This is a genomic window from Kitasatospora sp. NPDC057936 (assembly GCF_042887525.1).
Taxonomy (GTDB): Bacteria; Actinomycetota; Actinomycetes; order Streptomycetales; family Streptomycetaceae; genus Kitasatospora.
In genome coordinates this window covers 1-57,051 of the sequence record NZ_JBHVPD010000056.1, presented here as the reverse complement: position 1 = coordinate 57,051, position 57,051 = coordinate 1, and the positions used below count along the sequence as shown (strand labels likewise).

The following is a 57,051-nucleotide window of genomic DNA, read 5'->3' as shown; positions in this document are numbered from 1 at the left end:
GTACTTGCGGACCAGGTCGGCGAAGTGGGCGATGCCCTGCTGGGACTTGGCGTCGTGCAGGGTGCCGTGCCAGTTGCCCGAGCTGTCGAACTTGGCGATGCTGCCGCCGGCCGCGGCCACGTAGCTCATCGCCGCGTACCAGTACGGGCCCGGCAGGTAGAGCGGGGAGTAGTTCCGGTCCGCCTTGTTCTTGTCGGCGATCCTGTCGAGCGCGGCCGTCAGGTCGGTCTCGGTCTTCGGGAAGTCGGCGCTGCCGGTGGCCTGCTGGAAGGCGGTCGCGTTGTAGACGGCGACCCGGGCGCCGGCGTAGTAGGGCACGCACCAGAGCTTGTCCTGGTAGGTGCAGGTGTTGGCGAGCGCCTTGATCCAGCTGTCGGAGTTGTCGAAGCTGGTCCGGTCGACCGGGGACAGCGCGCCGGACAGCACGTACTTCATCGTCTCGGTGTTGCCGAGTTCGACCACGTCGGGTGCGGTGCCGTCGGCGATCGCCTTGTCGAGCTTGCCGACCTTGTCCGCCCAGCCCTGGTAGGCGAGCCGCAGGGTGACCTTCGGGTACTTCGCCGCGAAGTCGTCGTTGACCCGCTGCACCAGGTCGGGCCAGTTCTTCTGGGCGTCGTCCATCAGCCAGACGGTGACGGTGCCGGTCGCGTTCTTCGGGTCGGCGGCGGAGCTGCCGGCGTCCCCCGCCGGTCCGCCGGCCGAGGAACAGGCCGTCAGGCCGACCGCCAGGGCCGTGATCCCGAACGTCGACACGAGCTGACGCTTCATTACGCCATCCTCCGAGGGTGCTAGAGCCGTTGGTGCCCGCCGGCAGCGTGATGGCGCCCGCAGCGGAGGGTCCGGGCAGGGGCGTAGAGCTTCGGGGAGGGCCGATACCACGTCCGGCGAGGTCGAATCTCGAACCGGATGGAGTGGACTCTGGCCTAGACCAATGGTGGTGTCAACGGCCAAATGCCTTTCCCGCCACGGCCGTTGCAGAGCTGTTGTACCGCGAAGCATTCCCGTGGCGATCAGTCGCGCCCTCGTCACCCTAAGTAGAACTTAAGCTGGATTTAAGGCTTTCTTGAGGGAACACGGTCATGTGCGCGCCGTCGCCGGTCGGCGCCGGGAAGACACGTCGCCGAGAAACGGAGCGGGCCCGCCATGCGGCATGCGCATGACGGGCCCGTCGGCCGACGTCCCCCCGGCCCGGCCGGTGACGTCCCCGCGAAGGTTCAGCCGATCGCTCCCGGCTGGCCGGTGAGCACCTCGACGGCGGCCAGCCCGCAGACCCGGGCGGCGCCGTGGGTGGCGATGTGCAGCGCGCCGACCGGCTCGGACTGGGGCAGGCCCATCTCGACCACGGCGGCGTCCGGACGGGCCGCCACGAGGCGGCCGAGCACGGCCGACATCCAGGCGTGCCGGTGCGCGTCGCGCACCACCAGCACCATGCGGCGGCCCTCCGCGCCGGCCACCAGCTCGGCGACCAGCGCGTCCAGCAGCTCCGGAGCGGCCTCGGCCGCCGACACCTCGCGGGTGCGGGTGCCGGGGAAGCGGTCCGCCAGCATGCCGGCCACGCCCCACGGGGTGACGTCGCCGACGGCGATGTTCGGCTCGTCCGAGAACGAGGCGACGAACGGGCGCTCGGTCACCGGCCGTGCCTCGCGGCCCGGCGCCCGCACCACCCGCAGCGCCCGGCGGGCGGCCCGCAGGCCCACCGCCAGGTCCGGCTCCGGCCGCTCGCCCTGGGCCGAGATCCGGCCCCAGCTGCCGAGCGCCCGCACCCGGGCGGCCGCGTCCGCGAGCCGCTCCTCGGCGAGGCGCCCGGCCCGCACGCCCGCCACGATGGCGTCGCGCAGCATCAGCACGGTCTCCTCGTCGGCGAGGCCGCCGCCGACGCAGATCGCGTCCGCGCCGGCCGCCAGGGCCAGCACCGTGCCCTCGCCCATGCCGAAGGTGTCGGCGATGGCGCCCATCTCGATCGCGTCGCTGACGATCAGGCCCTGGTAGCCGAGGCCGCCGTCGGCCGGGGCCGCGCGGAGCAGGTCGCGCAGGACGGTCGGGCTGAGCGTGGCCGGCAGCTTCGGGTCCAGCGCCGGGATCATGATGTGGGCCGTCATGACGGCCTTCGTGCCGGCCGCGATGGCCGCCTGGAACGGGATCAGGTCCCGGGCCCGCAGCACGTCCAGGTCGACGTCGATGACCGGCAGGCCGTGGTGCGAGTCGACGGCGGTGTCGCCGTGGCCGGGGAAGTGCTTGGAGCAGGCGGCCACGCCGGCCGACTGCAGGCCCTCCACCCAGGCGGCGGTGTGCCGGGCGCACAGCTCCGGGTCGGCGCCGAAGGAGCGCACACCGATGACCGGGTTGCGCGGGTTGGAGTTGACGTCCGCGGTGGGCGCCCAGTTGTAGTTGACGCCGGCCGCGGCCAGCGCCCGGCCGAGCTCCCGGGCGACGTCCCGGGTCAGCGCCGGGTCGTCGATCGCGCCGAGGGCGAGGTTGCCGGGCCAGGACGAGCCGGAGCCCGCCTCCAGCCGGGTGACGTCCCCGCTCTCCTCGTCGATGGCGATCAGGAGGTCGGGGTTCTCCGCCCGCAGCGCCCGGGTGAGGGCGGACAGCTGGTCGAGGTCGACCACGTTGCGGTCGAACAGGGCGACCGAGCCGAGCCCGGCGGCGAGGTGACGGCGCAGCCACTCCGGCGGCTCGGTGCCGACGAAGCCGGGCTGCAGGACGGTCAGCGCGTCGCGGTGCAGCTGGTCGCTGTCGGCGACGGTGGGGACGAGGATGCTCACGGTTTCTCAGCCCTTCACTGCGCCGTCGGTCAGACCGCTGACCGCCTTGCGCTGCAGGAAGACGAACAGGATGAGGATGGGCAGCGCGAAGAGGGTGGACGCGGCCATCGTGGCGCCCCAGTCGGTGCCGGAGTTGGTCTGGAACGAGGAGAGCCACAGCGGCAGGGTCTGCGCCTGGACCTGCTTGCTCAGGATGTTGACCAGCGGGAACTCGTTCCAGGCGGTGATGAAGCCGAACAGCGAGGTCGACATCAGGCCGGGGGCGAGCAGCGGGAAGATCACCTTCACGAAGGCCTGGGTGCGGGTGCAGCCGTCCACCATGGCCGACTCCTCCAGCTCCTTCGGCACGGCGGCGATGAATCCGCGCAGCGTCCAGATCGTGAAGGGCAGGACCATCATCATGTAGAAGGCGGTCAGCGGCACCAGGTTGTTGAGCAGGTCGCTGTCGCGGACGATCAGGTAGGCCGCGATGATCATGACCTCCCAGGGCGCCATCTGCGCGGCCATGACGACCAGCACGAAGCCCTTGCGGCCGCGGAACCTCATCCGCGCGATCGCGAACGCGGCCAGGGTGGCGATCAGCAGCGAGCCGACCACGGCGCCGGCCGTGACGATCAGGCTGTTGGTGACGTACGTCCAGAAGTGGTCGACGTGCACCGCGCGGTCGAAGTGGGCCAGCGTCCCGTCGAGCGGGAGGAAGACCGGGTCCCGGCTGACGATGTCCTTGTCCTGCTTGAAGGACGTCGAGAACATCCAGTAGACGGGGAAAAGGAAGAAGACCAACAGGACCGACGCGACGGCGTTCGGCCAGGTGCGTCCGATGAGCGAGCGCCTCACAGCTCGTCCTCCTGCTTCAGGATGATGCGGAAGTAGTAGGCCATCAGCAGGCTCAGCATCAGGATGGTCAGGACCGCGATCGCGGATCCGACGCCGAAGCGCTGGGCGCCGAAGCCCTCCAGGAAGGCGTGGACCGGCAGGGTCCGGGTGAGTCCGTCCGGGCCGCCCTTGTTGATCAGGTAGACCTGGGTGAAGGACTTGAAGACCCAGATGACCTCGAGGAAGGTCGTGGCCAGGAAGAACGGCTTCAGGATCGGGAAGATCACCGAGCCGAAGACCTTGAAGGAGCCGGCGCCGTCCATCCGGGCGGCCTCGTAGAGCTCCTTGGGGATCGTGGTCAGGCCCGCGTAGGTGTTGAAGGCCACGAACGGGATCGACTGCCAGACGATCAGCAGGATGACCACGAAGAAGGTCGAGTACTCGCCGCTGGTCCAGCTGAAGTCGGCCATCGAGTGCCAGCCGAGCTTGTCCAGGAACCAGTTGACGACGCCGTAGTGCTGGTCGAACAGCCAGGTGTAGACGGTGGTCGCGGCGACGATCGGCATCGCCCAGGCCAGCAGCAGCGCGACGGACAGCGCGAGGCGCATCCGCTTGCCGAGCCGGTCGAGCAGCAGGCCGATCAGCGAGCCGAACACCATGATGAGGACGACGTTGACCGCGGTGAAGACCACCGTGCGCAGCGTGATCGTCCAGAACTCGGAACTGCCGAGCTGCTCGGTGTAGTTGGCGAAGCCGTTCCACTCGGTCAGGTGCTGGATGAACTGCCGCTTGTTGAGGTTCTGGAACGACACCACCGCGATCTTGAGCAGTGGCCATCCCAGCAGGAAGACGGTCGCCGCGATGGCCGGCAGCAGCAGGAGGTACGGCGCGCTCCGGGCACCCAGGCTCGGCCCGTCCGCCGGTCTGCGGCCCTTCTTCGGGGTGCGCTCGGCACCGGAAGTGGCGATCTCGTCTGTCATTGCCACCGCGGTCTTCCCTGGTTCCGGGGACTGTGTCTGCACCCGCTGCGAATGCACAGCCATCGTTCTCTCTTCCTGACAACCCGTCACGACGGACAGGCGCCGCCCACCGGCCCCCCGCCGGGAGCCGGTGAGCGACGCCGCTCGACTGCCTTACTGCTTCTGGTTGAGACGCTTGGCGATCTCGTCGTCGGCCTTCTTGGCGGCGGCGGCGTAGTCGCCGGTGAGCGCCGCGGTCAGGAAGTCCTTGATCGGGTTCGGCTCGTTCTCGACGTTGCTCCAGGTCGGCACGTTCGGGGTGGTCGCACCGTTGGCCGAGGCCGGCAGGGCGGCCTTGGCGAAGTCGCCGACGACCTGGCTGTTGAGCGAGGTCTTGTTCGGGATGAGGCCGGCGCCGGCCATCAGGCCCTCGTTCTTGTCGCTCATGGCGATCTTGAGGAAGCCCTTGGCGAGCTCGGGGTTCTTGGTCTGCTGGGCGATGGCCAGGTTCGAGCCGCCGAGGAAGACGCTGGAGGGCTTGTCCGCGGTCTTGCCGGGCAGCGGGAAGTAGCCGATCTTGTCGGCGGCCAGCTCCTCGGGCTTCGGGATCTCCCAGCCGAGGCCGATGATGGTGCCGATGTTGCCCTTGGCGAAGACGTCCTTCTGCTGCGGGGTGGCCTCGTCCTTGTCCTTCGGGGCGGTGGCCGAGTAGCTCTGCAGCTTCTTGTAGGTCTCGAAGGCCTTCTGCGCCTCGGGGGACGACAGGCCGCCGGCCCACTTGTCGCCGTCCTTCTTGGCGAACTTGCCGCCCTCGCTGGTCAGCAGGCCGAAGTAGGCGTACCACTCCTGGCCGGGCATGTAGAGCGGGTCGGTGACGCCCTGGACGGTCTTGACCTTGTCCAGGTCGGCGTAGAACTCGTCGAGGGTCTTCGGCGCGGTGGTGATGCCGGCCTTGCCCCAGATGTCCTTGTTGTAGGTCACCACGCGGTTGGTGAAGTACCACGGGGCGGCGTACTGCTTGCCGTCCAGGATCGAGGACTCGTTCAGGTTGGCGGCCCAGTCGGCGCCGCCGACGTTGGCCTTGTCCTTGGTGATGTCCAGCAGACCGCCGGTGGCCGCGTAGCCCGCCGTCTGGGTGTTGCCGATCTCCAGGACGTCGACCGAGCCCTCGGAGAGCGCGGCGGTGACCTTCTGGCCGATGCCGTTCCACTTCTGGGTCTGGATGTCGAGCTTGGCGCCCGGGTAGGCGGCGGTGAAGTCGGCCTTGACGCTGTCCTCCCAGCCCTTCGGGGCGGAGCCGTCCATCAGCCACACGGTGAGGGTCTTGCCGTCGAAGTTCTTGGCCGCCGAGGACGAACCGCTCTTGCTGTCGTCACTCTTGCCGTCCGAGCCGCAGGCCGCGAGACCCACGACCATTGCCGCGACGCCGACCGCCGCGATGAGCTGACGCTTCACGCCATCCTCCTGAGGGATGCCTGGATTGCCCCCGTCGGGTGGCAGCGGCTTACCCACGCATAGCGGGAGGAAAGGTGCCGCGGACCCCTTCGAACGGGTGGGGGGATTCGTAGTCACCGGTCTAGTGGTGTAGACCAGATGCCTGGAGCTTGGCCTAGACCAATGGGCCTGTCAACGGCTGTTCGACCGATCAGGACCACCCGTTATCAAGCCGACACCGCACATCGTTCATCGCGTGATGAGGTATTCGTTCCGTAGCCATACATGCAACGATGTGACCCGTTAACGATGTGGCGGGGCCGGTGAAGGCCCCGCGAGAAGCGGGAGAACAGGTCCGATGAGCAGCGACGGGGGAACCAGCGCCCAGGTCAACGACCCCGAGGTGAAGAACCTCGCCGCGCAGGCCGGCACCGACCCGACCGCGCGCGTGCCCAAGTACTACGGCCTCAAGCGCCACCTGCTCCAGCTCACCGAGACCCAGCCCGCGGGCACCCCGGTCCCGCCGGAGCGCGCCCTCGCCGCCCAGTTCGACACCTCCCGCACGACCGTCCGCCAGGCCCTCCAGGAGCTGGTCGTCGAGGGCCGGCTGGAGCGCATCCAGGGCAAGGGCACCTTCGTCGCCAAGCCCAAGGTCGCCCAGGCCCTCCAGCTCACCTCCTACACCGAGGACATGCGGGCCCAGGGCCTGGAGCCCACCTCGCGGCTGATCGAGATCGGCTACATCACCGCCGACGACCGGCTCGCCCCGCTGCTGGACATCAAGCCCGGCGGGCGCGTGCTGCGCATCGAGCGCCTGCGGCTGGCCAACGGCGACCCGATGGCCATCGAGGTCGCCCACCTGTCCGCCAAGCGCTTCCCGGCCCTGCGGCGCAACCTCGCCAAGCACAACTCCCTGTACGCGGCCCTGCGCGAGGTGTACGGCGTCACCGTCGCCGAGGCCGAGGAGACCATCGAGACCACCCTCGCCAACCCGCGCGAGGCCGGCCTGCTCGGCTCGGACCTCGGCCTGCCGATGCTCCAGCTCTCCCGGCACTCCTTCGACGGCGACGGGAACCCGGTCGAGTGGGTGCGCTCGATCTACCGCGGCGACCGCTACAAGTTCATCACCCGCCTGAAGCGCCCCGAATAGACCGCTCCTCCGCTCCCGAATTCCGGGCACCGGCGCACGCGCCGGTGCCCGTTTCGTCTTTACCGGCGCCCATCCGCGAACGCGCGCCGGGTGGGGGTGCCCGCACGGCGTCCGGATAGCGGGAAGTTCTGTCATTCCCAGTGACATGGATCACTCCATGGTCTAGATTGCGCAGCCGTACTGACAGCCGATCACCGATGGTGCTGCTCGGCGGGTCCCGGGGGTGCGCACGGCGTCCCGGGGGCTGCGGCGCCGACGGGGTGGACCCTGCGGAGCGGAGCCGAAGATGCCGTCTGATCCCGATGTCACCGAACATGTCATGCCCGAGCCACCGGGAGCACCGCTCCCGGTGGTGACGCCCGAGCGGGTGCTGGCCGGGCTCGCCCTGCTCGTGCCGATCGTGGCGATGCTCTGGGTGTCCTCCTACGACAAGACCGGCCCGGCGGTGGGCGGGATGCCGTTCTTCTACTGGTACCAGCTGCTCTGGGTGCCGGTGTCGGCCGTGTTCACCGTCGCCGCGTACCTGCTGATCAACCGCGACGAGAAGGCCCGCGCAACCGCCCGCCGGGCCGCGAAGGCGGGTGGCGCGCGATGAAGGACGTCAACGTCCCGGCCCTGACCGTGTTCGTGCTGTTCTTCCTCCTGGTCACCGTGATGGGCTTCCTGGCCTCGCGCTGGCGCCGGGCGGACAACGCGCAGCACCTGGAGGAGTGGGGCCTCGGCGGCCGCAGCTTCGGCACCTGGGTCACCTGGTTCCTGCTCGGCGGCGACCTCTACACCGCTTACACCTTCGTGGCCGTCCCCGCGGCGGTGTACGCCACCGGCGCGGCGGGCTTCTTCGCGGTGCCGTACACGATCGTCGCCTACCCGCTGGTGTTCCTCTTCCTGCCGCGGCTGTGGTCGGTCTCCCGGGTGCACGGGTACGTCACCCCGGCCGACTTCGTGCGCGGGCGGTACGGCTCGCGGCCGCTGTCGCTGGTCGTCGCGCTGACCGGGATCCTCGCCACCATGCCGTACATCGCGCTCCAACTGGTCGGCATCCAGGCCGTGCTGGACGTGCTGGGCGTCGGCGGCGGCGCGAACGCGAACTGGTTCGTCAAGGACCTGCCGCTGTTCATCGCCTTCGGCGTGCTCGCGGCCTACACCTACTCCTCCGGGCTGCGGGCGCCGGCCCTGATCGCGTTCGTCAAGGACGCACTGGTCTACATCGTGATCATCGTCGCGGTGATCTACATCCCGATCCGGCTCGGCGGGTACGGCCACATCTTCGAGGCGGCGCACCAGAAGTTCAGCGCGCCGAAGGCGGCCGGGTCGCTGACCGTCCCCGGCGACAAGCAGTGGACGTACGCGACGCTCGCGCTCGGCTCGGCGATGGCGCTGTTCATGTACCCGCACTCGGTGACCGGCGTGCTGGCCTCCAAGTCCCGCAACACGGTGCGCCGGAACATGGCGATCATGCCGGCGTACTCGCTGATGCTGGGCCTGCTCGCGCTGCTCGGCTTCATGGCGATCGCGGCCAACGTCAGCAAGGGCGACAAGAAGTTCAACGCCCAGCTGTCGGTGCCGCAGCTGTTCGCGGACATGTTCCCGGACTGGTTCACCGGCGTCGCCTTCGCGGCGATCGGCATCGGCGCGCTGGTGCCGGCCGCGATCATGTCGATCGCGGCGGCGAACCTCTTCACCCGCAACGTCTACAAGGAGTGGCTGAAGCCCTCCGCCACCGCGGCCGACGAGACCCGGGTGGCGAAGCTGGTCTCGCTGCTGGTCAAGGTCGGCGCGCTGGTCTTCGTGCTCGGCATGGACAAGCAGGCCGCGATCAACCTCCAGCTGCTGGGCGGCCTGTGGATCCTGCAGACCTTCGTCGCGATCGTCGGCGGCCTGTTCACCCGCTGGTTCCACCACTGGGCGCTGTTCGCCGGGTGGGCGGCCGGCATGGCCTACGGCACCTGGGAGGCGTACGGGATCGCCAGCCCGGCCACCAAGCACTTCGGCGGCAACGCGGCCGAGATCCCCGGGATCGGGCAGTACGGCTACATCGGCCTGACCGCCTTCGTGCTCAACCTGGTCGTCGCCGTGGCCCTCACCCTGGTGCTGCGGGCCGTCCGGGCGCCCTACGGCCCGGACGAGACGAGGCCGGCCGACTACAGCGCCGAGACCGGCGGCGACGACGAGCCGGAGAACGCGCCGGAGCCCGTAGCGGCGCACTGATTCGCCGCGTGCGCGCCCTGTGATCGCGCCGTCTTCTCCGTGAACACTGGGAGAAGGCGGCGCGATCATATGTATGAGCGGGCGCGCACGCCGGGCACCACCAGACCGGACCGGACACCACCGGCCGGCACCTGATCGACCACGGGGAGCTCGCGGCAATGGCAGAACTCGGCACCACCCTCAACGGTCAACACCAGTCCACCCGTCCGTCCGTCGCCACGCACGGCCAAGCCTCGAACGGCCAGCCCGCGAACGGCCAGCCGCCCGCGGTGCGGCTGCCGTCCGTGCTGATCGCGACCCGGCACGGCGAGTCCACCGCCAACGTCGAGTTCCAGCTGGCCGAGGCGGCCGGCGCGCTCAGCGTGCCGATCAGCTGCCGGGACGCCGACATCCCGCTGTCGCTGCACGGGCAGCAGCAGGCGCAGGCGCTCGGCCGCTGGTGGGCCGCGCTGCCCAGCGCCGACCGCCCGCGCAGCGTCTGGTGCTCGCCGTACGTGCGCACCGCCGAGACCGCCCGGATCGCGCTCGCCCAGGCCGCCGGACTCGGCGCCGTCCCGGTCACGCTCGCGGTGCGCCACGACGAGCGGCTGCGCGACCGCGAGCTCGGCGTCCTGGAGATGCTGCCGAAGGCCGCCATCGAGGCGAAGTACCCGGAGGAGGCGGCCCGGCGGCGCAAGATGGGCGAGCTGTACTACCGCCCGCCCGGCGGCGAGTCCTGGGCGGACGTCGCGCTGCGGGTGCGCAGCCTGCTGCGGGACGTGTGCGAGGAGGAGGCCGGTCGGCCGGTCCTGCTGGTGGCGCACGACTGCACCGTGCTGATGCTGCGGTACGCGCTGGACCGGCTCACGGAGGAGCGGCTGATGACGCTCGGGCCGGTGCACAACTGTTCCACCAGCCTGTGGCGGGCCCGGGACGGGCGGCTGCGGCCGTCGCACTGGAACGAGACCGGGCACCTGACGGTGCCGGACTGACGGTGCCGGACCGACGGCGACGGACCGACGGTGAGGGCCCGGCGGCGAGGGACCGGCGCGTCACTCCGGCCGGACCCCGGCGACGGCCGGCCCGGCGAAGCAGCGCCGGTAGGCCAGCGGCGTGGTCCCGAGTCGGCGCCCGAAGTGGTGGCGCAGGGCCGCCGCGTTGCCGAAGCCGCAGCGGGCGGCGATCGCGTCCACCGATTCGGTGGTGGACTCCAGCAGCCGCTGGGCGAGCAGCACCCGCTGCCCGGTGAGCCAGCGGTGCGGGGTGGTCCCGGTCTCCTGCTGGAAGCGGCGGGCGAAGGTGCGCGGCGACATGTGGACCCGGGCGGCCAGCTGCTCGACGGTGGACTCCCGGTCCAGGTGGTGGCGCATCCAGTCGAGCAGCGGGGCCAGGGAGTCGCCGTCGCCCTCGGGCAGCGGGCGGTTCACGAACTGCGCCTGCCCGCCCTCCCGGTGCGGGGCCACCACCATCCGGCGGGCGATCGCCCGGGCCACCTCGGCGCCCTGCAGCCTGCGCACCAGGTGCAGGCAGGCGTCGATGCCGGCGGCCGTCCCGGCCGAGGTGATCACCGGGTCGTCGTCGACGTAGAGGACGTCCGGCTCGACCCGGGTCTTCGGGAAGCGCTCGGCGAGCTCCTCGGTGTGCCGCCAGTGGGTGGTGGCGCAGCGGTCGTCCAGCAGTCCGGCCGCGCCGAGCACGAAGGCACCGCTGCAGATGGAGAGCACCCGGCCACCGCCGGCGACCGTCGCCCGCAGCGCCTCCAGCAGCGGTTCCGGGTAGCGCGGACGGATCGCGGAGGCGGTGACGATCACCAGGTCGGCGCCGGCCAGCCGCTCCGGGCCGTGCGGGACGTCCATCGAGAAGCCCGCGTGGGTGCGGTGCGGGCCCGGACGGGCGCCGGCCAGCGCGAAGTCGTACCCGGGCAGGCCGTCGGCGGTGCGGTCCAGGCCGAACACCTCGCAGGCGACGCCGAGCTCGAAGGGGTGGATGTCCTCCAGCACGACCGCGACCACGTTCCTGAGCATGCGGATCAGCATGCCCGGCGGACCTCGGCCGACGGAAGAGCCGCGTGGCAGGAATTCGAGGCAAACGGTCGTTCCTGCCACTCGTGGGCACCCGCACGGTCCGGCCAGGGTGGAGCCATGGACTCCGAAACGATCGCGAGCGCAATCGCCCTGGCCGGCGCCGTCGGCGGGTTCGGCCTGCTCGGCACCCTGATCGGCCGCGAGGTCTCCCGCGGCGCCGCCGCCGGCCGCGACAACTGGCACCGCGCCGGCGGCTACCCGGCCGGCCCGGAACGCCTCGACCGCCTGTACGGCACCATGCCCGCCGCTTCGCTGCGCCCGTCGGCGGACCCGGTCGTCCTACCGGTCCGCGCGACCCCCGGGATCAGGACCGCGCACGGCTCCGGCACACTTTCCACATGGACATCGTCATCCGCCCGGCCCGCGAGGAGGACCTCGCCGACGCCGGCCGCATCACCGTCGAGGCGTTCGTCGGCGACGGCCACACCGCGCCCGACAGCAGCTACGTCGAGCTCCTGCGCGACGCCGGCCGCCGCGCCCGGGAGGCCGAGCTGCTCGTCGCGGTCGACGTGGCCGGCGGAGGGGTCCTCGGCTGCGTGACCTTCGCGGTCGGCGGCACCGAGTGGGCCGACATCGCCGTCCCGGGCGAGGGCGAGATCCGGATGCTCGCCACCGCGGCGGCCGCCCGCGGGCGGGGTGTCGGCGAGGCCCTGGTGCGCGCCGCCCTGGCCCGCACCCGCGAACTCGGACTGGCCGGGATGGCGTTCTCCACCCAGCCGCGGATGACGGCCGCCCACCGCATATACGAGCGGGTCGGGTTCCGGCGCGCACCCGAGCGCGACTGGGCGCCCTTCCCGGGCATGGACCTGATGGTGTACGCGATGGCCTTCTGACGGCGTTCCGGCAGCGTGCGCGGCCGGTGGCCGAAGGCCGGTGACTTGAAATGACCATCCGATAGGGACACTGCTAGGATCCGCCGCATGACGACGGGGAGTGCGCCTAGCGGCTGGTATGACGACCCTTCCGGCCAGCCCAACACGCTGCGCTGGTGGGACGGTTCCACCTGGACCGACAAGATTCAGGCCAAGCCCGGAGGCGCCCCGGGCGCCCCCGCGGACGCGGCGGCCCCGACGGCCGTCTCACCGGCGCCGGGCCCGGCCGCAGCGCCGCCCACCCCGACCATGCCGTCCCTGCCGACCCAGACCGCCACGTCGGGCCCGCAGTCCGGACCGGCCGCCCGGCCCGCGCCGGCCCCGCAGCCCGTCCAGCCGCAGGTCCAGCAGCCCGCGCCGCAGCCGATCCCGACCTCGGTGGTCTTCGAGACCGTCGACCCGAAGCGCGGCAAGAACCGGATCCTGCTGGCCGTCGGCGCCGTGGTGCTGTCCCTGGCGATGGCCGGCGCCGGCTACGTCGTCGGGCACAAGACCGGCGGCTCCCCGAAGGCCTCGGCGAGCACCGCGCCCGCGGCCGCCGGCGACCCCAAGAGCCCGAACGGCTTCATGGGCACCGCGCTGACCGGCGGCCAGCCGCTCGCGGGCGGACGTCAGGTGACCGGCCAGGACGGCAAGATGAACTTCATGGTGCCGCAGGACTGGCAGGTCCAGAACGACGCCAAGACCCCGACCGACGTCCGGTACGCGGTCAACCCGTACGCCTGCGTCGGCCACGGCAACGGCGCCTGCACGCGCGGCATCGTCGTCCAGAACCTCCGGGTGTTCAACGGCGGCTGGTCCGACCCCAAGTCCCTCGTGCTCGGCATGGGCCAGCTGCTCTACAACACCCGCTACGGCTCGGACGCGCCCAGCCCGCCGGAGCCGGTGAAGCAGTCGGCCGTCAAGATCCAGGGCCTGGACGGCTACCTCGCCCTGTGGCACGTGCCGATGTCCAGCGGCTCCTCGACCCCGGACAGCTACTGCGGCGTCCTGGAGGTCACCCCGGCGGCCGGCGCGACCACCGTCCCGGTGCTGCAGATCTGCCTGGACCAGGCGGCGGAGGCCCCGCCGCTGACGGTCATGGACCAGATCGCGAACTCCGTCAAGATCACGCCCTGACCGGTGAAACTCCCCGCAGGCCCCGCCCCTCCCGGCGGGGCCTGCGGCGTTTCGCGGCGCGGCGACAGCCGGACCCCGGCTGTGGCCGGCCCACCGCTGCCCGTATGCTGACCGCTTGAACGACAATCCGACCCCAGGTATAACGTGTCGGTCCCGCCGAACCGTTCAGCAACGGGCGGGTGACCACGGCCCACGGGCGTCGACAAGGCAGGAAACCAACGGCTCCGGTGCGACGGGGCGTTGTATGGGGGAATACCGGTGGACTCCACCAACGAACATGCGGCGAACCGGACCGGCCGGGGACGAGGACGCCACGGACGCGTGCTTCCCCGGGCCCGCCACGAACGCCGGCTCGTGCGCCGCGACGTGCGCAACAGCGCCGCCCAGCGCGCCTACATAGCCGGCGCCGACGCGACCGGCCCGCTGTCCCCGGGCGAGGACGGCGCCGCCGTGCGCTACCGCTCGGTGTCCTCCCGCGGCGTCAAGTTCGTGATGACCGTCCTGGTCACGGTCAACGCGCTGGCCGGCCTCGCCTTCGTCGGCTGGCTGCTGCTGCCCGAGCACATCCCCGGCTCCGGCGTGGGCTGGTCCCCGGACTGGCGGATCAACCTCGCGCGCATCTGCTTCTGCGCCGTCATCACCGTCGAGGTGATCCGGCTCGTCCAGAACCTCGCCGTCTGGGTCTTCGCCTTCCGCGCCAAGGACCCCCTGCCGGTCACCCCGCCGCCCGGCCTCAAGGTCGCCGTGCTCACCACGATCGTGCCCTCCAAGGAGCCGATCGAGATCGTCGAGCGCACCCTCGAAGCGATGCTGCGCATCGAGTACGACGGCCAGGTCGACGTCTGGATCCTCGACGAGGGCGACGACGACCGGGTCAAGGAGATGGCCGCCCGCCTCGGCGTGCACCACTTCAGCCGCAAGGGCCGCCCCGAGTACAACCAAGCCGAGGGCGAGTTCCGGGCCAAGACCAAATCCGGCAACCACAACTCCTGGCGCGCCGAGCACGAGCACGGCTACGACGTCGTGGCCCAGATGGACCCCGACCACGTCCCGCTGCCCTGCTTCCTGGAGCGCACCCTCGGCTACTTCCGCGACCCCGACACCGCGTTCGTCGTCGCCCCGCAGGTCTACGGGAACATGTACGACAACTGGGTCGCCCACGGCGCCTCCGTGCAGCAGTACCTGTTCTCCGGCCTGGTCGAGCGCGGCGGCAACGGCATGGACGCGCCGCTGCTGATCGGCACCAACCACCTGTACCGGCCCACCGCGTGGCAGCAGATCGGCGGCTACCAGGACTCGATCATCGAGGACCACCTGACCAGCATGCGGATCCAGGCCACCGTCAACCCGGCCACCGACCGCCGCTGGAAGGGCGTCTACACCCCCGACGTCCTCGCCGTCGGCGAGGGGCCGACCTCCTGGACCGACTACTTCAACCAGCAGAAGCGCTGGGCCTACGGCATCTGGGAGATCCTGCTCAAGAGCCGCCTGCGCTCGGGCCTCAAGCTGCGGCTGCGCCAGCGCGTGCTCTACGGGCTCGTCCAGTTCTACTACCCGAGCGTCGCGGTCAACACCGTCCTCGGCAGCCTCGCCACCTCCGTCTACCTGGCCCTCGGCGTCACCTCCATCCACCTCAACAGCACCCACTGGATGGCCCTGTGGGGTGCCAGCATGGGCAGCTGGTTCGTGCTGTGGCTGTGGCTGCGCCGGTTCAACCTGGCCGCGCACGAGCGGCGCGAGATCGGCATGGCCGGCATGGGCCTGGCCCTGTTCGCCGGCCCGGTGTACGTCGCCGCGGCGCTCGCCGCGCTGCTGCGCCGGCCGCTCGCGTACGCCGTCACCGCCAAGGGCGACCTGCGCAGCGCCGAGTCGCTCTCGACGTTCCGGCTGCACCTGCTGTGGGCGGCGGTCGCGGGCGGGCTGCTCGGGGCGAGCTTCACGCTCCACCACGACATCTGGATCCTGCGGTTCTGGGCGGTCGTCAGCCTGTTCACCGGGGTCGCGCCGCCGGTGATCTCCTTCGTCAGCGGCCGCCGCGACGCCCGCGCCCAGCGCGCCGCCGAGGCCAAGGCCGCCGACGCAGCCGAAGCCGCCGAGGCCGTCGCGGCCGTCGAGGTCCCGGAAGCCATCGCCGTCCCCGCGGCCCCCGCAGCGCCCGAAAGCGAGGAGTCGCCCGCCGCCCGGCCGGTGCCGACGCAGCGCCGCCGGCCCGCGCGCGCCGAAGAGGCCGACACCGCCGAGGAGTTCGAGGAGCTGCTGGAGCCTGCGCGGGCCGGCGGCCGCCGTGAGCAGGAGGGCCGCTGATGCTGCGGATCACCGTCCCCCGGATCGCCGCCCTGGTCGCCCTGGCCCTGATGGTCGGCTACACCTTCGTGCTCGCGCCCCGGCTGTCGCGGGGCCACGACCAGGACCCGTACGGCTTCGCCGGCGCCGCCCCGACCGCGATGCCGACCTGGCTCACCAGCGCCCTGGCCGCGCCCCCGACCGCCACCCCCGCGACGGCCTCCCCCGGCGCGAGCGCCGTCCCGGCCCCGACGCCCGCCCCGGCGCCGCAGTTCCCGCCGGCCGGCGAGGCGTTCACCGGCATCATGACCAAGACCGGCCCGTACGACCTCTCCCCGCTCGACGAGTTCACCTCCGCCGTCAAGCACCAGCCGAACGTCCTGGAGTTCTCGGTCGGCTGGTGGGACCGCAAGTTCGACCGCCGGGTCTTCGACACCGTCGCCCAGCGCGGCATCATGCCGATGGTCGCCTGGGAGCCGTGGGACTACCGCAAGGAGGCCAAGGAGGACAAGCTCCGCGGCGAACAGCCGGAGTACGCCCTCTCCAACATCATCGACGGCAGGTTCGACGACTACATCAAGACCTGGGCCGAGGGCGTCAAGGGCCTCGGCTACCCCGTCGCGCTGCGCTTCGCCCACGAGATGAACGGCTACTGGTACCCGTGGGCCGAGCAGTCCAACGGGAACAAGAAGGGCCAGTACGTCGAGGCCTGGAAGCACGTCCACGACATCTTCAAGCAGGTCGGCGCGACCAAGGTCACCTGGGTGTGGAGCCCCAACGTCGACTACGAGAACGCCACCAGCCTCAACACGCTCTACCCCGGCGACGACTACGTCGACTGGATCGGCCTGTCCGGCTACTACGGCACCACCGGCGTCGAGAAGTACAAGTCCTTCGACCAGATCTTCCAGCCGACGATCAAGGAGCTCCGGGGCTTCACCCAGAAGCCCGTCGTGATCACCGAGACCGGCGCCACCGACACCTCCGGGCTCAAGGCGCAGTGGATCGGCGAGATGTTCGCGCAGCTCCCCCAGCACCCCGACATCATCGGCGTGATCTGGTACGAGGCGCGCAAGGAGGTCGACTGGCGGGTCGCCGCGTCCGACGCGGCCGCGCAGGCGTACGCCGCCGGGGTCTCCGCGCCCCGCTACAACACGCCGTGGACCGTGCACTCGGTGCCGGCCCTGACCGCCGCGCCGCCGCCACCGCCGCCCGCGCCCTCGCCCGACCCCTCCCCGTCGCCCTCGGCCTCCCCGTCGGCCGGCAAACCGAGCCCGCCGGCCCGGAAGCCGACCGGCACGGCCACCCGGCCGCGGTCGAGCTCCACCCCCGCAGGGTGAGCGCGCCCCAGGTCCGGCCGACGGACCGCACGACCACGCAGCAGCAGGGAGGCGAGCACCCCATGACCAACCCCGCCATACCCGGCGCCGGACCCGCCGGCCGGCGCCCGTGGTGGGCGCTCGCACCGGCCGCCGTCCTCGCGCTGGTCCTGTGCGCCCTGCTGCTCCCCCGGGACCAGAAGGATCCCGCCGGACCGGTCAAGGCCGCCCCCGTGGTCACCCCGCTGCCCGCCGCGACCGCCGGCGAGCTGTGCTCCACCGCGCAGAACCGTTACCCCTCGCAGACCGTGGACTCCGGCCGCTACCTGATCAACCCCAACGAGTGGAACGCCACCGGGGGCCTGTGCATCAGCAGCACCGACGGCGCCACCGGCTTCAAGGTCACCCGCAGCGGCGTCGGCCCGGCCAGCCTGACCGACCCGCTGCGCGGCCCCGGCGCGTACCCGCACATCAGCACCCAGTTCCAGCCGGGCACCGGGCCGCTGCCGATCCCCGTCAACAACCTGCGCTACGCGACCAGCAGCTGGCACACCACCCAGGTCGACTCGGGCGTCTACAACGCCTCGTACGACATCTGGTACAGCAACAGCCGCACCAGCTGCTCGTTCACCGAGAGCGCCGAGCTGATGATCTGGCTGCGCGGCAACGGCAAGACCCCCTTCGGCGACGAGGCCGGCGAGCTCAAGGCCGGCGGCACCTCCTACCGCGTGTTCCAGGCGCCGAAGACGGGCAGCCACACCCTGATCACCTACGAGATGGCCACCAGCACGGCCTCCGTCACCGACCTGGACCTGCGGGCCTTCACCCGCGACGCCGTCCAGCGCGGCTACGTCCCGGCCGGCTCCTACCTGTGCGCCGTCCAGGCCGGCTTCGAGATCTGGGACGGCGGCGCCGGGCTCGGCAGCGACTCGTTCTCCTTCCAGGCCGCCGCCGGGCAGCCCAGCGGCGCGATCACCTCGGCCCTGCCGGGCCTGTGCCTGGACAGCCGGGTCGGCGGCGACCCGGCGGCGGTCGGCGCGGGCACCTGCGACGGCTCCCCGGCCCAGACCTGGACGATGGCGGACGACGGCTCGATCGGCCAGTCCGGCCGCTGCGTCGAGGACCCCGCGATCGGCTTCCCCGTCCTCACCGCGTGCACCGCGCGGCCCGACCAGCGCTGGCGGGTGACCCCGACGGGACAGCTCGCGAACCAGGACTCGGGGCGCTGCATCGACAACCCGGCGAACCCGGCGGCCCCCTCGGGGACCTCTCCGGGCGCTTCTCCGGGAACGGCCGCGAGCGGCGCGACGCAGGTGCGGATGCGCCCGTGCGACACCCGCACGAGCCAGGAATGGCACCCCCCGGCCTGAGCAGTTTATCGCACGCGGGCTCGAACAACTGTGCCGCGCGACACTACATGTGGGGCTGCATCGGATTCCCGGCACTAGATGTATGCTCATCCCTGCTGTCGACGCAGGGGAACCCGGTGCGAGTCCGGGACTGCCCCGCAGCGGTGTGCGGGCGGCTCAACAGAGCCTCTCCCGCGAGTCCGAGTACCTGCCGACGGCGTGCAGAGGCCCTCCCGCAGAGGCCGGCAGCACACGCAGTACGTTCCGAGCCTCGCGGGCGGGCCGGGGATGACACCGTCGTGCGACGCACCCTTGCGTGCCCGCGCGCGTGCGCCCCTGCCCCGAACGGCCCGGTACTCCGATCACCGCCGCCGATCGCCGCCAGGAGAGAGCGCCTTGACCATCGCTGCCTCAGCCACCCTGCCCACCCAGGGCACCGGCTCCGCCCCCGCCGACCCGACGGTCTCCGACCCCGGCGGCGCGCTCCTGCGACTCCTCACCGACCGCAGCGCCGATCTCCCCCAGGTGGACCCCGGCCACGTCGCCGCCGCCGCGCTGCGCGGGCGCCACGCCGGCTCGGACTTCGCCGAGCTGCGCGGGCTGGCCGTGGACGCCGCCGCGTCGATGATCGCCGAGGACCCCCAGTACTCGAAGCTGGCCGCCCGCCTGCTCGCCCTGGAGATCGTCGACGAGGCCGTCGGCCAGGGCGCCGTCTCCTTCGCCGCCTCCGTCGCCGTCGGCCACGCCGAGGGCCTCATCGGCGACACCACCGCCGCGTTCGTCGCCAAGCACGCCACCGCCCTCGACGCGCTGATCGACCCCCAGGGCGACGACCGCTTCGAGTACTTCGGCCTGCGCACCGTGCAGTCCCGCTACCTGCTGCGCCACCCGATCACCCGCAAGGTCGTCGAGACCCCGCAGCACTTCCTGCTCCGCGTCGCCTGCGGCCTGGCGGTCGGCGACAGCGAGCAGTCGGTGCGCGAGGTCGCCGAGCTGTACGGCCTGATGAGCCGTCTGGAGTACCTGACCTCCTCGCCGACGCTCTTCAACTCCGGCACCCGCCACCCGCAGATGTCGAGCTGCTACCTGCTCGACTCGCCGCTGGACAACCTCGACTCGATCTACAACCGCTACGCGCAGATCGCCCGGCTGTCCAAGCACGCCGGCGGCATCGGCCTGTCCTACTCGCGCATCCGCTCGCGCGGCAGCCTGATCCGCGGCACCAACGGCAAGTCCAACGGCATCGTCCCGTTCCTGCGCACCCTCGACTCCTCGGTCGCCGCGGTCAACCAGGGCGGCCGCCGCAAGGGCGCGGCCTGCGTCTACCTGGAGACCTGGCACGCCGACATCGAGGAGTTCCTGGAGCTGCGCGACAACACCGGTGAGGAGGCGCGCCGCACCCACAACCTGAACCTGGCGCACTGGATCCCGGACGAGTTCATGCGCCGCGTGAACGCCAACGCCGACTGGTCGCTGTTCTCCCCCGCCGACGTGCCCGAGCTCGTCGACCTGTGGGGCGAGGAGTTCGACGAGGCCTACCGCAAGGCCGAGCAGGCCGGCAAGGCCGTGCGCACCATCCCCGCGCAGACCCTCTACGCCCGCATGATGCGCACCCTCGCGCAGACCGGCAACGGCTGGATGACCTTCAAGGACGCCTCCAACCGCGCCGCCAACCAGACCGCGCTGCCGGGCCGCACGGTGCACTCCTCCAACCTGTGCACCGAGATCCTGGAGGTCACGGACGACTCCGAGACCGCCGTGTGCAACCTCGGCTCGGTCAACCTCGGCGCCCACGTGGCCGACGGGGCCTGCGTCGAGGACCTGGCCGACGCCATGGACTGGGAGCGCCTGGACGCCACCGTCCGCACGGCCGTGACCTTCCTCGACCGCGTGGTGGACATCAACTTCTACCCGACGGTCGAGGCCGGCGCCTCCAACTCCCGCTGGCGGCCGGTCGGCCTCGGCGTGATGGGCCTGCAGGACGTCTTCTTCAAGCTGCGGATCGACTTCGACTCGGCCGAGGCCGCGCAGCTGTCCACGCTCATCGCCGAGCGCATCATGCTCACCGCCTACGAGCGCTCCGCCGACCTGGCCGAGCAGCTGGGCCGCCACGAGGCGTACGGCGAGACCCGCGCCGCCCGCGGCGAGCTGCACATCGATCACTTCCCGTCGGCCGCCCCGCAGTGGGCCGACCGCTGGGAGGCGCTGCGCGCCCGCATCGCCGTCACGGGCCTGCGCAACTCGCTGCTGCTGGCCATCGCGCCGACCGCGACGATCGCCTCGATCGCCGGCGTGTACGAGTGCATCGAGCCGCAGGTGTCCAACCTGTTCAAGCGCGAGACGCTCTCCGGCGAGTTCCTCCAGGTCAACCCGTACCTGGTGCGCGAGCTCAAGGAGCTCGGCGTCTGGGACCAGCAGACCCGGGACGCGCTGCGCGACTCCAACGGCTCGGTCCAGGACTTCAACTGGCTGCCGGCCGAGGTCCGTTCGCTCTACCGGACGGCCTGGGAGCTGCCGCAGCGCGCGCTGATCGACCTGGCCGCGGCCCGCATGCCGTACATCGACCAGAGCCAGTCGCTCAACCTGTTCATGGCCGCGCCGACCATCGGCAAGCTCAGCTCGATGTACGCGTACGCGTGGAAGGTCGGTCTGAAGACCACCTACTACCTGCGCTCGCGCCCGGCGACCCGCATCGCCCAGGCCGCGCCGGGTGCCGCCCGCGCCGCCGCGCCGGTGCCCGCCAACACGATCCCGGTGGGCACGCCGACCCTCACCCCGGAGCAGGAAGCCGCCCTCGCCTGCTCCCTGGAGAACCCCGAGTCCTGCGAGGCCTGCCAGTGAGCACCACCGAGAACGACCGCAAGATGCTGCTCGACCCCGGCTTCGAGCTGACGCTGCGCCCGATGCGCTACCCGTCGTTCTACGACCGGTACCGGGACGCGATCAAGAACACCTGGACCGTCGAGGAGGTGGACCTGCACTCCGACGTCGCCGACCTGGCGAAGCTCAGCGAGGGCGAGCGCCACCTGATCGGCCGGCTCGTGGCGTTCTTCGCGACCGGCGACTCGATCGTCGCGAACAACGTGGTGCTGAGCCTCTACAAGCACATCAACTCCCCGGAGGCGCGCCTGTACCTGTCGCGCCAGCTGTTCGAGGAGGCCGTGCACGTCCAGTTCTACCTGACGCTGCTCGACACCTACCTGCCCGACCCCGAGGACCGCAACGCCGCCTTCGCCGCGGTGGAGAACATCCCCTCCATCCACCAGAAGGCCCAGTTCTGCTTCAAGTACATGAACGCGGTCGACCACATCGACTCGCTGCAGACCAAGGAGGACCGCCGCGCGTTCCTCCTGAACCTGATCTGCTTCGCGGCCTGCGTCGAGGGCCTGTTCTTCTACGGCGCCTTCGCGTACGTGTACTGGTTCCGCTCGCGCGGCCTGCTGCACGGCCTGGCTACCGGCACCAACTGGGTGTTCCGCGACGAGTCCATGCACATGGACTTCGCGATGTCGGTGGTGGACACCGTCCGCGAGGAGGAGCCCGACCTCTTCGACGACGAGATGGCCAAGCAGGTCACGGAGATGCTGGAGGAGGCCGTCGAGGCCGAGCTCCAGTTCGCCCAGGACCTGTGCGGTGACGGTCTCGTCGGGATGAACACGGACTCGATGCGGCAGTACCTGGAAGCCGTCGCCGACCAGCGCCTGGCCCGCCTCGGCATGCCGATCCGCTACGGCTCGACGAACCCGTTCGGCTTCATGGAGCTGCAGAACGTCCAGGAGCTGACCAACTTCTTCGAGCGCCGGGTCTCCGCCTACCAGGTCGCCGTCGAGGGCTCCGTCTCCTTCGACGACGAGTTCTAGGCCTTCGGATACGACAGTGGTGCCCCGCACGGCCAAGCCCGTGCGGGGCACCACTGTTTGACCCCCTCGCTCCTCGCGAGGCCCCGCCGGAGAAGAGTCACCGCCGTCATCGAACCAACGTGCGGCATCGATCGTATGAACAGCATCTGAAGCGACTTCAGGACGTCGACGGGCCTCCTAGGCTGCGGCCGTCCGTCTTGATCACTCCAGCCCGGGGGACCCCACCATGCTCATCCTGTCCCTGCTGTTCCTGGCCGTCGGCACCGGCCTGCTCATACTGCGGTGGCGCAGGATCGGCTCCTGGCCGGTCACCCTCGGCGGCGTCCTCGCCGGGGCGCTCGGGCTGCTCCTGGGGCTCACGACCTTCGTGCACGTGGTCGGGCCGACGGACGTCGCGGTGCCCACCAGCCTCGGCAAGGTCGGCCGCACCTGGCAGCCCGGGCTCCACTTCAAGTCGCCGCTGACCGACGTGACGACCTTCTCGACCCGCCCCTCCGATCTCAACCTGACCGGTGACTCCACCGTCGAGGTCCACTCCTCCGAGGGCGGGGTGCTGTACGCCGACATCACGGTGAAGTGGTCGATCGACCCCGAGCACACCGTCGAGCTGTTCAAGCTGGCCGGCAGCGCCGACGCCGTCCAGCAGCGGCTGGTCTACCCGGACAGCCGGGAGATCGTGCGCAACGTCTTCGCCCGCCACACCAGCGTCGAGGGCTACAGCTCGCAGCGGGAGGCGATCAGCGCCGAGATCGACAAGCTGATCACCGACCGGCTCGCCCCGCGCGGCATCCTCGTCAACGGCGTCAACCTGCGCAACGTCCGGCCGAACGACGCCCTGCAGAAGGCGATCGACCAGAAGATCCAGCAGGACCAGGCCACCGCCCAGGCACAGGCCGCCGTGCTCACGGCCAAGGCCGAGGCCGAGAAGCGCAGGATCGAGGCCGACAGCACCGCCGCCGCCAACGCCGCGATCGCCAACTCGCTCACCGACAAGATCCTGCTGAGCCAGTGCATCGAGGCCTTCAAGGCCGCCGCCGAGAAGAACCCCGTCTACGCCAGCCCCTGCGGCACCAACGGCACGCCGGTCATCGTGGACGGCACCAAGCGCTGAGCCCGGACCACAAGGCGAACGCCTCCGCCCGGCGGGCTCACGCACGACGGCGCAGGAAGTCGGTGTCGCCGACTTCCTGCGCGCGGGGCTCGTCAGCCGTGGTCTTCCCACTCCGCTTCGCAGAACCGGGCCTCGCTGATCACGGTGTCCCCGGCTCGGGTGGCCCGGAGGTACATGCCCAGCCCGTCCAGTTCCAGGTCTTCGCCGCAGCCGACGACCACGTCGATCCCGCGGTCTTCGAGGTGCCGGACCAGGGCCGCCTCAAGAGTGGAGACCGTCCTGCCGATCAGCCGGATGCCCTCGAACTCGACCTGCGGCCCGGTGCGGCCGAGCACGGTCACGGCGGCCAGCGTGGGGACGCCCTTCAGGTACGAGTAGTGGGTGGCCACACCGGCCTCCTCGAACCGCTCCCCGTCCAGGCGCCACTCGCCGGCCCCGATCTTCGGCGCGCGATGCTGTCCCCGGCGGGTCGTCGGCTCCTCGCCGTGCAGTGCGGCCGCCACCTGGTCCGGACGCATCCCGAACCGAAGCGGGCCGACCGCCACCAGCGGCGTCCAGTCCCAGCGGGGCCGGTCCTCCTCCGCCGCCACCGGCCAGGCCCCGGGGTTCTTCTCCCAGCCGCGGACATCGCGCCACCGGATGACCGGCTCGGTCCCGTACGGATCGTCGGCCGGCCCGGGGCCGACCAGCAGGGCCTCGGTGAGCATCGCGTCCTTCTGCTCCCGCGCGGCGCCCATCGACAGCCCCCAGGCCGCCACCTCGGGATCCCCGCTCCAGTTCACCTTCACCGATTCGCCATCTCGGCGGGCGAGTTCATGAACATCCGCACGCACCTCGGACGGCACCCGGGCGATCAGCCCGACGTCCCCCAGCCGCACCAGCGGTCCGGTCAGCGCGTCCACCGCCACGGCGGCCAAGCGCTCGTCCACCCCGTAGATCGCGGTCACGCCCACGTCTCGGTACCGCTGCCAGGACAGCCTGCCCGCCCAGCTCCGCGAAGCGGAGACGGCCGCCCCGCCCAGAACCGTCCGGACCTCGCCGGGACTCATCCCGAACAGCAGCGGCCCGACCCCCACCAGCGGTCGGAGCACCCACCGCGCCCGTTCCCCGTCGGGCTTCCTGCTCCACCACATCTCCGGCACCCCTCCACGACCGTTCCGAGCGATCTCGCCGGTCACCCTAGGGGAACCGTCCGACGAACCGATCCGCGATCAGGCCGATGCGTCCAGGGCCGCGCGCCAGACCGGGCTGTCGACGTAGTGGTTGTCGAACCGCTCCGCCGACTCGGCGATCTCCTTCGGGTCGGCCTCGCCGCGCATGACCCGGCCCAGCAGGCGCAGGTAGTCGAACCGGCCCATGCCGGGGGTGAAGACGAACAGGACGTCCGCCTCGCAGCCGGGCGCCGCGGCGAAGGCGTGCGGGGTGTGCGGCGGCACGGCCAGGAAGTCACCGGCGTCGAGCACCGTGATCTCCTCGCCCACCAGCACCCTGAGGGAGCCGCTGATGACGAAGAACAGCTCGGTCGCCTTGGTGTGGACGTGCGCGGGAGCCCCGACGGCGCCTTCCGCGAACGTGGAACGGTAACTGGTGAAGCCGTCGGCCGTCCCGTCCGAGTCGGCGAACAGCCTCATCACGGAACTCGGATCGGCACAGGTCTCGGCGTCGGCGTGACGGGTCAGCACCGGCTCGAACGGCGCGGCCGGCGCGGCAGGTTCGTGAGCCGCCTCGGCCGCCTCGGCCTGCCCACTGCCGAACACCTCCTTGACGAGCCGCTGCTGCGCCTTCTGGAACGCCTCGGCCGTGGCGACGAAGTCGAGTTCGGCGTCCCCGCAGGTGAGAGAGGCGGTCAGAGTCCTGCTGCCGTCGGGCGAGCTGTACATCAGCGCGCCCCAGCCCCAGAAGCCGCCGTTGTGGTGGAAGACGGTCCCGCCGTCCGTCTCCTCCACGAACAGCCCCAGGCCGTAGCCGAGTTTGGGGTGCGGCGTGCGCATCTCGGCGAGCAGGGGGGCCGGCAGGAGCTTGCCGCCCATCAGCGCGGAGAAGAAGGTGTGGAGGTCCTCGGTGGTCGAGATCATGTCGCCGGCGGCGGAGATCCAGGAGACGTCGAAGCGGGTGACGTCGACGACCTTCCACTGGCCGGCGTCCTCGTACCGGTAGTAGCCGTGGGCGTGCGGCTCGGGGATCTCCGGCGAGGCGTCCGGCACCAGGGTGCCGGACAGGCCGAGCGGCTCCAGGATCAGCCGCCGCATCTCCTCGGCGAAGGGGCGGCCGGTGACGTGCTCGACGAGCAGCCTGGCCAGGACGTAGTTGGTGTTGGAGTAGCTCCAGTCCGTTCCCGGCTCGAACCGGGCCGGCTTGGACAGCGCCAGCCGGACCAACTCCTCGGGCTGGTAGGTGTGGAACTGGTTGTCCACGTACTCCTGGCCCTGCCAGGGGATGCCCGGCGCGACCGTCCCGTCCTCGTAGTACTCGCCGGTGTAGTTGAACAGCCCGCTGGTGTGCTGCAGGAGCATGCGCACCGTGATCCGCCGGTCCAGCCCGAACCGGGGCAGGTGGTCGTCCACCGGGCTGTCCAGCCCGAACCTGCCTTCGGCCACCAGTTGCAGCACCAAGGTCGCGGTGAAGGTCTTGGTGGTGCTGCCGATCCGGAACCGCCCGTCGACCGGCGGCTTCTCGCTCTCGCCCAGCTCGCGTACTCCCGCGCTGCCGACCCATTCGCCGCGGTCGTCGTTCACGCGCAGCTGCATGCCTGCGAAGCCGGTAGCAACGATCTCCTCGATGGTCTTCTGCAGCTCGGGGCCGGTGAGGGAGAGGGACATGGTGTGCTCCTTGTAGGACGTGTGGGTGGGTGTTGCCGGGTCAGGTGGTGCGGGGTGCCGTTCCGCAGGGCGCGGGTCAGAGGCTGCGCGCGGTGATGTCGCCGTAGGAGGTGGTGGCGCGGATGTCGAGACCGGCGGTGCCGTCGTTCTTGAGGGCGTTGCTGATGCGGCCGTGGCCGGTGCCGGCGTCCAGGGCGGCCGACACGCCCGCGGCGGCGTCGACCGTGATGTCGCCGGACTGGGTGCCGAGGCGGACGGTGCCGCCCGTGGCCTCCGCGATCCGGATGTCGCCCCGCGCGGTGCTGATCTCCGCGGGCCCGCCCAGCCGGCCGACCTCGACATCGCCGTCGACCGCGATGAGCCGCAGGCTCGCGGCCTCGTCCAGCTTGATCCGGCGGTAGGCGCCCTCGAAGGAGACGTCGCCGAGGCGGCCGACGGTCCGGAGTTCGGCGGCGGCGGCCTTGGCCTCGACGCGGGAACCGGCGGGCAGCTTGACGGTCACGTCGACGGATCCGGAGGGACCGACGTACTGGGACTTCACCGGGTTCTCGATCCGCAGGACCCCGTCGGCGTACGCGACCGTGGTCTGCTCCGCCGCCTTCACGTCGCGGCCCTTCGCGGCGTTCGCGGGCAGGATCTCGACCGCGGTGTCGGCCCGGTCCGCGGCGATGAACAGGACGCGTCCCCCGGGGATGTCCAGGACGGCGCAGATCGGGGCGGCGGTGTCGAACGTGTGCATCGTGCTCTCCCTGGTGTGTGGGGCCTACTGCTTTCCGAACGCTGGAAACACTACGTTGCTTTCCATATTTCGACAACGAAATCTTTGCCTTGGAGTAGCATTTACTCAGGTCAGAGTGGGGAAATCATTGCAACGCCCTCGCGATTAACGCAACGCCAGAAGAGTCACGCGTTGCAATGCACTGAAGGTGAACGCTATGGTGACAGCGTCAGGGAACGCCGAGCAGCGCCCGGGGAGCACCCGCGGCACGAAAGGGGTCGTGATGCCGGGAGGCAGGCTCACCCAGCAGGAGCGCCAGCAGATCGCGGTCGGGCTGGCCGACGACCTCGCCTACGCCGAGATCGCCCGCCGTCTCGACCGTCCGACCTCCACGATCACGCGTGAGGTGATGCGCAACGGCGGCGCCGCCGGCTACCGCGCCGACCTGGCCCAGCGCGCCACCCAGCAGCGCACCCGCTCGCGCGGACAGGCCGCGGTCCAGGTGCCGCAGGCGGCCCCACAGCCCTACGGACGCGACGCCGGGGCCGTGCGCGACTACGAGGAGGCCCTCACCACCGTCTTCGCGACCTCGGGCCTGCCCAGGATGATGGCCCGGGTGCTCGGCTGCCTCTACACCACCGACACCGGCAGCATGACCGCCGCCGAACTCGCCCGGCACCTCCAGGTCAGCCCGGCGTCCGTCTCCAAGGCGATCACGTTCCTCGAAGGACTGGAGCTCGTCCGCAGGGAACGCGACCAGCGCCGCCGCGAGCGCTACGTCGTCGACGCGGACCTCTGGTACCGGTCGATGATCCGCAGCGCCCGGTCCAACGACCGGTTCATCGAGACCGCGCGCCAGGGCGTCGGCGTCCTCGGCCGCGGCACCCCGGCCGCCGCCCGCCTCGAAAACGCGGCCCGCTTCCTCGACTTCGTCAGCGAAGGGCTCCTCCGCGCCGCCGAGCAGGGCCGCGAGGTCCTCCACACCGGACCCGGGCCGGCCCTGGACGGCACCGCCCCGTGAGAAACACCGCTGCCCCGCACGGAAGGTCCGTGCGGGGCAGCGGTGTTGGAGGGGTGCTTACGCGTTCGGCACGGTCGCGTAGCGCGCGGTGCCCTCGGCCATCTGGCGCAGGGCGTCCTTGCGGTCCCGCTTCGACAGCCTGTCGATGTAGAGGAACCCGTACAGGTGGTCCGTCTCGTGCTGCAGGCAGCGGGCGAAGAAGCCGGTGCCCTCGACGCGGATCGGGTTGCCGTCCTTGTCGACGCCGGTCACCGTGGCGAAGTCCGGGCGCGGCAGCTCGGCGTACGCGGTCGGCACCGACAGGCAGCCCTCGTTGCCGTCGTCCAGCACGCGCTTGCGGTCGGCCGGGTACTCCTCCAGCACCGGGTTGATCACGTGGCCGATGTGGCGCACGCCCTCGTCGTCCGGGCAGTCGTAGACGAAGACCTTCAGGTCCACGCCGATCTGGTTGGCCGCGAGGCCCACGCCCTCGGCCGCGTACATCGACTGGAACATGTCGTCGATCAGGGCCGCCAGCTCGCCGTCGAACGCGGTCACGTCCTTGACCTCGCGGTGCAGGACCGGGTTGCCGACCACGGTGATCGGACGCGCGGTGCCCTTGGTGAGGTCGGGCTCCTCGCCGATCACCTTGACGGGTGCCTCGGGCGCGGCCCCCTCCACGTCGTGCTCGTGCTCGTGGTCGTGCTGCTCCGCCATGTCTTCCGCTTCCATAGGTCTACGCGTACCTCACCAGGGTACTCAGCAGACCTCTTCGAGATCCCGGTAAGCCCGGCTTCCGGGGGCCGCCGCGACCCAGCGGTCCAGCAGCGCGCGCACCAGGTGCGCGGGGGCGGCGATCCCGCACTCGCGCTCCACCAGCCACGACATCCCGGCGGCGCCGCCCTGGCTCAGGTGGCTCAGGTGGCCGGGGTGCGACGCGTCGCCGTCGTCGTGCGGGTCGTGGTGGGCGGTGTGGCCGTCGTCCGAGGCCATCCGGCTCTCCGAGCAGGCCCGGCACAGCAGCCGCACCGAGGACGTCCAGTCCTCCGCGGCGTAGCCCGCGTCCGCGACCATCCGCTCCAGCGCGTCCCGGTCGCCCGCCGTGGCCGCCTGGAGCAGCACGACGTAGGTCGGCACCGGGGACGGCGCCCACAGCTCGATCTCGTCGAACACCGGGTAGGCGATCCCGTCCGTGACCCGCTCGCCGTGCGGGGCGCCGTCGTGCAGCACCACCTCGCCCCAGCGGCGGCCGGAGGACGGCAGCGGGATGGACAGCACCTCGATGCGGGCCGGGTCCAGCCGCCGGCCCCACACCACCTCGGACTCGCCGTCCGGGGACAGCCGCACCGGCGTCGTCCCGAGGTCCAGGGCGACCGGGCCGTCCTGCTGCGCGCCCGGGCCGCCGGGCAGCTTCAGCCCGTACGCCTGCCAGGCGCGGCGGGCCAGCGGCCAGTCCTGGAGGGCGGTCGCGGTGATGCCGAGGTTCCACCAGTCGGGGGCGCCCTGTTCGCGGTCCAGCAGGGCGACGGCCCGCAGGCCGGCCGAACGGGCCTGCTCCCAGTCCCGGCGGAACTTGTGCAGCAGGGCGAGGTTGAACCAGGAGTCGGAGAGCCACGGCTCCAGGTCGGCGGCCATCACGAGCAGCGCGCCGGCGTCCTCGTAGCGGCCGTCGCCGATCAGCGTGAAGGCCCGGTCGGTCGTCTGCCGCCAGGTGGCGGACGGCCGGTGCCGTGCCCGGTGGAAGATCCTCACGTTCGTCCCTGCCGTCGTCGTCCGCTCAAGTCCCGTACCGCCGCTCCCGCGCCCCGAGTTCGTGAAAACGATGGCGCGATTTCCGGGATGCGGGCCCGGTGCCCCGGGTCGGTGTTCCACGCTACGACCGCATCCAACCACGCCCGCCCCCGGGCGCGCTCCCCACCGCCGGGGTCGGGGACGCCCCTACCCAGCCTGCCCGCCCCGCCGCCGCACCTCAACCCCGGGGCGCGGAGCCCGCACCGGGGCCGCGCTCCGCTTCCGGCCGCCCCCGCCGTACCGGGGGTGCGCCGGGTGTCCGCCCCCCGGCCGCGGGCGGCGGGCGGTCAGGCCCTGGCCTGGCCCCCGACCCTGGCCAGGGCGTCGACGACCCGGGCGTCGTACACCCGTCCGCGGCCCAGGCGCAGGACCTCCAGCGCCTCCAGGTGCCCGACCGCCTCGCCGACGCCGCGCCCCCGGGCGGCCGTCAGCAGGTCGTCGTGGGCGTTGGCCACCCGGATGATGCGGGCCGCGAGCGGCACCGAGCCGTCGCCGCCGGCCGGTCCCGGGTAGGGGTCGGCCAGCCGGGCTACCTGCTCGGCCACCTGCCGGGGCACGCCGGTGCGGCTGATCACCTCGCTGCCGAGGCGGGCGATGCGCTGCTGCTCGGCGCAGGGCAGCAGGGCGGTGGCGCCGTCGGGCACCGGCTCGACCAGCGACAGCTGGCCGACGTCGTGCATCAGCGCCGCGTACTCCAGCAGGGCGAGTTCGCGGGTGCCGAGCCCCAGGTCGCGGCCGAGAGCGCAGGCCGTGTCGGCGACCCGCCGGGCGTGCCCGTGCGGGGTGTAGCCGGCCACCTCGGTGGCGCGGGCCAGGCTGGCGATGGTCTGCCCGGTGGTGGCCCGGACGGCCGCGGCGCGACGGAACGACACCTGGGCGAGCAGCAGCGGGGCGCAGAACAGCGGCAGCGCCCACAGCCCGACCTCGCCGGCCGCCAGGCTGACCAGCATCCCGGTGGCGACGATCGCCGAGCCGATGCCGAACAGCGCGTGCAGCTCGTCCTCCAGCGCGGCCGAGAACCGCAGCCCGGTCCTCGGGCCGGCCTTCGGGCCCGGGCCGCGGGTCCAGTCGCGGCGCAGCAGGGCCGCGAGGGTGGCGTCGCAGAGGGCGGCGAGCGCGGCGACGGCGGTCAGGAACACACCGTAGGCGGGGCCGTCGGGCGAGAAGCGGTCGACCAGGCCGCTGTTGTAGAGCGGCTGGAAGACGGCGGCGGCGAACCCGACGCCGAGCAGCCGGCGGGCGGCGCTGTCGCGCCGGACGGGGTCGGCCCAGGGTGGCCGCCGGTGCGGGCGCCCGGGGTGGGGCAGGGCGAGCCCGGGCAGCCAGGCGAGCAGCAGGCCGACGCCGGTGACGGCGACCACCTGCAGCGTGCCGTGCGCGGTCGGCAGCCCGCGCAGCGGCCCGAGCAGCGCGTACGCCAGCGCGCCGGCCGCGCCGATGGGCGCCTGCTCGCGATCGCCCGGAAGGGTGATCCGGACGCACTCGCCGAGCGCGATCAGCCCGGTGAAGGCGAGCGCGACCCGGGGCTGCTCGACCCCGCGCGCCGCGACCGCCACGAGCGCGGCGGCCAGCAGCCCGGCCGCCGCCACCCGCACCGTGTGCGCCGCCCACCGGCCGTCCCGCGGCCGGGCCCGCTCCCGTGGGCGCGGCCCGCTCACGGCTGCCCGGCCGAGGGGACGCTCCCGCCCCGGGCGGGCACCCGGCCCGGGGCGGCCCGGACGGGCTCCGGCACGCCGAGCGGGATGTCCGGGACGGCCCGCAGGCACTCCCCGGTCGGGGCGGGCAGCACCGGCTGCCAGTCGTGGACGGCGAGCGCGCCGATCAGCGCGCGGACCATCACCGGGTCGAACTGGCTGCCCGAGCACCGTTCCAGCTCGGCGACGGCCTCGGCCACCGGCCGCCCGCGGCGGTAGGAGCGGGTGGAGGTCATCGAGTCGAACGCGTCGGCGACCGAGATGATCCGGGCGAACTCGGGGATCTGCTCGCCGGCCAGCCCGCTGGGGTAGCCGCGCCCGTCCATCCGCTCGTGGTGGTGCAGGATCCCGGCGTGCGCCTCGCCGAGGAAGGCGATGCCGCGCACCAGCTCGTACCCGTACACCGGGTGGACCTCGACGGCCCGGCGCTCGGCGTCGGTGAGGGGACCGTTTCTGCGGAGCAGCTCGGTGGCCACGCCGAGCTTGCCGACGTCGTGCAGGATCGCGGCGAAGCGCAGGGTGCGCAGCCGCTCGGCCTCCATGCCGAGCTGACCGGCGATCAGGACGGCGGCCCGGCCCACCCGCTCGCTGTGCCCGCGGGTGTAGGCGTCCTTGATCTCGACGGCCTGCACGAGCGCCTGGACGGTCGCCTGGTGGGCGTCGCGCTCGCGGTGCCCCTGGGCGAACACCCACGCCGAGATCGACAGCGGCAGCAGCGCGAGCAGCGCCGCGAACGCGCCGTACGGGCCCTGCCACAGGACGGCGACCATGAGCCCGCCGGCGGCGTGGACCAGGACCGGCAGCCCGCACACCGTGCACGCCCCGCGCAGCAGGACGTCGGCCCGGCTCCCCTCGCTGAGCATCAGCATGACGCCCACCAGGACGCCGTTGACCAGGCAGAACGCGACGAGGGCGGCGAGGCCGGGCAGCAGGGCGGCCGGGAAGCGGGAGCCGAGGAGCAGTTGCGGGCCGCGCAGCAGGTGGAAGGCGACGGCGCCGGCGAAGGCGCTCAGCGCGAGCTGGGAGCCGTTCCACAGCTGCCGCTGCCGGTAGTGGCGCCCGCCCGGGCCGCCGAGCAGCGCCGCCGGCACGGCGACGAACGCGGCGGCGGCCGGCGGGAGCATCAGCACGCCGGCGAACAGCACCGGGAAGAACGCGTTCACCCCGGGCCGCACGGGCGCCCGCTCGGCCGGCACCGGGCGGCGCAGCAGCCGGCGCACCAGCCGCTGGCAGGGGGTGGGCAGGCCCTGGGCGAGCGACTCCCAGCAGCCGTGGAGGAAGCCGAGCAGCCCGACCTTGGGCCAGTCGACCGGGGAGCCGAGCCAGCGCGGCACCCCGGGCAGGGCCACGGTGGGCAGCAGCGGCAGCAGGCAGCAGAGCGCCGCCACCGGAACGGCCACGAGGTAGCGCGTCGCGCCCTCCGGCAGGGCCGCCCCTCCACTGTCGCTAGCGATCTCGACCTCCCTGCCGTCCTGGCCCGCTCTCCGCGCTCAGCGCGCCGGGCGGACCGGCGGTGAGTGTCCGTCAGGAGGATAGGCCGCGCATCGGGCGCGGGGACGCATGATCGCGCAATGCCGCAGTTGGCACACCGCCAACTCACTCGAACGAGTGAGGGGCGCATGCAAGCAGAACGGGAGCGGCCCCGGGAGCACACGCTCCCGGGGCCGCTGAACTCCGTGTCCGGACCGTCCGGCCCGCCCTCGCCGGCGGGCCCGGCCGGTTACTCCGCCTGGGCGCCGGCCTCGACCGGCGCACCGGGGCGCACGCCCGGCTGCGGCGCGTCGCCCACCTCGGGGACCGGCCGCGCCGTCTCCGCGTGGATCTCGACCGTGGCCTCGACGGCCACCACGACCTGCTCGCCCGAGCGCTGCCCGGCGCGGATCGAGTCGATCCTGGCCAGCACCTTGCTGCGCAGGTCGGCCGGGGTGTCGTCGCAGCCGCAGGAACGCTTGATCAGCGCCTTGATCGCCTGCTCCAGGCCGTACTGGCGCAGGCACGGCGAGCACTCCTCGAAGTGCACGCGCAGCTTGGCGCAGTCGCCCTCGGCCATCTCGTTGTCGAGGAATTCGTAGAGGTGGTCGAGGACCTCGCCACACTCGGTGTCGTGCGGATCGCCGCAGCTCATGAGCCCGAGCCCTTCGCTTCCTGCCCTGCCCCGCTGCCGGCCGGGACGAGCCCGCGCTCACGGGCGTAGTCCTCCAGCATGCCGCGCAGCTGACGACGGCCGCGGTGCAGCCGGGACATCACCGTACCGATGGGAGTACCCATGATGTCCGCGATCTCCTTGTACGCAAAGCCTTCGACGTCCGCGAGGTACACGGCGATCCGGAATTCCTCCGGGATGGCCTGGAGGGCGTCCTTCACGTCGCTGTCGGGGAGGTGGTCCAGGGCCTGGGTCTCGGCCGAGCGCAGCCCCGTCGACATGTGCGACTCGGCGCGCGCCAGCTGCCAGTCCTCGATCTCCTCGGCGGCGGTGCGCTGGGGCTCCCGCTGCTTCTTGCGGTACGAGTTGATGAAGGTGTTGGTGAGGATGCGGTACAGCCAGGCCTTGAGGTTCGTGCCCTCGCGGAACTGGTGGAAGGACGCGTACGCCTTGGCGAACGCCTCCTGGAGCAGGTCCTCCGCGTCCGCCGGGTTGCGCGTCATGCGCAGCGCGGCCGAGTACATCGGATCCAGGTAGCCCAGGGCGTCGCGCTCGAAGCGCTCCCGCCGGGCCTCCTCGGTCTCCTCGGCCGACACCCGGAAGGTGTCCTCACCGATCGCCTCGGCCAGTTCCTCACCGGTGAGCGCCTCGCCCTCGGGCCGGCCCTCATCCGGGCCACGGCCGGGTTCGGCCTCGTGCTCGGTCCCGACGACCGGACCCACCTCCTCGGCATGGCGCGCACGGCCCACGGCGGGCCGCCCCGAAATGGAGGATATCGGGCTGACGGGCTTCTCGCCCGCGACTATCCAGTCGGACCAGGCGGGAGCGAACGCCGTGGCGGCCTCTCGCTCCTCCGGCCGCTCCGGGCACGCGATCGAACCCATCTGCCCTGCCTCTCACCCGTTAATCTGCTGACGAGGGTGTCAACCACAGGGCCCCCGCCCGCATTCCCGGCCCCGCGCGGCTTTCACCCGCACGGGTGAGCGAACGGTGCGCCCGGGGAAAACCGCAGCTCACCGCCGGTCCCGCGCTCACAGCAGCCCGAGCACCCAGTCCCCGACCGCCCCGCAGATCAGCTCCAGCACCTCGTCCTGCCCCACCGGGGCCCGCTTCGGCACCTCGAAGCCGTGGGCTGCCGTACGGCACCTCCACCAGCGCGTGGCCCCGCGGCAGCTCCGGGAACTCGGCCGGCCCGCCGAACGGGTCCGCCGCGCTCTGCACCACCAGCGTCGGCAGCCCCGACTCCAGCAGCTCCTGCGCCCGGCTCTTCTCCGGCTTGCCCGGCGGGTGCAGCGGGAACGCCAGCGCCACCACGCCCACCGCCCCGCTCGCCGCGCCCGTGCGGCACGCCACCCGCGCCCCGGCGCTGCGCCCGCCGACCACCAGCGGCAGGCCCTGCCCGGCCAGCCGCTCGGCCACCGGCCGCCAGCCGAGGTCCAGCGTCCGCGGCGCCGGGCCGAGCTTCTTCCCGGCCACCCGCCACGGCTGCTCCACCAGCGCCACGGTGATCCCGCGCGGCGGCAGCGCCGCGGCCAGCGCGACGAGGTCCCGCGCGCCGGTCCCGCCGCCCGCGCCGTGCCCGAGGGCCAGCAGCGCCTTCGGGGCTGCCGCCCGGTGGTAGGTGATCCGGGCGTCCCCGGCCTCGGTGGGGACGAGTTCGGTGGTCGTCAACGGTGGCTCCCTCTCGGAACGGCACGGATCCGCAACTCGGTTGGTCAGAACAGCGCGGACGGTCGGGACGAACGGCCGGCACGGACGGTCAGAACAGCGTGGTCTCGTACTCGACCTCGGTCCACGGTTCCTTGAGCTCCGGGCCGTTGTTGCGGATGCTGCCCACCGCCGGCGACACCGGGGTGGCCCGCAGCGCGCCGGGCGGCGGGGGTATCAGCAGCCGGCGCAGCCCGTCCGGGTCGCTCTGCCCCGGGTCCAGCCACTCGTCGAACGAGGACGGGTCGAGGAACAGCGGCATCCGCTCGTGGATCGGCGCGAGCAGCGGCTCCGCGTCCGTCGTCACGATCGTGAACGTCACCAGCCAGGCCGCCGGGTGCCCGGCCGGCACCGCCCGGTCGCGCCAGAACTCGTACAGCCCGGCCAGCGCCAGCGGGGCGCCGTCCGTCCGGGAGACGAAGAACGGCTTCTTGCGCGGCTTGCCGCGCTCGGCGGGCACCGTCTGCCACTCGTAGTAGCCGTCCACCGGCAGGATGCACCGCCGGGAGGCGAACGCCTGCCGGTAGGAGGGCTTCTCGTGCACGGTGTCCGACCTGGCGTTGATCATCTTCACCGCCGTCTCGGCCGAGTTCGACCACTGCGGCACCAGGCCCCAGCGCAGCACCCGCAGCTGGCGCACCGCGCCCGGCCGCTCCTTCGACATCCGCTCCAGCACCACGAACGCGCTGTTCGTCGGCGCCACGTTCCAGTTCGGCGCGAGGGTCTCCTCCGGATCCCACTGCTCGACCCCGAAGAGGTCGAGGAGGTCCTCGGGCTTGCTGCTGGAGGCGAAGCGACCGCACATGCGGGCCACTCTGCCACGGCCCCGGGTCTCACCACTTCTTCATCCCGAACAGCGAACCACCGCCTCCCGCCCTCCCGTCCCCGCATGGGAGGCTGCTCCGAACGGCCCAGCACAGCGAACGGAGGCGAGACCCCGCCATGACCCCCAGCCCGACGACCGGACACGACCTCGGCGACCTGTGGGACCGGGTGACCGGCACCCAGGCCGCCCCGCCCGGCTGGCTGGTCCTCGCCACCGGCGCGCTCGCCCTGCTCGCCGTCCTCGCCCGCCCGCTGTGGCACGTCACCCGCAACGCGGTGACCATCGCCCACGAGGGCGGCCACGGCCTCGCCGCCCTCGCCACCGGCCGCAAGCTCGCCGGGATCCGGCTGCACTCCGACACCTCCGGCCTCACCCTCTCCTACGGCCGCCCCACCGGCCCCGGCATGGTCCTCACCGCCGCCGCCGGCTACACCGCCCCCGCCCTGCTCGGCCTCGGCTGCGCCGCCCTGCTCGCCGCCGACCGCATCACGCTGCTGCTGTGGCTGGCGATCGTGCTGCTCCTCGCCCTGCTGGTGCGCATCCGCAACGCCTACGGCCTGTTCACCGTCCTCGTCGCCGGCGCCGCCTTCTTCCTCGTCTCCTGGTTCGGCAGCGCCCAGGTCCAGGCCGGCTTCGCCTACCTCGGCTGCTGGTTCCTCCTGTTCGGCGCCGTCCGCCCGGTCCTGGAGCTCCAGCACCAGCGCCGCACCGGCTGGGCCCGCGACTCCGACGCCGACCAGCTCGCCCGCCTCACCCACGTCCCGGGCCTCGCCTGGGTCACCGTCTTCCTGCTGGTCGCCCTCGCCTCGCTCGCCCTCGGCGCGAGCTGGCTGCTCCAGCCCTTGCACTGAACCCCCACAGTCCCGGCATGCGGCCGCAGCGGGGGCCGTTCCGGTACGGCCCCTAAACTGGCCCCCATGACCGAGACCCTGTGGCCCGCCCCCGTCGCGACCACCCCCGTTGACGCCACCGTCACCATCCCCGGCTCCAAGTCGGTCACCAACCGGGCCCTGGTGCTGGCGGCACTGGCCGACGAGCCCGGCTGGGTCCGCCGCCCGCTGCGCAGCCGCGACTCCCAGCTGATGGCCGACGGCCTGCGCGCCCTCGGCGTCGGCATCGAGGAGAAGGTCAACAACGACTCCGGCGGCACCGGCGGCGGCGAGGCGTGGCGCGTCATCCCCGCCCCCGCCCTGCTCGGCCCGGCGTCCATCGACGTCGGCAACGCCGGCACCGTCATGCGCTTCCTGCCGCCGCTCGCCGTCCTCGCCGACGGCCCGGTCCACTTCGACGGCGACCCGCGCAGCTACGAGCGCCCCCAGCACGGCGTGATCAACGCCCTGCGCGCCCTCGGCGCCCGCATCGACGACGAGGGCCGCGGCGCCTTCCCGCTCACCGTGCACGGCACCGGCGCCCTCGACGGCGGCCCGGTCGAGCTCGACGCCTCCTCGTCCTCCCAGTTCGTCTCCGCCCTGCTCCTGTCCGGCGCCCGCTACAACCACGGCGTCGAGGTCCGGCACGTCGGCGGCCCCGTCCCGTCGCTGCCCCACATCCGGATGACGGTCGAGATGCTGCGCCTGGCCGGCGCCCAGGTCGACGCCCCCGAGGACGGCGGCGAGAAGGACGTCTGGCGGGTCACCCCCGGCGCCCTGATCGGCCGCGACCTGGTCGTCGAGCCCGACCTGTCCAACGCCGCGCCGTTCTTCGCCGCCGCGCTCGTCACCGGCGGCCGGGTCACCGTCCGCGACTGGCCCAAGCACACCACCCAGCCCGGCGACCAGCTGCGCGAGATCTACTCCCGGATGGGCGGCGCCTGCGAGTTCACCGACGAGGGCCTGCAGTTCACCGGCACCGGCCGCATCCACGGCATCGAGGCCGACCTGCACGACGTCGGCGAGCTCACCCCGGTGATCGCCGCCGTCGCCGCGCTCGCCGACTCCGAGTCCCACCTGTACGGCATCGCCCACCTGCGCCTGCACGAGACCGACCGGCTCGCCGCGCTCGCCAAGGAGATCAACGACCTCGGCGGCGACGTCACCGAGACCGAGGACGGCCTGCGCATCCGCCCCCGCCCGCTGCACGGCGGCGTCTTCCACACCTACGAGGACCACCGCCTGGCCACCGCCGCCGCCGTCATCGGCCTGGCCGTGCCCGGCGTCGAGGTCGAGAACGTGGCCACCACCGCCAAGACCCTGCCCGACTTCCCGAACATGTGGGCGGACCTGCTCGGCGAAGCGGCGGCGGACGCCTGAGCGGAGACTGAAGCCATGCGCCGCTACGGCAAGGACGCCGACGAGGACGACATCCGCAACCGCCCCGCCCGCCGGGGCTCCCGGCCACGGACCCGGATCCGGCCCAAACACGAGGACGCCGCCGAGGCGATGGTGCTGACCGTCGACCGCGGCCGGATCACCTGCCTGATCGACCCGGGGACCAAGCAGGAACGCCAGATCGTCGCCATGAAGGCCCGCGAACTGGGCCGCAAGGGCGTCGTCGTCGGCGACGTCGTCAACATCGTCGGCGACCTCTCCGGGGACGCCGACACCCTCGCCCGGATCGTCCGGGTCGAGGAACGCACCTCCGTGCTGCGGCGCACCGCGGACGACGACGACCCGTACGAGCGGATCGTCGTCGCCAACGCCGAGAAGCTCGCCATCGTCACCGCCCTGGCCGACCCGGAGCCCCGGCCCCGGCTGATCGACCGCTGCCTGGTGGCCGCCTACGACGCGGGCATGGAACCCCTGCTCGTGCTCACCAAGGCCGACCTCGCGTCCGCCGAAACGCTCCTGGAGTCCTACGCGCCGCTCGGCATCGACTACGTCGTCACCCGCCGGGACGAACTGGAGAGCGCGGGCGCCGAGGCCGTACGCGAGCACCTGCGCGGCCGCTCCACCGTGTTCATCGGCCACTCCGGCGTCGGCAAGACCACCCTGGTCAACGCCCTCGTCCCGGACCGCCAACGGCAGACCGGCCACGTCAACGCCGTCACCGGCCGCGGCCGGCACACCACCGTCTCGGCCCTCGCGCTGCGCCTGCCCCCGCCCCCGGGCGCCAAGGCCGGCTCCAAGAAGGCGCTGAACTCGGGCTGGGTGATCGACACCCCGGGCTTCCGCTCCTTCGGCCTCTCCCACATCGACCCGTCCCGGGTCATCCTCGCCTTCCCCGACCTGGAGCCGGGCACGGTCGACTGCCCGCGCGCCTGCAGCCACGACGAGCCGGACTGCGCCCTGGACGCCTGGGTCGCCGACGGCCACGCCGACGCCGCCCGGCTCTACTCGCTGCGCCGCCTGCTGGCCAGCAAGGAGGCCCGCGAGGACGACTGACCCCGCCCGGCCCCGCCGCGTCCCGGCGAGGCCGGTGGCCCGTTCGAGGTGTCGGACCGCGCCGCCCTGGCGATCATAGGAAAGTCGGACCACTGTGCGGTCCGACCCGTCGATCGACAGGGAGGGCACGCGATGGCATGGGCCCTGGTGATCCTGGCCGGCCTGCTGGAGACCGGCTTCGCGATCAACCTCAAGCTCAGCGAGGGCTTCACCAGGCTCTGGCCCACCATCAGCTTCTGCGTGTTCGCCCTCAGCAGCTTCGGCCTGCTGACCCTCTCGCTCAAGAGCCTGCCGGTCGGTCCGGCCTACGCGGTGTGGACCGGCATCGGCGCGGCCGGCACCGCCATCTACGGCATGGTCTTCCTGGACGAGACGACGTCGGTGCTCAAGCTGGTCTCGATCTCCCTGGTGATCGCCGGCGTCATCGGCCTGCAGCTCAGCGGCACCACCCATTGAGCCGCGGGCCGATGAGCGTTCACTCCGTGAGCCCGGCTGTCCCGATCCGGGCGGGCTCGCTAGGGTTTCGGACATGGCCGACTACCACGACGACCTCCGACTCGCCCACGTCCTCGCCGACTCGGCCGACTCGGTCACCCTGGAGCGCTTCCGCGCGCTCGACCTCGCGGTCGAGACCAAGCCCGACCTCACCCCCGTCAGCGACGCCGACAAGGCCGCCGAGGAACTGGTGCGCGGCATCCTGCAGCGCGCCCGCCCGCGCGACGCCGTCCTCGGCGAGGAGTTCGGCCTCCAGGGCTCCGGCCCGCGCCGCTGGGTGATCGACCCGATCGACGGCACCAAGAACTACATCCGCGGGGTGCCGGTCTGGGCCACCCTGATCGCCCTGCTGGAGGACGGCCCGGACGGCGTCGGGCGCCCGGTGGTCGGCATCGTCTCGGCCCCCGCGATCGGCCGCCGCTGGTGGGCCGCCAAGGACCTCGGCGCCTACGCGGGCCGCAGCCTCGCCAAGGCCTCGCGGATCCACGTCTCCGGCGTCTCGCGCATCGAGGACGCCTCCTTCTCCTACTCCTCGCTGTCCGGCTGGGAGGAGCGCGGGCGCCTCGACCCGTTCCTCGACCTCACCCGGGCCTGCTGGCGCACCCGCGCCTACGGCGACTTCTGGTCCTACATGATGGTCGCCGAGGGCGCCGTGGACATCGCCGCCGAGCCCGAGCTGTCGCTGTGGGACATGGCCGCCAACTGCATCATCGTCGAGGAGGCCGGCGGTCGCTTCACCGGCCTGGACGGCGTCCCGGGCCCGGGCGGCGCGGACGCCGTCGCCAGCAACGGCCTGCTGCACGAGGAGACGCTGCGGCGCCTGAGCGTCTGACGCGACCCGTCCCCGGACGTGATCGCGGGCCCCTCGACCAGTGGGAGCTGGTCGAGGGGCCCGCCGTCTTTCTCGGGGCAAGTCCGCGGCTACTTCTTGCGCAGCTCCCGGACGGCCGCCTCCAGCCGCTGCCCGTAGTCGGCGTCGGCCTTGCGGAAGTTGTCGACGGCCCGCTCCACGATGTCCTCGCGGTCCTCCGAGACCTTGGCGATGAAGCCGGCCAGGCCCGCGATCAGGCGCTGCTTCTCGTCCTCGGAGTAGAGGCGGTAGAGGTTGCCGGCCTGCACGAAGTCGTCGTCCTCGGCGTGCGAGGGCGCCACGTGGTTGCCGGTCGCGCCGGTGACGGAGGTGGCGGCCCACAGCGGGCGGCCGGTCTCGACCGGGCCGCCGAAGCTGTTCGGCTCGTAGTTCTTCTGGCGGCCGTGGCGGCCGTCGTACAGGTAGCCGTCGCGGCTGTTGGTGCGCGCCGCGGTGGCGTGCGGGCGGTTCACCGGCAGGTGGTCGGCGTTGATGCCGACGCGGTAGCGGTGGGCGTCCGCGTAGGCGAACAGGCGGCCCTGGAGCATCTTGTCGGGGGACGGGCCGATGCCGGGCACGAAGTGCGCCGGGGAGAAGATCGACTGCTCGACCTCGGCGAAGACGTTGTCGGGGTTGCGGTTGAGCTCCAGCTTGCCGATCTCGACCGGCGGGTAGTCCGCGTGCGGCCACACCTTGGTCAGGTCGAAGGGGTTGAAGCGGTAGTTCGCCGCGTCGGCCGCCGGCATGATCTGGACCTGCACGGTCCAGGTCGGGAACTCGCCGCGCTCGATCGCCTCGCGCAGGTCGCGCTGGTGGCTGTCCGGGTCCTCGCCGGCGAGGCGGTTGGCCTCGTCCTGGGTGAGGTTGCGGATGCCCTGGTCGGTCTTGAAGTGGTACTTGACCCAGAAGTGCTCGCCGGCCTCGTTCTGCCACTGGAAGGTGTGCGAGCCGTAGCCGTTGAGGTGGCGGTAGGTCGCCGGGATGCCGCGGTCGCCGAACAGCCAGGTCACCTGGTGGGTCGACTCGGGCGACAGGCCCCAGAAGTCCCAGACGTTGTCCGCCTCCTGCGAGCCGGTGTACGGGTCGCGCTTCTGGGTGTGGATGAAGTCGGGGAACTTGATCGCGTCCTTGATGAAGAACACGGGGGTGTTGTTGCCGACGAGGTCGTAGTTGCCCTCCTCGGTGTAGAACTTCAGCGCGAAGCCGCGCGGGTCGCGCACCGCGTCGGCGGAGCCGAGGTTGCCGGCCACGGTGGAGAAGCGCAGGAAGACCTCGGTCTGCTTGCCGATCTCGGCGAGGAAGCCGGCCCGGGTGTAGGGCGTCACGTCGGCCGTCACCGTGAAGGTGCCGTAGGCCGCGGCGCCGCGGGCGTGCACCACGCGCTCCGGGATGCGCTCGCGGTTGAAGTGCGCGAGCTTCTCGAACAGCAGCTGGTCCTGGATGAGCGCCGGGCCGCCGACACCCGCCGTCTCGGTGTTCTGGTTGTCGGCGACGGGGGCGCCCGCCTCCGTGGTGAGGGTGGGGCGCAGCTCGTCCTGGGTCGTCATGAGAGAAGCCTCCGCGTGATCCGATCGTGAGGACTCGATCCTAACTTGGACTTTGTCTAAGTCAATACTGGCACCAATCTCAGAGCGTGACCTACTCTGGTGCGCATGAGCGACCTGCTGGAACGACTTCGCGGACGTGGGTGGCGCCTGACCTCGCAGCGCCGGGTCGTGGCCGAGGTCCTCGACGGCGAACACGTCCACCTCACCGCCGACGAGGTGCACGCCCGCGCCGCCCGGCACCTGCCCGAGATCAGCCGCGCGACCGTCTACAACACGCTCGGCGAACTCGTCGCCCTCGGCGAGGTCCTGGAGGTCGCCACCGACGGCCGCGCCAAGCGCTACGACCCCAACGCCCGCCACGCCCACCAGCACCTGGTCTGCTCGGGCTGCGGCGCGATCCGCGACGTCCACCCCCACGGCGACCCGCTCGCCGCCCTGCCCGCCACCGAGCGCTTCGGCTTCGTCCTCTCCGGCGCCGAGATCACCTACCGCGGGCTCTGTCCGGACTGTACGCACGCGCCGGCCCGCTAGGCCACGCCACCGCTCAGCCCGCAGCCGCTACGCGCTCAGCTCCGCGTGCAGCGCCCCGAGCAGCCGCCCCGCCCGCTCCGCCACCTCGGCCGGCCCGTAGTCGGCCGCCCGGCGGCACCAGTTCTCCGCCTGCACCGGCTCCCCCCGCCGCAGCGCCAGCAGCGCCAGGCGCAGCGCCGCCCGCCCGTGCCCGGCGTCCGCCGCCCGGGTGTACCAGAGCATCGCCTCGGCCTCGCTGTCCTGCCGGGCCAGCAGCAGCCCCAGGTTGAACGCCGCGCTGCGGCTCCCGGCCTCCGCCGCCCGCCGGTACCAGCTCTCGGCGATCTCCAGCGCGCCGCGCTCGGCCGCCCGCACGCCCATGCGCACCTGCGCCCGGCGGTGCCCGGCGTCCGCCGCCACCGCGTACCAGTGCTCGGCCTCCGCGTCCGCGTCGCCCCGCCGGTCCAGCACCGACGCCAGCCGGAACGCGCCCTCGGCCGAACCGCCCGCCGCCGCCTGCCGGTAGCGCTCCAGCGCGCCCGCCAGGTTGCCGCGCTGCTCCTGGGCGACCGCGAGCTGCAGCGCCGCCTCGCCGTGGCCCTCGGCGGCGGCCCGCGCGTACCACTCCTGCGCCTGCTGGTGCTCGCCGCGCCCGGCGTGCAGCACGCCGAGGTTGAACGCGCCGTCGACGCTGCCCGCCTCGGCCGCCTTGGAGAACCACGGCTCGGCGCCGGACTCGTCGCCGCGCTGGAGCAGCACCACGGCCAGCGCGTTGCACGCCTCCCGGTGCCCGGCGTACGCGGCCCGCCGGTACCACTGCTCGGCCTGCTGCTCACGGCCGGTGCCGGCGCACAGCAGCCCGAGGTTGAAGGCGCCGTTGTGGTCGCCCGCGTCCAGCGCACCGCGGTACCAGTGCTCGGCCTCCTTGGCCTCGCCGCGGCTCGCGTGCAGCGCGCCGAGCGCGTTGGCGGCGTTGCCGTCCCCGGCCTCGGCGGCCTCCTGCCACCACTCGGCGGCGGCCGCGACGTCCCCGGAGTCGCGCAGCAGGAAGCCGAGCGCGCACGCGGCCCGCGGCTCGCCGTTCTGCGCGGACTGCCGGTACCAGCGGGCGGCCTCGTCCAGCAGCGCCTGGTCGGCTCCGGCCCGCTCCTCGAGCAGCACGCCCAGGCGCAGCGCGGCCCGGGCGTGGCTGCGGGCGGCGGCGGTGCGGTACCAGGTCTCGGCGGTGTCCTTGTCGCCGGCCGCCTCGCGCATCCGGGCCAGCCGGTAGGCGGCCTCGCGGTGGCCGGCGTCGGCGGACACCTTGAACCAGCGCTCGGCGCGGACGTCGCGCCGGTGCTCCATCAGGTCGCCGAGCGCGTAGGCGCCGAGCGGGTGGCCGTGGTCGGCGGCGAAGTGCAGCCAGTACTCGGCGGCCTCCTCCTCGCCCTGGTCGCGCAGCTGGAGGCCGAGCGCGTGCGCGGCGGGGGCGCTGCCGGCGACGGCGGCCTGGCGCCACCACTGGGCGGCCTCGGCGCGGTGGCCCTGCTGGTGCAGCAGCACGCCCAGGTTGTTGGAGGCGGCGCGGACCCCGGCCGCGGCGGCGGCGCGCAGGTACGGCTCGGCGTCCTCCAGTTCGCCGCGGCGCAGCAGCAGCGTGCCGAGCCGGGAGGCGGCGTCCGGGTCGCCCTCCTCGGCGGCGCGGCGGTGCCGGGCCTCCAGCGCGGCCTGCTCGCGGGCGGCCAGCGCGGTCTCGAAGCTGGTGGTGTCCAGGCCCGCCGGGTCGAGGGCGCCGCCGCCGTGGGCGCCGCCGGAGCCGTCCGCGGACTCGCCGTACGGGCCGACGGCGGAGGTGAACTGACGGGTGGGCACGTGGACGAGGCTGTCGGGGCCGCAGCCGGCCGCGCGGCGCTCGGCAAGGCCGCCGGTGCGCTGGGCGGGCAGGGCGCCGGGACGGCTCTCGGGGCTCTCCGCCCAGGCGTCGGTGTCCGCCTCGGTGGCGGCGCCGGACCTGGCACCTGGCCCGTTCTTGCCGATCAGCCTCATCCGGACTCCCGCTCCCCCAGAGTGTCGCGGCATCCTCCCCCAGCCACCGGCCGGGGGGTCCTCCAGGGGAAGCGCCGGACCCGACGGCTGGTCAGCAGCCGTGCACCGTCCCCCATGTGTCCCATCGTCGCACCACCCGCAACCCGCGTACACCTGCCCCGGCCGAATTCGGGCGGGGCTGCCCCGAAGCCGACGAAATTGCTTCGGCGCTTTGTCGATTTCCCGACACTTCAACCCCACAAACCCGGTGCCGTCATCGTTGGCGACGGTCGATAGTACCGGAGCGGTTCCCGCCGCTTCGGGGCGAAAACGCCAGAGGCCCGGAGGACGAATCCTCCGGGCCTCTGTCACTACTGAGTAGCGGGGACAGGATTTGAACCTGCGACCTCTGGGTTATGAGCCCAGCGAGCTACCGAGCTGCTCCACCCCGCGTCGGTGACTCAACAGTAGCACGGACGCGGGGCGGAACCGAAATCGGTTGCCGCAGCTCAGCGGGCGCGGGCCCGGCGGCTCACGGCTTCGGGCTCGGCGACCCGCCCGCGGTGGCGGACGGGCCGCCGCTCGGGGCGGCCGGCGCCGGAGCGCCGGAGCGGGCCGCGTCGGCGGCCTTCAAGGCGTCGCCCAGCGCCTTCTGCGCGTTGCCGTACGCCACCCAGTCGCCGTTCTTGAACGCCGTCTGGCCGTCGTTGTACGCCTTCTCCGCGTCCGACAGCGCCTTCTGCAGCTCCGGCGAGATCGTCCCGCCCGGCTGCGGCGTCGTCGGCCCCGTCGACGTGCCCGGGTTCGCCGGGGTCCCCGGGTTCGCCGGATTGCCCGGAGTGCTCGGCGCCGTCGGCGTCGTCGCCGGCGCGGCCCCCGCGAACACCTTGCGCAGCGCCTCCTCCAGCGTGTTCTCGAACGCCACGTTGTCGTTCCCGTACACCACCAGGACCTTCTGCAGCGTCGGGTACTTGGCGCCGCGCCCGCGCACGTACACCGGCTCGACGTTGAGCAGCCCGCCGCCCACCGGCAGCGTCAGCAGGTTCCCGTACTCCAGGTCCGAGTCGCCGCCGCTCTTCAGCAGCGTGATCTGCTGCGCCACCTCGGGGCGGGAGTTGAACTGCGACTGCACCAGGTTCGGGCCGAGCGTCTTGCTGTCGCCCGGCACCTTCAGGATCCGGATCTTCCCGTAGTCCGGGCCCGGATCGGCGTCGACCGCCATGAACGCCGCCAGGTTGTCCCGGCCGTTGGGCACGAACGTCGTCGTCAGCGAGAAGCTCGCCGACGTGACCTCCGGGTCCGGCATGCGCAGCGTCAGGTAGTACGGCGGCTGCACCTGCTTGGTGTCGCTCGTCGGGTCCACCGGGACCTGCCAGATGTCACTGCCGTTGAAGAACGAGTTGGCGTCCGTCACGTGGTACTGGCCGAGCAGGTCGCGCTGCACCTTGAACATGTCCTGCGGGTAGCGCAGGTGCGGCAGCAGCGTCGCCGGGATGTCCGCCTTCGGCTCGACCGTGCCCGGGAACGCCTTCATCCACGTCTTCAGCACCGGGTCGTTGTCGTCCCACTGGTAGAGCTTCACCTCGCCGGTGTACGCGTCGACCGTGGCCTTCACCGAGTTGCGGATGTAGTTGACCTTGTTGGCCACCGACAGCAGCTCGCCGCGCTGGTTGGTCAGCGAGTCCTTCGTCGCCGTGCCCAGCGTCGTCTTGGACGCGAACGGGTAGCCGTCGGACGTCGTGTAGCCGTCCAGCACCCACACCACCCGGCCGTCCTGCACCACCGGGTACGGGTCGGCATCGATCGACAGCCACGGGGCGACCTTCTCCACCCGCTCCTTCGGCGTCCGGTTGTAGATCACCTTCGCGCCGTCGGTGATCGCCCCCGCGTACAGCATCTGCGGCTCGGCGAAGCGCACCGCGTACGCGGCCCGGGTGAGCGGATTGTCCAGCGAGACACCGCTGTTGCCGGTGTACTGGTACTGCTTGTTCTCGCCGGTCTCGGTCGTGTAGTCGATCTCCTGGTTCGAGCCGCCGACGATCGAGTACGTCGTCGTCTTCTCGCCGTAGTAGACCCGCTGCTGGTAGTCGCCGAGCGCCCCGGTCGCCGGCAGGCCCGACTCGGTGAACACCGGCTGGCCCTTGTCGTTGACCTGGTTGCCCTTGGCGACCACCGCGCCGTAGCCGTGCGTGTACTTGAAGTGGTCGTTGATCCAGTTGCGCTGCACACCGTTCAGGTCCAGCTCGCGCAGCCCGATCACGGTGTCCTGCTTGTCCGTGCCCGCGCCGTAGCGGTCCACGTCCAGCGTGTTGGGGAACGCGTAGTAGTTGCGCTGCTGCTCGATCGACTGGAACGTCGGCGACACGATGTTCGGGTCCAGCAGGCGGATGTCGGCGATCGTCTGCGCGTCCGGCTTCAGCGCGTCCGCCGTCGTCGACCCCTGCGGGGTGTACTGCGACGTCTGCGCGTCCGCGATGCCGTACGCCCGACGCGTCGCGTCGATGTTCTTCTGGATGTACGGCGTCTCCTTGGCCTGCTCGTTCGGCTTCACCTGGAACTGCTGCACGATCGCCGGGTACACCCCGCCGATCAGCACCGCCGACAGCACCATCAGCCCCAGGCCGATCAGCGCCGGCGCCCACGTGCGCCGCACCGGCGTCAGGAAGAACAGCACCGCGCAGATGATCGCCACGAAGAACAGGATCGTCTTCGCCGGCAGGAACGCGTTCGCGTCCACGTACCGCAGGCCCGTCCAGCCCGAAACACCCTTGTACGAGCCGGTCTTGACCGCCAGCGCGTACCGGTCCAGCCAGTACGCCACCGCCTTCAGCAGCACGAACACGCCCAGCAGCACCGCCAGGTGCCCCTGCGCCCCCGCACTCGCCCGCCGGCCGGGCCCCTGCAGCCGCAGCCCGCCGTACAGGTAGTGCACCAGCACCGAGGTCAGCAGCGACACGATCACCGCGCTGAACGCGAAGCCCAGCACGAACTCGTAGAACGGCAGGTCGAAGGCGTAGAACGACACGTCCATGCCGAACTGCGCGTCCTTCTCACCGAAGGACGTCGCGTTCGTCCACATCAGCCACGTGCGCCACTGCCCCGACGCCGCCGCCCCCGCCACCAGGCCGATCACCAGCGACACGCCGATCAGCGCCCAGCGCTTGAACGGCGCCAGCCCCGCCCGGTAGCGGTCCAGGCTCTGCTGCTCCACCGACATCGCCGACAGCGGCGGGCGCAGCCGGTGCGCCAGCCACACGTTGAAGCCGACGATCAGCGCCATCAGCAGCCCGAACACCGCGAACAGGCCGACCTTCGTCCACAGCTGGGTCGTGAACACCGACGCGTAGTGGACCGACCTGAACCACAGCCAGTCCGTCCAGAAACCCGCGAACATGACGAACAGCAGGAACAGCACCGCGAGCACGCCCAGGGTCAGCAGGGCCACCCGCGCCCGCCGGGAGGGCGGACCTACCCTGCGCCGGAAACCCGGCCCTGAGCGTTCCGGCATCTGGAATACCACGGTGGCACCTCAGCTGTGTCGTCTGGAGTCGGTCGGTCTTCAGAGCAACTTAACCAGGCTCCGACCGAGTTCCCACCGTTAGCAGACGGTTACGACGCCGCTCCTCCACACCACCCGCACCGCCCGGCGCGGCAAGCCCCACCCGGCGTGTGAGGATTGAGACATGTCCGACGCCACCGCCACGCCCCAGCCCGACTCCCCCGACGACGTCTCCACCCTCCCCGCGGCCACCCCCCTCACCCGCGCCGCCCTGGAGATCGACGAGTACGCCGCCACCCTCGGCTGGGACCTGCCCGCCCGCCTCTTCGCCCTCGTCGACTCCGGCGCCCTGCGCAAGGCCGACCCCCGGGTCGCCAAGCAGCTCGGCCTCACCGACGACGACGCGGCCGGCCTCACCCCCGTCGAGCAGGACGAGATCCCGGCCGGCACCCCCCTCGACAAGTTCCTCGGCACCATCGCCTGGCCCGACGCCGTCGCCGGCTGCGCCCTGGTCGTCGAGCGCCTCATGCTGCCGCCGGGCGCCGAGCAGAGCCGCCCGCGCAACGCCAGCGACGCCCAGCTCACCGAGTGGGTGGCCAACCACCCCAAGCGCGAGGAGGTGCGGATCACCGCCGCCGTGCTGCGCGACGGCAAGAAGGAGATCGCGCTGCGGCTGCGCTCCAAGGACACCGCGCGCGAGGTGCTGACCGGCCCCGACCTGGTGCCCGGCCTGACCGAGGCCCTGCTGGCGACCTTCGCGTAGCCGCCCCCCGTGGCCCTACCGCACGGCGGGGCCCGCCGTGGCGGATCGCTACTTCGCGGCGCAGGACGGCAGCGCGGAGGTCTGGCCGGAGCGGATCTGCTCCAGCGACTTCAGCGCGCCGTCCAGCGTGTCCGTCTTGACCAGGGTCAGCCCGGACGGGACGTTCTTGCCCGCCTCGGCGCAGTTGCCGGACGGGGTGAGGAAGTACTCGGCGCCGGCGTCGCGGGCGGCGATGATCTTCATCGATATCCCGCCGATCGGCCCGACCTTGCCGTCGTCGTCGATGGTGCCGGTGCCCGCGACGAACCTGCCGCCGGTGAGGTCGCCGCCCGGGGTCAGCTTGTCGATGATGCCGAGCGAGAACATCAGGCCGGCGCTCGGCCCGCCCACGTCCTGCAGGCCGATGTCGATCTGGAACGGGTAGGTGTGCCGGATCCCGGTGCCGATGCCGACCACCGCGAGGCCGGCGCGCTCGGCCGGGGCCTTCGGGTCGAGGTCCCTGGCCGCCACGGTCGGGACGGTGACGTCGGTGCGGGCCGCCGGGTCCGCGGCGCCGTTGCCCGAGGTGTCCTTGAGCCGCGGGACGACGGTGAAGACCACCGACTCGCCCGGCTTGTGCTTGGTGACGCCCGCGGCCACCTGGTCCGTCGTCGTCACCGCGGTGCCGTCGACGGCGACGATCTGGTCGCCCGCGTGCAGCCGGCCCTCGGCGGGCGCGCCCGCGGTGACCGTCTTGACGATCAGGTCGTTGCCGACCGGGATGCCCAGTTGCTTGAGCGCCGCGGTGCGGGCGCTGTCCTCGGAGGAGGCGAACTCCTCGGCGTTCTGCTTCTTCGCGTCCGCGTCCGACTGCCCCTTGGGGTAGACGTTGTCGTGCGGCACCACCATCACGTCGTCGCGCAGCCACCCGATCACCGCGTTCACCAGGCTGGGCTCGTACTTGGCCCCGGTGACCTGCACGGTCGTCATGTTCAGGTGCCCGGTCGTCGGGTACGAGTCGCGCCCGGTGATGGTGATCACCGGCTTGCCCCCCTGCTGGCCGAGCGTGTTGTACGTCGGGCCCGGGCTCATCTCCGTGTACGGCACCTTCATCAGCACCGAGACGCAGAGCAGCGCTATGAGCAGCAGGGTGGCGGCGAGCATCGTCGCGGAGCGGCGTGGCATGGCACGACAGTACGGGACGCGGGTGAACCGGCGCCCCCCGGGCTACCGGCCGGAGGTCTCCCCCGAACCGGCGCTGCCGGCGGTCGTGCGTTCCATCGCGGCCATGAACCGCCGGTGTTCGGCGAGTGAGGCCGGGTCCCCCGTGGCCCTCGGCGCCCGCTGGGCCCAGCCCGCCCACACGGCGGCGAGCAGGACGGCGGCAACCGGAATGATCAACCAGGCGAGCGCACCCATGTCAGTACTCCCAGCTCGTCGTGTCTATGAGCAGATTAACCACTCCGGCGGACAACGCGATCACCGCCGTCCGGGTTACGGGAGCGCCGATCGGCTCACTGCCGGGGAGTATCCGGCGCGGGCGGCCGGACCCGTTCGGGTGAGGCCGCGGCGCGCCTGACGCTCCGCGTGCTGGGAACGTGCGGGTTCAGCAGCTGCCGGCGCCGACCCACTCCTCCTCGCCGTCGGCGAAGACCTGGTGCTTCCAGATCGGCACCTCGTGCTTGAGGTCGTCGATGAGCCGGCGCGCGGCGGCGAAGGCCTCGCCCCGGTGGGCGCAGGAGACCGCGACGATCACGGCCTTGTCGGTGATCTCCAGCCGGCCGATCCGGTGCACCGCGGCGAGCGCGCGGACCGGGAAGTCCGCGACGATCTTCTCGGCGATGCGGCGCATCTCCTGCTCGGCCGTGGGGTGGCAGCTGTACTCCAGCGCGGCCACCGACTTGCCGCCGTCGTGGTCACGGACCGTCCCGACGAAGACGGTCGTGCCGCCGGCCGCGTCGTCGCCCACCGCCTCGTACACCTCGTCCAGGGAGAGCGGGGTGTCGCGGACGGCGAGCAGGCGGATGGGGTCGTGGTTCTCGGACATGACCCCATGATTGCCCATCCGGGGTGGTCCCGGGCAAGGGGCTTCCGCATCACGATCCGGGAATTTCGCATCGTGAGAAGTCGGGGTGACGGCCGACCCCGCGCTCCGGGCCCGGCTCCCTCTCGGGCCGCCCTGCCGGACGTCCCCACGCCGGACGTCCCCACGCCGGACGTCCCCACGCGGGACGCCCCCTCGGTGGGCGCCCCCTCGGACTCCTCAGAAGCGGCGCCGCTTGCGCGCCCGCCGCACCAGCGCCGCCGTGCCCACCAGCGCCACCGTCGCCCCGGCCGCGCCCAGGCTGGTCGCCGCCTCCTTGCCGCCCAGCCGCCGCCCGGCCACCGCGTGCTTGCCCGCCACCTGCGCCAGCAGCTCCGCCAGCACCTGCTCGTTCGTCCAGGCCGGACGCCAGCCCGCCTCGTGCAGCCGGCTGCCGGACACCACCCACGGGTACATCGTGTAGGCCAGGTCCCCGGCCGGCGCCGGGGTCAGGCCCAGACGGTGCAGCCGGGCCGCGGTGCCGAGCGCCAGGGAGGCCGGCAGCTCCATCCGGCGGATGCCGGACAGCCGCTCCACGTCCTCCTGCTCCAGCCAGCCGTCGCAGCCGACCGTCACCTCGCCCTCGACCAGGCCGAGCGCCGCGTACTCCAGCGCCATCGCCAGGTCGTCCACGTGGCAGAACTGCCAGCACGGCCGCGAACCGGCCACCACCAGCAGCCGGGGCGCCTCGAAGTGCCGGGTCAGCACCGTGTCCACGCCCGGACCCACCACGACCGCCGGGCGCAGCACCGTCACCTGCAGCCCCGGGTGGGCGCGCGGCGCCCGCCGGGCCAGGCGCTCGATCTCCAGGAGGTCCCCGACCAGCGAGGCCTCCTCCGTCGCCCGCAGCTCGGAGTCCTCGGCCAGCGGCACCTCGTTGTCGGCCAGCGCGCCGTAGACCATCGCCGACGTGCACAGCACCACCCGGTGCACCCCGGCCGCCGCGGCGGCGGTCAGCACGGTCTGCGCGCCGCGGACGTTGTAGGCGCTGCGGGCCCGCGGATCGGACTCCATGCCGAAGTCCATCGCCAGGTGCACCACGACGTCGACCCCGGCCAGCCGCTCGGCGACCGCCGGATCCCGCACGTCCAGCACCCGCCACTGCACGCCCGGCACGTCACCGCGTCGGTCGTCCACCGCGAGGACCTTCTTCACGTGCGGGGAGGCCACCAGGCGGGCCGCGACCCGCTCGCCGAGCACCCCCGCGGCCCCCGTGACGGCCACGACGACCGGCCGTCCGCCGTAGGCTGGAGGCGGCGACGCCGTGGTGTCCGGGGCGTCCTCGCCTCCGGTCAGCCCAGAGCGAACGTCCGAGGGCGGGGAACTCACCGGCCATCCTCCACGGTTAGCTTATGTGCGTACGTACGTGTGTCACGTACGTCCATCCTGCCCGAGGCGAAGGCCCCGCGGTGCACCCGGCGCGGGCCCGCCGCGCGGGAGCCGCTCGCGAGTCCCCACTCCGCCGCCGCCCCGGGCCCGCAGGATTTCCCGCCACACCCGTATGACGGCCGACCGGATCGAGGACCCCGTGAGCGACCTTCCCTTCGGATTCGGCGTTCCGCCCGAGGAGCCCGAGGACGGCAAGGCCAAGCCCGACGACGAGCAGAAGAAGAAGGACCAGGGCTCGCAGGGCGCCGACCAGAGCGGCCCCCAGCCCTTCGGCTTCGGCGCCGGCAACCCCTTCGGCGCGCTGTTCGGGATGCCCGGCGCCCCCGGCACCCCGGGCGCCCCCGGCGCGGGCGACAACCCGTTCGCCGCGATGTTCGGCGGCCTCAACCCGGGCGACCTCGGCGCCGCGTTCCAGCAGCTCGGACAGATGCTCTCCTTCGAGGGCGGCCCGGTGAACTGGGACCTCGCCACGAACATCGCCCGCCAGACCGTCGTCGCCGAACCCGCCGAGGGCAAGAGCAAGGACCGCTCGGTCAGCGCCGCCGAGCGCTCCGCCGTCGCCGAGGCCGTCCGGCTCGCCGACCTCTGGCTCGACGGCGCCACCGAGTTCCCCTCCGGCGCCGGCACCGCCGTCGCCTGGAGCCGCGCCGAGTGGATCGAGGCCACCCTCCCGGTCTGGAAGGACCTCGTCGACCCCGTCGCCGAACGCGTCGGCACCGCCATGGGCGGCGTCCTGCCCGAGGAGATGCAGGCCATGGCCGGCCCCCTCATGGGCATGATGCGCTCCATGGGCGGCGCCATGTTCGGCACCCAGATCGGCCAGGCCCTCGGCGCCCTCGCCGCCGAGGTCGTCGGCTCCACCGACATCGGCCTGCCCCTCGCCCCGGCCGGCAAGGCCGCGCTGCTGCCCCAGAACGTCGCCGAGTTCGGCGAGGGCCTCAGCGTGCCCGCCGAGGAGGTCCGCCTCTACCTCGCCCTGCGCGAGGCCGCCCACCAGCGCCTCTTCGCCCACGTGCCGTGGCTGCGCGCCCACCTGCTGGGCGCCGTCGAGGCCTACGCCCGCGGCATCAAGGTCGACACCTCCCGCATGGAGGAACTCGTCGGCCAGCTCGACCCCACCAACCCCGAGGCGCTCCAGGAAGCGCTCGCCGGCGGCCTCCTCCAGCCCGAGGACACCCCCGAGCAGAAGGCCGCCCTCGCCCGCCTGGAGACCGCGCTCGCCCTCGTCGAGGGCTGGGTCGACGCCGTCGTCCACACCGCCGCCGAGCCCCACCTGCCCCAGGCCGGAGCCCTGCGCGAGACCGTCCGCCGCCGCCGCGCCGCCGGCGGCCCCGCCGAGCAGACCTTCGCCACCCTCGTCGGCCTGGAGCTGCGCCCGCGCCGCCTGCGCGACGCCGCCCGGCTCTGGGCGCTGCTCGCCGACGCGCGCGGCGTCGAGGGCCGCGACGCCCTCTGGCAGCACCCCGACATGCTGCCCACCGCCGCCGACCTCGACGACCCGGACGCCTTCGTGCACCGCGGCGCGTCCGGCGACCTGGAGGGCGGCATCGACTTCGACGCGCTCGACAAGCTGCTCGGCGAGGCCGCGGCCGGCGGCACCACGAACCTGACCAAGGGCGACACCCCCGAGAACGACGGGCCCGAGCAGGACGGGCCCAAGCAGAACGGGCCCAAGCAGAACGGGCCCGAGCAGGACGGCACCGACGGAAAGGGCGAGCCCACCGCATGACCGCCACCGACCCGGGGGCGTCCGCCCTGCACGCGGACGCCGTCGGCACCCTGACCCGGTGGCGGCCCGCCGACCAGGACCAGGAACAGCTGCGGCTGGACTACCTGGAACACCTGCACGCGCAGCCCGAGGGCCTGTACCGCTCCTGCCTGCCCGCCCACATCACCGCGAGCGCCGCGGTCGTCGACCCGGCGGCCGGGCGGGTGCTGCTCACCCTGCACCCCAAGGTCGGCCTGTGGCTGCAGATGGGCGGGCACTGCGAGCCGGGCGACGCCGACCTCGCGTCGGCCGCGCTGCGCGAGGCCGTCGAGGAGTCCGGCATCCCGGACCTCACCCTGCTCGCCGTCGACGGCCGGCCCGCCCCGGCCAAGCTCGACCGGCACCAGGTCCGCTGCACCGGCAAGGACCGGCCGGAGAACACCCACCTGGACGTCCAGTACATCGCGCTGGCCCCGGCCGGCGCGCAGGCACTGATCAGCGAGGAGTCGCTCGACCTGCGCTGGTTCGACTACGACGGCCTGCCCGAGCTGACCGACCACTCGGTGCGCGACCTCGTCGCGCGGGCGAGGCGGCTCACGAGCTGAGGTGCGACAACCGGAAGGGGGCGCGGGCCGCATAGGCCCACGCCCCCTTCCGTCGCTCCCACGTTCGATCCCGCGGCCCCGCCGCGCTTCCCCCCGCCTTCCCGCTCCCCACCTTCCCCCGTTTCCCTGCCTCCCCGTTTCCCTGCCTCCCCCGCCGGGCTCCTCAGCCGCAGGAACGCGCCGGGTCGGACTCCGGGTCCGCGCTCCGGGCCCCCGGGATGTGCGGCAGCCGCGCCGCCGACACCACGCCCTCCAGGTACCCGCGCGCCCGCTCCGTCCGGGGATAGGCCTCCAGCAGCGCCCAGAACCCCGGACCGTGATCCGGCACCAGCAGGTGCGCCAGCTCGTGCAGCAGCACGTAGTCGAGCACGTACTCCGGCATCCCCTGGAGACGGTGCGAGAGCCGGATCGTCCCCTCGCTCGGCGTGCACGAGCCCCAGCGCGAATTCTGGTTCGTGACCCAGCGGACCTGGGCCGGCTTCGCCCGGCCGTCCAGGTACGCGGCCGACAGCTCGCGGGCCCGCGCCTCCAACGCATCGTCCCCCGGGATCCGGCGGCTCTCCTGCGCGGCCAGCTTCTCCAGCATCTGCGCGACCCACCGCTGCTCCTCGGCGTGCGACATCCGCGCCGGGATCAGGACGACGGTGCGGTCGCCCTCGCGGTAGGCCGAGACGGTGCGGCTGCGGCGGGCACTGCGGCGCACCTCGACCCGCGTGCGGTCGTGCGGCTCCCCCGGCTTGGGCGGGGACGCCTGGTGCTGTGCCTGGTGCTGCGACTGATGCTGCGTCTGGTGCTGGGGCTGCGCGGATTTCGGCTGCTGATCCGAGCGCCCGCGCGTGCTCGGCGCCGCCACTTGCGACCCGGACGCTGCACGGGCACGCCGACGCGACGCCGATGGATGGGAGTCCCGCTCGGCTGCCATGGCACACGACGTTACCCGCTACCACTGACAGAAGTCCGCTGCCATGGCCGAAATCTTTCGTGGAGTGATCGGTAACGAAAGGCCGACAAGGGGTGTCCGGAAACCGACGCCGGAGCGGATACCCAGTTATCCACAGGACCTGCGAACCGATGATGTGATCATGGGCCAGCGCCTGTGGATAACCCGGCGCACGATGTCGCCCCGATCGGGCAAGCTGCCGTCAGCCGTCCGAAAACGATCGGAAAGGACACCGCCGTGCGCCTCGCCCTCAAGCCCGCCCTGTCCCGCAGCTGGCGCGACACCGAGACCCTGCAGTTCGGGACCATCAGCCGCTACGCGGGAGTGGTCGAGCACGCCGACAAGACCCTGTGCGACTTCCTGGGCCTGCTCGACGGCACCCGGGACCGTCCCGCGCTGCTGGCGGCCGGCGAGAAGGCCGGGCTCGGCCGCGACCCGGCCGAGGCGCTGCTCGCCGAGCTGGAGGAGGCCGGGCTCCTCGACGACGCGGAGGCGGCCGAGGCCGCGCTCGCCCGCTTCCCGCAGCCGCACCGGGAGCTGCTGGGGCCGGACCTCGCCTCGCTCTCGCTGGTCCACTCCGGCCCGGGTGCCGCACCGGCGGTGCTCGCCCGGCGGGCGGACACCAGGATCGAGGTCCGCGGCGCGGGGCGGGTCGGGGCCGCCGTGGCGGCGGTGCTCGCGGCGGGCGGGGCGGGGGCCGTCACGGTGAAGGACGGCGGCCGCGTCCGGCCCGGCGACTGCTCCCCCGCGGGCGTACCGCCGTCCGACGTCGGGCGGCTGCGGATGACGGCGGCCAAGGAGGCGGTCCAGCGGGCCTCGGCCCGTCGCCCGGCACCCGCGCCGCGGCGGGCCGCGGACGCGCCGCCCGATCTCGTGGTGCTCGCGCCGCGGGACGGCAGCGGGGCGTTCGCGGGCGGGGCGTACGAGGCGCGGCAGCTGCTGCGGGCCGGGGTGCCGCATCTCTACGTGGGCGTGGTGGAGGAGTTCGGGGTGGTCGGGCCCCTGGTGGTGCCGGGGGTGTCGGCCTGCGGGCACTGCCTGGTGCTGCGGAGGGAGGACGAGGACGCAGCGTGGCCACGGGTGCTGGCCCAGCTCGCGGACGGAGGACCGGGGCGTGCGCGCACCCCGGCCTGCGACACCGCGATGGCCACCGCCGTGGCGGGCCTGGCGGCACTCCACGTCCAGGTGCTGCTCGACGGCGGCCGGCCGCCGAGCGTGAACGGGTGGTGCGAGTTCTCGGCCACCGACGGCATGCCGCGCCGGATGCGCCTGAGGGGCCACCCGGACTGCGGCTGCCTGTGGCAGCCGCTGCCACCGAGGTAGGACGCCGGGAGGCGGGTGGGTGGGTGC

At 72.6% G+C, this 57,051-nt stretch carries 47 protein-coding genes, 1 tRNA gene, 2 pseudogenes and 1 riboswitch (1 of these 51 only partly in view); of the genes and pseudogenes, 23 read left to right on the top strand and 27 right to left on the bottom strand.

Features of this window, described 5'->3' with window-relative positions; genetic code table 11:
* The 5 genes from ACFVU9_RS26755 to ACFVU9_RS26735 form a co-directional block, all read right to left on the bottom strand.
* Positions 1-768, bottom strand: partial view of an extracellular solute-binding protein gene (locus ACFVU9_RS26755; protein WP_387597528.1) — the 5' portion only. It extends 543 nt beyond the left edge of the window; only the first 768 of its 1,311 coding nucleotides appear in the window; its start codon is at positions 766-768; the stop codon falls past the left edge of the window.
* A 446-nt stretch (positions 769-1,214) separates the two neighbouring features.
* The gene (locus tag ACFVU9_RS26750; RefSeq protein ID WP_380438534.1) at positions 1,215-2,768 is read right to left on the bottom strand and encodes a glycoside hydrolase family 3 protein; all 1,554 of its coding nucleotides are present in this window, start codon (positions 2,766-2,768) and stop codon (positions 1,215-1,217) included.
* Positions 2,769-2,774: 6 nt separating this feature from the next.
* Positions 2,775-3,605, bottom strand: a complete 831-nt coding sequence (locus tag ACFVU9_RS26745; RefSeq protein WP_380438532.1) for a carbohydrate ABC transporter permease — start codon at positions 3,603-3,605, stop codon at positions 2,775-2,777.
* Positions 3,602-4,564, bottom strand: a complete 963-nt coding sequence (locus tag ACFVU9_RS26740; RefSeq protein ID WP_380438603.1) for a carbohydrate ABC transporter permease — start codon at positions 4,562-4,564, stop codon at positions 3,602-3,604. The genes ACFVU9_RS26745 and ACFVU9_RS26740 overlap by 4 nt, the downstream gene beginning before the upstream one ends.
* 153 nt (positions 4,565-4,717) lie before the next feature.
* Positions 4,718-5,998, bottom strand: coding sequence for an extracellular solute-binding protein (locus ACFVU9_RS26735; protein ID WP_380438530.1), 1,281 nt, complete (start codon positions 5,996-5,998; stop codon positions 4,718-4,720).
* Between the two features lie 337 nt (positions 5,999-6,335).
* Between ACFVU9_RS26735 and ACFVU9_RS26730 the strand changes: the two genes are divergently transcribed.
* From ACFVU9_RS26730 to ACFVU9_RS26715, 4 genes are all read left to right on the top strand, one after another.
* Positions 6,336-7,127, top strand: a complete 792-nt coding sequence (locus ACFVU9_RS26730) for a GntR family transcriptional regulator (RefSeq protein ID WP_380438528.1) — start codon at positions 6,336-6,338, stop codon at positions 7,125-7,127.
* A 319-nt stretch (positions 7,128-7,446) separates the two neighbouring features.
* Positions 7,447-7,722 (top strand): DUF3311 domain-containing protein, encoded by a 276-nt coding sequence (locus ACFVU9_RS26725; protein ID WP_380438526.1) that lies wholly within the window; start codon positions 7,447-7,449, stop codon positions 7,720-7,722.
* A complete protein-coding gene (gene mctP / locus ACFVU9_RS26720; protein ID WP_380438524.1) occupies positions 7,719-9,335 on the top strand; it encodes a monocarboxylate uptake permease MctP in 1,617 nt (538 codons plus the stop codon). Before ACFVU9_RS26725 ends, mctP begins: the two co-directional genes overlap by 4 nt.
* 158 nt (positions 9,336-9,493) lie before the next feature.
* Entirely contained in the window at positions 9,494-10,306 is an 813-nt protein-coding gene (locus ACFVU9_RS26715; protein ID WP_387597522.1) for a histidine phosphatase family protein, read from the top strand.
* 60 nt (positions 10,307-10,366) lie between these two features.
* Here ACFVU9_RS26715 and ACFVU9_RS26710 read toward each other — a convergent pair whose 3' ends face one another.
* Complete coding sequence (locus ACFVU9_RS26710) at positions 10,367-11,338, bottom strand: helix-turn-helix domain-containing protein (RefSeq protein ID WP_380438521.1); 972 nt, start codon at positions 11,336-11,338, stop codon at positions 10,367-10,369.
* A gap of 398 nt (positions 11,339-11,736) precedes the next feature.
* Here ACFVU9_RS26710 and ACFVU9_RS26705 point away from each other — a divergent pair, with 398 nt between their 5' ends.
* The 8 genes from ACFVU9_RS26705 (at position 11,737) to ACFVU9_RS26670 (ending at position 23,311) form a co-directional block, all read left to right on the top strand.
* The gene (locus tag ACFVU9_RS26705; protein WP_380438519.1) at positions 11,737-12,231 is read left to right on the top strand and encodes a GNAT family N-acetyltransferase; all 495 of its coding nucleotides are present in this window, start codon (positions 11,737-11,739) and stop codon (positions 12,229-12,231) included.
* Positions 12,232-12,318: 87 nt separating this feature from the next.
* Entirely contained in the window at positions 12,319-13,389 is a 1,071-nt protein-coding gene (locus tag ACFVU9_RS26700) for a DUF2510 domain-containing protein (RefSeq protein WP_387597517.1), read from the top strand.
* Positions 13,390-13,710: 321 nt separating this feature from the next.
* Positions 13,711-15,693: a glycosyltransferase family 2 protein gene (locus ACFVU9_RS26695; RefSeq protein WP_380438516.1), complete on the top strand. Its 1,983-nt coding sequence runs from the start codon at positions 13,711-13,713 to the stop codon at positions 15,691-15,693.
* The gene (locus ACFVU9_RS26690; RefSeq protein ID WP_380438515.1) at positions 15,693-17,012 is read left to right on the top strand and encodes a glycoside hydrolase family 26 protein; all 1,320 of its coding nucleotides are present in this window, start codon (positions 15,693-15,695) and stop codon (positions 17,010-17,012) included. Before ACFVU9_RS26695 ends, ACFVU9_RS26690 begins: the two co-directional genes overlap by 1 nt.
* A gap of 62 nt (positions 17,013-17,074) precedes the next feature.
* Positions 17,075-18,361 (top strand): ricin-type beta-trefoil lectin domain protein, encoded by a 1,287-nt coding sequence (locus tag ACFVU9_RS26685; RefSeq protein ID WP_380438513.1) that lies wholly within the window; start codon positions 17,075-17,077, stop codon positions 18,359-18,361.
* A gap of 65 nt (positions 18,362-18,426) precedes the next feature.
* Positions 18,427-18,571, top strand: a riboswitch (cobalamin riboswitch).
* A 165-nt stretch (positions 18,572-18,736) separates the two neighbouring features.
* Positions 18,737-21,181 (top strand): ribonucleoside-diphosphate reductase subunit alpha, encoded by a 2,445-nt coding sequence (locus ACFVU9_RS26680; protein WP_380438511.1) that lies wholly within the window; start codon positions 18,737-18,739, stop codon positions 21,179-21,181.
* 23 nt (positions 21,182-21,204) lie between these two features.
* Positions 21,205-22,200 (top strand): ribonucleotide-diphosphate reductase subunit beta, encoded by a 996-nt coding sequence (locus ACFVU9_RS26675; RefSeq protein WP_380438601.1) that lies wholly within the window; start codon positions 21,205-21,207, stop codon positions 22,198-22,200.
* A 226-nt stretch (positions 22,201-22,426) separates the two neighbouring features.
* A complete protein-coding gene (locus ACFVU9_RS26670) occupies positions 22,427-23,311 on the top strand; it encodes a prohibitin family protein (RefSeq protein ID WP_387597512.1) in 885 nt (294 codons plus the stop codon).
* A gap of 92 nt (positions 23,312-23,403) precedes the next feature.
* On the opposite strand, the gene ACFVU9_RS26665 is transcribed toward ACFVU9_RS26670, so the two are convergent.
* The 4 genes and pseudogenes from ACFVU9_RS26665 to ACFVU9_RS26650 form a co-directional block, all read right to left on the bottom strand.
* Positions 23,404-24,258, bottom strand: a complete 855-nt coding sequence (locus ACFVU9_RS26665) for a hypothetical protein (RefSeq protein WP_387597509.1) — start codon at positions 24,256-24,258, stop codon at positions 23,404-23,406.
* 264 nt (positions 24,259-24,522) lie between these two features.
* On the bottom strand, positions 24,523-24,993 hold the full coding sequence (locus ACFVU9_RS26660; RefSeq protein ID WP_380505145.1) for a cupin domain-containing protein: 471 nt from the start codon (positions 24,991-24,993) through the stop codon (positions 24,523-24,525).
* A 69-nt stretch (positions 24,994-25,062) separates the two neighbouring features.
* Positions 25,063-26,130: pseudogene (locus tag ACFVU9_RS26655) on the bottom strand (serine hydrolase domain-containing protein); the annotation flags it as partial.
* A gap of 76 nt (positions 26,131-26,206) precedes the next feature.
* Positions 26,207-26,869 carry a DUF4097 family beta strand repeat-containing protein gene (locus ACFVU9_RS26650; RefSeq protein ID WP_380438505.1) on the bottom strand — a complete coding sequence of 221 codons (663 nt, stop codon included), beginning with the start codon at positions 26,867-26,869 and terminating at the stop codon, positions 26,207-26,209.
* A 262-nt stretch (positions 26,870-27,131) separates the two neighbouring features.
* On the opposite strand from ACFVU9_RS26650, the gene ACFVU9_RS26645 reads away from it, so the two are divergent.
* Positions 27,132-27,869 carry a helix-turn-helix domain-containing protein gene (locus ACFVU9_RS26645; RefSeq protein WP_387597507.1) on the top strand — a complete coding sequence of 246 codons (738 nt, stop codon included), beginning with the start codon at positions 27,132-27,134 and terminating at the stop codon, positions 27,867-27,869.
* Between the two features lie 57 nt (positions 27,870-27,926).
* Here the strand turns inward: ACFVU9_RS26645 and def are convergent, their stop codons facing one another.
* The 8 genes and pseudogenes from def to ACFVU9_RS26605 all read right to left on the bottom strand — a co-directional run bounded on the left by def (position 27,927) and on the right by ACFVU9_RS26605 (position 35,988).
* Positions 27,927-28,580 (bottom strand): peptide deformylase, encoded by a 654-nt coding sequence (gene def / locus ACFVU9_RS26640; RefSeq protein ID WP_380438501.1) that lies wholly within the window; start codon positions 28,578-28,580, stop codon positions 27,927-27,929.
* Positions 28,581-28,607: 27 nt separating this feature from the next.
* A complete protein-coding gene (locus tag ACFVU9_RS26635; RefSeq protein ID WP_387597505.1) occupies positions 28,608-29,600 on the bottom strand; it encodes a tetratricopeptide repeat protein in 993 nt (330 codons plus the stop codon).
* A 326-nt stretch (positions 29,601-29,926) separates the two neighbouring features.
* Positions 29,927-31,297 (bottom strand): HD-GYP domain-containing protein, encoded by a 1,371-nt coding sequence (locus ACFVU9_RS26630; RefSeq protein WP_380438497.1) that lies wholly within the window; start codon positions 31,295-31,297, stop codon positions 29,927-29,929.
* A complete protein-coding gene (locus tag ACFVU9_RS26625; RefSeq protein ID WP_380438495.1) occupies positions 31,294-32,733 on the bottom strand; it encodes an HD-GYP domain-containing protein in 1,440 nt (479 codons plus the stop codon). The genes ACFVU9_RS26630 and ACFVU9_RS26625 overlap by 4 nt, the downstream gene beginning before the upstream one ends.
* 320 nt (positions 32,734-33,053) lie before the next feature.
* A complete protein-coding gene (rsrA, locus tag ACFVU9_RS26620) occupies positions 33,054-33,458 on the bottom strand; it encodes a mycothiol system anti-sigma-R factor (protein ID WP_380438493.1) in 405 nt (134 codons plus the stop codon).
* Positions 33,455-34,198 (bottom strand): sigma-70 family RNA polymerase sigma factor, encoded by a 744-nt coding sequence (locus ACFVU9_RS26615; RefSeq protein WP_308130030.1) that lies wholly within the window; start codon positions 34,196-34,198, stop codon positions 33,455-33,457. The genes rsrA and ACFVU9_RS26615 overlap by 4 nt, the downstream gene beginning before the upstream one ends.
* A gap of 309 nt (positions 34,199-34,507) precedes the next feature.
* Positions 34,508-35,147 (bottom strand): annotated as a pseudogene (locus ACFVU9_RS26610) (alpha/beta family hydrolase).
* Between the two features lie 88 nt (positions 35,148-35,235).
* Complete coding sequence (locus ACFVU9_RS26605) at positions 35,236-35,988, bottom strand: SOS response-associated peptidase (RefSeq protein WP_387597500.1); 753 nt, start codon at positions 35,986-35,988, stop codon at positions 35,236-35,238.
* A gap of 137 nt (positions 35,989-36,125) precedes the next feature.
* Between ACFVU9_RS26605 and ACFVU9_RS26600 the strand changes: the two genes are divergently transcribed.
* From ACFVU9_RS26600 to hisN, 5 genes are all read left to right on the top strand, one after another.
* Entirely contained in the window at positions 36,126-36,860 is a 735-nt protein-coding gene (locus ACFVU9_RS26600) for a M50 family metallopeptidase (RefSeq protein WP_380438486.1), read from the top strand.
* 66 nt (positions 36,861-36,926) lie between these two features.
* The gene (gene aroA, locus ACFVU9_RS26595) at positions 36,927-38,258 is read left to right on the top strand and encodes a 3-phosphoshikimate 1-carboxyvinyltransferase (protein WP_380438484.1); all 1,332 of its coding nucleotides are present in this window, start codon (positions 36,927-36,929) and stop codon (positions 38,256-38,258) included.
* 15 nt (positions 38,259-38,273) lie between these two features.
* On the top strand, positions 38,274-39,329 hold the full coding sequence (gene rsgA / locus ACFVU9_RS26590; RefSeq protein ID WP_380438482.1) for a ribosome small subunit-dependent GTPase A: 1,056 nt from the start codon (positions 38,274-38,276) through the stop codon (positions 39,327-39,329).
* Between the two features lie 132 nt (positions 39,330-39,461).
* On the top strand, positions 39,462-39,785 hold the full coding sequence (locus ACFVU9_RS26585; protein ID WP_380438480.1) for a DMT family transporter: 324 nt from the start codon (positions 39,462-39,464) through the stop codon (positions 39,783-39,785).
* Positions 39,786-39,858: 73 nt separating this feature from the next.
* Positions 39,859-40,656, top strand: a complete 798-nt coding sequence (gene hisN, locus ACFVU9_RS26580) for a histidinol-phosphatase (protein ID WP_380438478.1) — start codon at positions 39,859-39,861, stop codon at positions 40,654-40,656.
* Positions 40,657-40,745: 89 nt separating this feature from the next.
* Here hisN and ACFVU9_RS26575 read toward each other — a convergent pair whose 3' ends face one another.
* A complete protein-coding gene (locus ACFVU9_RS26575; protein ID WP_387597494.1) occupies positions 40,746-42,221 on the bottom strand; it encodes a catalase in 1,476 nt (491 codons plus the stop codon).
* Between the two features lie 105 nt (positions 42,222-42,326).
* Between ACFVU9_RS26575 and ACFVU9_RS26570 the strand changes: the two genes are divergently transcribed.
* Entirely contained in the window at positions 42,327-42,752 is a 426-nt protein-coding gene (locus tag ACFVU9_RS26570) for a Fur family transcriptional regulator (protein WP_380438474.1), read from the top strand.
* A gap of 27 nt (positions 42,753-42,779) precedes the next feature.
* Here ACFVU9_RS26570 and ACFVU9_RS26565 read toward each other — a convergent pair whose 3' ends face one another.
* The 3 genes from ACFVU9_RS26565 to ACFVU9_RS26555 all read right to left on the bottom strand — a co-directional run bounded on the left by ACFVU9_RS26565 (position 42,780) and on the right by ACFVU9_RS26555 (position 48,243).
* Positions 42,780-44,756, bottom strand: a complete 1,977-nt coding sequence (locus tag ACFVU9_RS26565; protein WP_380505094.1) for a tetratricopeptide repeat protein — start codon at positions 44,754-44,756, stop codon at positions 42,780-42,782.
* 358 nt (positions 44,757-45,114) lie between these two features.
* Positions 45,115-45,188: transfer RNA gene (locus tag ACFVU9_RS26560), tRNA-Met, on the bottom strand.
* Between the two features lie 79 nt (positions 45,189-45,267).
* Positions 45,268-48,243 (bottom strand): UPF0182 family protein, encoded by a 2,976-nt coding sequence (locus ACFVU9_RS26555; RefSeq protein WP_380438470.1) that lies wholly within the window; start codon positions 48,241-48,243, stop codon positions 45,268-45,270.
* A gap of 175 nt (positions 48,244-48,418) precedes the next feature.
* On the opposite strand from ACFVU9_RS26555, the gene ACFVU9_RS26550 reads away from it, so the two are divergent.
* The gene (locus ACFVU9_RS26550; RefSeq protein WP_380438468.1) at positions 48,419-48,997 is read left to right on the top strand and encodes a PPA1309 family protein; all 579 of its coding nucleotides are present in this window, start codon (positions 48,419-48,421) and stop codon (positions 48,995-48,997) included.
* Between the two features lie 48 nt (positions 48,998-49,045).
* On the opposite strand, the gene ACFVU9_RS26545 is transcribed toward ACFVU9_RS26550, so the two are convergent.
* The 4 genes from ACFVU9_RS26545 to ACFVU9_RS26530 all read right to left on the bottom strand — a co-directional run bounded on the left by ACFVU9_RS26545 (position 49,046) and on the right by ACFVU9_RS26530 (position 52,388).
* Entirely contained in the window at positions 49,046-50,161 is a 1,116-nt protein-coding gene (locus ACFVU9_RS26545) for a PDZ domain-containing protein (protein WP_380438466.1), read from the bottom strand.
* 42 nt (positions 50,162-50,203) lie between these two features.
* A complete protein-coding gene (locus ACFVU9_RS26540; RefSeq protein WP_380438464.1) occupies positions 50,204-50,395 on the bottom strand; it encodes a hypothetical protein in 192 nt (63 codons plus the stop codon).
* A gap of 187 nt (positions 50,396-50,582) precedes the next feature.
* Positions 50,583-51,023, bottom strand: a complete 441-nt coding sequence (locus ACFVU9_RS26535) for a molybdenum cofactor biosynthesis protein MoaE (protein ID WP_359966241.1) — start codon at positions 51,021-51,023, stop codon at positions 50,583-50,585.
* A 216-nt stretch (positions 51,024-51,239) separates the two neighbouring features.
* A complete protein-coding gene (locus ACFVU9_RS26530; protein ID WP_380438460.1) occupies positions 51,240-52,388 on the bottom strand; it encodes an NAD-dependent epimerase/dehydratase family protein in 1,149 nt (382 codons plus the stop codon).
* A 199-nt stretch (positions 52,389-52,587) separates the two neighbouring features.
* Between ACFVU9_RS26530 and ACFVU9_RS26525 the strand changes: the two genes are divergently transcribed.
* Both ACFVU9_RS26525 and ACFVU9_RS26520 read left to right on the top strand, forming a co-directional pair.
* Positions 52,588-54,177, top strand: a complete 1,590-nt coding sequence (locus ACFVU9_RS26525) for a zinc-dependent metalloprotease (RefSeq protein WP_387597487.1) — start codon at positions 52,588-52,590, stop codon at positions 54,175-54,177.
* A complete protein-coding gene (locus ACFVU9_RS26520; RefSeq protein WP_359966250.1) occupies positions 54,174-54,761 on the top strand; it encodes an NUDIX domain-containing protein in 588 nt (195 codons plus the stop codon). Before ACFVU9_RS26525 ends, ACFVU9_RS26520 begins: the two co-directional genes overlap by 4 nt.
* A 163-nt stretch (positions 54,762-54,924) precedes the next feature.
* On the opposite strand, the gene ACFVU9_RS26515 is transcribed toward ACFVU9_RS26520, so the two are convergent.
* Complete coding sequence (locus tag ACFVU9_RS26515) at positions 54,925-55,614, bottom strand: M48 family metallopeptidase (protein ID WP_387597483.1); 690 nt, start codon at positions 55,612-55,614, stop codon at positions 54,925-54,927.
* 324 nt (positions 55,615-55,938) lie between these two features.
* Here ACFVU9_RS26515 and ACFVU9_RS26510 point away from each other — a divergent pair, with 324 nt between their 5' ends.
* The gene (locus tag ACFVU9_RS26510) at positions 55,939-57,024 is read left to right on the top strand and encodes a ThiF family adenylyltransferase (protein WP_380505085.1); all 1,086 of its coding nucleotides are present in this window, start codon (positions 55,939-55,941) and stop codon (positions 57,022-57,024) included.
* Positions 57,025-57,051: the final 27 nt, after the last annotated feature.

What these genes read in the sequence shown, in the direction of transcription:
- ACFVU9_RS26725 (WP_380438526.1), top strand. Translation starts at nt 7,447, where the DNA reads ATGCCCGAGCCACCGGGAGCACCGCTCCCGGTGGTGACGCCCGAGCGG.
- ACFVU9_RS26555 (WP_380438470.1), bottom strand. Translation starts at nt 48,243, where the DNA reads ATGCCGGAACGCTCAGGGCCGGGTTTCCGGCGCAGGGTAGGTCCGCCC.
- ACFVU9_RS26670 (WP_387597512.1), top strand. Translation starts at nt 22,427, where the DNA reads ATGCTCATCCTGTCCCTGCTGTTCCTGGCCGTCGGCACCGGCCTGCTC.
- ACFVU9_RS26585 (WP_380438480.1), top strand. Translation starts at nt 39,462, where the DNA reads ATGGCATGGGCCCTGGTGATCCTGGCCGGCCTGCTGGAGACCGGCTTC.
- ACFVU9_RS26645 (WP_387597507.1), top strand. Translation starts at nt 27,132, where the DNA reads ATGCCGGGAGGCAGGCTCACCCAGCAGGAGCGCCAGCAGATCGCGGTC.
- rsgA (WP_380438482.1), top strand. Translation starts at nt 38,274, where the DNA reads ATGCGCCGCTACGGCAAGGACGCCGACGAGGACGACATCCGCAACCGC.
- ACFVU9_RS26740 (WP_380438603.1), bottom strand. Translation starts at nt 4,564, where the DNA reads ATGACAGACGAGATCGCCACTTCCGGTGCCGAGCGCACCCCGAAGAAG.
- ACFVU9_RS26540 (WP_380438464.1), bottom strand. Translation starts at nt 50,395, where the DNA reads ATGGGTGCGCTCGCCTGGTTGATCATTCCGGTTGCCGCCGTCCTGCTC.
- ACFVU9_RS26575 (WP_387597494.1), bottom strand. Translation starts at nt 42,221, where the DNA reads ATGACGACCCAGGACGAGCTGCGCCCCACCCTCACCACGGAGGCGGGC.
- ACFVU9_RS26600 (WP_380438486.1), top strand. Translation starts at nt 36,126, where the DNA reads ATGACCCCCAGCCCGACGACCGGACACGACCTCGGCGACCTGTGGGAC.
- ACFVU9_RS26675 (WP_380438601.1), top strand. Translation starts at nt 21,205, where the DNA reads ATGCTGCTCGACCCCGGCTTCGAGCTGACGCTGCGCCCGATGCGCTAC.
- rsrA (WP_380438493.1), bottom strand. Translation starts at nt 33,458, where the DNA reads ATGAGCTGCGGCGATCCGCACGACACCGAGTGTGGCGAGGTCCTCGAC.
- ACFVU9_RS26605 (WP_387597500.1), bottom strand. Translation starts at nt 35,988, where the DNA reads ATGTGCGGTCGCTTCGCCTCCAGCAGCAAGCCCGAGGACCTCCTCGAC.
- ACFVU9_RS26650 (WP_380438505.1), bottom strand. Translation starts at nt 26,869, where the DNA reads ATGCACACGTTCGACACCGCCGCCCCGATCTGCGCCGTCCTGGACATC.
- mctP (WP_380438524.1), top strand. Translation starts at nt 7,719, where the DNA reads ATGAAGGACGTCAACGTCCCGGCCCTGACCGTGTTCGTGCTGTTCTTC.
- ACFVU9_RS26570 (WP_380438474.1), top strand. Translation starts at nt 42,327, where the DNA reads ATGAGCGACCTGCTGGAACGACTTCGCGGACGTGGGTGGCGCCTGACC.
- ACFVU9_RS26550 (WP_380438468.1), top strand. Translation starts at nt 48,419, where the DNA reads ATGTCCGACGCCACCGCCACGCCCCAGCCCGACTCCCCCGACGACGTC.
- ACFVU9_RS26520 (WP_359966250.1), top strand. Translation starts at nt 54,174, where the DNA reads ATGACCGCCACCGACCCGGGGGCGTCCGCCCTGCACGCGGACGCCGTC.
- ACFVU9_RS26565 (WP_380505094.1), bottom strand. Translation starts at nt 44,756, where the DNA reads ATGAGGCTGATCGGCAAGAACGGGCCAGGTGCCAGGTCCGGCGCCGCC.
- ACFVU9_RS26710 (WP_380438521.1), bottom strand. Translation starts at nt 11,338, where the DNA reads ATGCTCAGGAACGTGGTCGCGGTCGTGCTGGAGGACATCCACCCCTTC.
- hisN (WP_380438478.1), top strand. Translation starts at nt 39,859, where the DNA reads ATGGCCGACTACCACGACGACCTCCGACTCGCCCACGTCCTCGCCGAC.
- ACFVU9_RS26705 (WP_380438519.1), top strand. Translation starts at nt 11,737, where the DNA reads ATGGACATCGTCATCCGCCCGGCCCGCGAGGAGGACCTCGCCGACGCC.
- ACFVU9_RS26690 (WP_380438515.1), top strand. Translation starts at nt 15,693, where the DNA reads ATGCTGCGGATCACCGTCCCCCGGATCGCCGCCCTGGTCGCCCTGGCC.
- ACFVU9_RS26535 (WP_359966241.1), bottom strand. Translation starts at nt 51,023, where the DNA reads ATGTCCGAGAACCACGACCCCATCCGCCTGCTCGCCGTCCGCGACACC.
- aroA (WP_380438484.1), top strand. Translation starts at nt 36,927, where the DNA reads ATGACCGAGACCCTGTGGCCCGCCCCCGTCGCGACCACCCCCGTTGAC.
- ACFVU9_RS26685 (WP_380438513.1), top strand. Translation starts at nt 17,075, where the DNA reads ATGACCAACCCCGCCATACCCGGCGCCGGACCCGCCGGCCGGCGCCCG.
- ACFVU9_RS26715 (WP_387597522.1), top strand. Translation starts at nt 9,494, where the DNA reads ATGGCAGAACTCGGCACCACCCTCAACGGTCAACACCAGTCCACCCGT.
- def (WP_380438501.1), bottom strand. Translation starts at nt 28,580, where the DNA reads ATGGAAGCGGAAGACATGGCGGAGCAGCACGACCACGAGCACGAGCAC.
- ACFVU9_RS26545 (WP_380438466.1), bottom strand. Translation starts at nt 50,161, where the DNA reads ATGCCACGCCGCTCCGCGACGATGCTCGCCGCCACCCTGCTGCTCATA.
- ACFVU9_RS26700 (WP_387597517.1), top strand. Translation starts at nt 12,319, where the DNA reads ATGACGACGGGGAGTGCGCCTAGCGGCTGGTATGACGACCCTTCCGGC.
- ACFVU9_RS26730 (WP_380438528.1), top strand. Translation starts at nt 6,336, where the DNA reads ATGAGCAGCGACGGGGGAACCAGCGCCCAGGTCAACGACCCCGAGGTG.